48 protein-coding genes and 1 pseudogene (1 of these 49 only partly in view) are annotated in these 56,418 nt (G+C 73.5%); 24 read left to right on the top strand and 25 right to left on the bottom strand.

Going from position 1 to position 56,418, the window contains the following annotated elements:
- Positions 1-350: 350 nt before the first annotated feature.
- The gene (locus ACZ4A5_RS01945; protein WP_467577192.1) at positions 351-1,199 is read left to right on the top strand and encodes an ABC transporter permease; all 849 of its coding nucleotides are present in this window, start codon (positions 351-353) and stop codon (positions 1,197-1,199) included.
- Between the two features lie 182 nt (positions 1,200-1,381).
- Positions 1,382-1,963, top strand: coding sequence for a TMEM165/GDT1 family protein (locus ACZ4A5_RS01940; RefSeq protein ID WP_467577190.1), 582 nt, complete (start codon positions 1,382-1,384; stop codon positions 1,961-1,963).
- A 12-nt stretch (positions 1,964-1,975) separates the two neighbouring features.
- On the opposite strand, the gene ACZ4A5_RS01935 is transcribed toward ACZ4A5_RS01940, so the two are convergent.
- Positions 1,976-2,488 carry a DinB family protein gene (locus ACZ4A5_RS01935; RefSeq protein WP_467577187.1) on the bottom strand — a complete coding sequence of 171 codons (513 nt, stop codon included), beginning with the start codon at positions 2,486-2,488 and terminating at the stop codon, positions 1,976-1,978.
- 133 nt (positions 2,489-2,621) lie between these two features.
- Here ACZ4A5_RS01935 and ACZ4A5_RS01930 point away from each other — a divergent pair, with 133 nt between their 5' ends.
- Positions 2,622-3,206 (top strand): Uma2 family endonuclease, encoded by a 585-nt coding sequence (locus ACZ4A5_RS01930; RefSeq protein ID WP_467577184.1) that lies wholly within the window; start codon positions 2,622-2,624, stop codon positions 3,204-3,206.
- On the top strand, positions 3,200-3,403 hold the full coding sequence (locus tag ACZ4A5_RS01925) for a helix-turn-helix domain-containing protein (RefSeq protein WP_467577181.1): 204 nt from the start codon (positions 3,200-3,202) through the stop codon (positions 3,401-3,403). The genes ACZ4A5_RS01930 and ACZ4A5_RS01925 overlap by 7 nt, the downstream gene beginning before the upstream one ends.
- Before the next feature lie 54 nt (positions 3,404-3,457).
- On the opposite strand, the gene ACZ4A5_RS01920 is transcribed toward ACZ4A5_RS01925, so the two are convergent.
- Both ACZ4A5_RS01920 and ACZ4A5_RS01915 read right to left on the bottom strand, forming a co-directional pair.
- Complete coding sequence (locus ACZ4A5_RS01920; protein ID WP_467577178.1) at positions 3,458-3,979, bottom strand: MepB family protein; 522 nt, start codon at positions 3,977-3,979, stop codon at positions 3,458-3,460.
- 41 nt (positions 3,980-4,020) lie between these two features.
- The gene (locus ACZ4A5_RS01915) at positions 4,021-4,695 is read right to left on the bottom strand and encodes an HAD-IA family hydrolase (protein ID WP_467577272.1); all 675 of its coding nucleotides are present in this window, start codon (positions 4,693-4,695) and stop codon (positions 4,021-4,023) included.
- 287 nt (positions 4,696-4,982) lie between these two features.
- On the opposite strand from ACZ4A5_RS01915, the gene ACZ4A5_RS01910 reads away from it, so the two are divergent.
- Positions 4,983-7,052: an MFS transporter gene (locus ACZ4A5_RS01910; protein ID WP_467577175.1), complete on the top strand. Its 2,070-nt coding sequence runs from the start codon at positions 4,983-4,985 to the stop codon at positions 7,050-7,052.
- A gap of 170 nt (positions 7,053-7,222) precedes the next feature.
- Positions 7,223-9,268: a bifunctional glycosyltransferase 87/phosphatase PAP2 family protein gene (locus ACZ4A5_RS01905; protein WP_467577173.1), complete on the top strand. Its 2,046-nt coding sequence runs from the start codon at positions 7,223-7,225 to the stop codon at positions 9,266-9,268.
- Positions 9,269-9,305: 37 nt separating this feature from the next.
- Here the strand turns inward: ACZ4A5_RS01905 and ACZ4A5_RS01900 are convergent, their stop codons facing one another.
- The 4 genes from ACZ4A5_RS01900 to ACZ4A5_RS01885 all read right to left on the bottom strand — a co-directional run bounded on the left by ACZ4A5_RS01900 (position 9,306) and on the right by ACZ4A5_RS01885 (position 12,849).
- Positions 9,306-9,995, bottom strand: coding sequence for a hypothetical protein (locus tag ACZ4A5_RS01900; protein ID WP_467577170.1), 690 nt, complete (start codon positions 9,993-9,995; stop codon positions 9,306-9,308).
- The gene (locus tag ACZ4A5_RS01895; RefSeq protein WP_467577166.1) at positions 9,982-10,809 is read right to left on the bottom strand and encodes a DUF6114 domain-containing protein; all 828 of its coding nucleotides are present in this window, start codon (positions 10,807-10,809) and stop codon (positions 9,982-9,984) included. The genes ACZ4A5_RS01900 and ACZ4A5_RS01895 overlap by 14 nt, the downstream gene beginning before the upstream one ends.
- 1 nt (position 10,810) lies before the next feature.
- On the bottom strand, positions 10,811-11,443 hold the full coding sequence (locus ACZ4A5_RS01890; protein ID WP_467577163.1) for a DUF6230 family protein: 633 nt from the start codon (positions 11,441-11,443) through the stop codon (positions 10,811-10,813).
- A 167-nt stretch (positions 11,444-11,610) separates the two neighbouring features.
- Positions 11,611-12,849: a cytochrome P450 gene (locus tag ACZ4A5_RS01885; RefSeq protein ID WP_467577160.1), complete on the bottom strand. Its 1,239-nt coding sequence runs from the start codon at positions 12,847-12,849 to the stop codon at positions 11,611-11,613.
- Between the two features lie 281 nt (positions 12,850-13,130).
- Between ACZ4A5_RS01885 and ACZ4A5_RS01880 the strand changes: the two genes are divergently transcribed.
- Positions 13,131-14,300 (top strand): steroid 3-ketoacyl-CoA thiolase, encoded by a 1,170-nt coding sequence (locus ACZ4A5_RS01880; RefSeq protein WP_467577157.1) that lies wholly within the window; start codon positions 13,131-13,133, stop codon positions 14,298-14,300.
- An 80-nt stretch (positions 14,301-14,380) separates the two neighbouring features.
- Here the strand turns inward: ACZ4A5_RS01880 and ACZ4A5_RS01875 are convergent, their stop codons facing one another.
- From ACZ4A5_RS01875 to ACZ4A5_RS01865, 3 genes and pseudogenes are all read right to left on the bottom strand, one after another.
- The gene (locus tag ACZ4A5_RS01875; RefSeq protein ID WP_467577154.1) at positions 14,381-16,483 is read right to left on the bottom strand and encodes a hypothetical protein; all 2,103 of its coding nucleotides are present in this window, start codon (positions 16,481-16,483) and stop codon (positions 14,381-14,383) included.
- Positions 16,484-16,559: 76 nt separating this feature from the next.
- Positions 16,560-16,778 carry a putative quinol monooxygenase gene (locus tag ACZ4A5_RS01870; protein ID WP_467577151.1) on the bottom strand — a complete coding sequence of 73 codons (219 nt, stop codon included), beginning with the start codon at positions 16,776-16,778 and terminating at the stop codon, positions 16,560-16,562.
- Positions 16,779-16,802: 24 nt separating this feature from the next.
- Positions 16,803-17,051: pseudogene (locus ACZ4A5_RS01865) on the bottom strand (NUDIX hydrolase); the annotation flags it as partial.
- A 55-nt stretch (positions 17,052-17,106) separates the two neighbouring features.
- Between ACZ4A5_RS01865 and ACZ4A5_RS01860 the strand changes: the two are divergent.
- The gene (locus tag ACZ4A5_RS01860) at positions 17,107-19,068 is read left to right on the top strand and encodes a S9 family peptidase (RefSeq protein ID WP_467577148.1); all 1,962 of its coding nucleotides are present in this window, start codon (positions 17,107-17,109) and stop codon (positions 19,066-19,068) included.
- A gap of 61 nt (positions 19,069-19,129) precedes the next feature.
- Here the strand turns inward: ACZ4A5_RS01860 and ACZ4A5_RS01855 are convergent, their stop codons facing one another.
- On the bottom strand, positions 19,130-20,470 hold the full coding sequence (locus ACZ4A5_RS01855) for a tetratricopeptide repeat protein (protein WP_467577145.1): 1,341 nt from the start codon (positions 20,468-20,470) through the stop codon (positions 19,130-19,132).
- Between the two features lie 135 nt (positions 20,471-20,605).
- On the opposite strand from ACZ4A5_RS01855, the gene ACZ4A5_RS01850 reads away from it, so the two are divergent.
- Both ACZ4A5_RS01850 and ACZ4A5_RS01845 read left to right on the top strand, forming a co-directional pair.
- A complete protein-coding gene (locus ACZ4A5_RS01850; RefSeq protein ID WP_467577142.1) occupies positions 20,606-20,947 on the top strand; it encodes a hypothetical protein in 342 nt (113 codons plus the stop codon).
- Positions 20,948-20,990: 43 nt separating this feature from the next.
- Positions 20,991-21,509 (top strand): GNAT family N-acetyltransferase, encoded by a 519-nt coding sequence (locus ACZ4A5_RS01845; RefSeq protein WP_467577139.1) that lies wholly within the window; start codon positions 20,991-20,993, stop codon positions 21,507-21,509.
- Here the strand turns inward: ACZ4A5_RS01845 and ACZ4A5_RS01840 are convergent.
- From ACZ4A5_RS01840 to ACZ4A5_RS01820, 5 genes are read right to left on the bottom strand one after another with little or no spacing between them, the layout of a single operon-like run.
- Positions 21,506-22,411: an ECF transporter S component gene (locus tag ACZ4A5_RS01840; protein ID WP_467577137.1), complete on the bottom strand. Its 906-nt coding sequence runs from the start codon at positions 22,409-22,411 to the stop codon at positions 21,506-21,508. The genes ACZ4A5_RS01845 and ACZ4A5_RS01840 overlap by 4 nt on opposite strands.
- Complete coding sequence (locus ACZ4A5_RS01835) at positions 22,408-24,051, bottom strand: ABC transporter ATP-binding protein (protein WP_467577134.1); 1,644 nt, start codon at positions 24,049-24,051, stop codon at positions 22,408-22,410. The genes ACZ4A5_RS01840 and ACZ4A5_RS01835 overlap by 4 nt, the downstream gene beginning before the upstream one ends.
- Positions 24,048-25,262: a CbiQ family ECF transporter T component gene (locus ACZ4A5_RS01830; protein WP_467577131.1), complete on the bottom strand. Its 1,215-nt coding sequence runs from the start codon at positions 25,260-25,262 to the stop codon at positions 24,048-24,050. The genes ACZ4A5_RS01835 and ACZ4A5_RS01830 overlap by 4 nt, the downstream gene beginning before the upstream one ends.
- The gene (locus tag ACZ4A5_RS01825) at positions 25,259-25,915 is read right to left on the bottom strand and encodes an SCO2322 family protein (RefSeq protein ID WP_467577128.1); all 657 of its coding nucleotides are present in this window, start codon (positions 25,913-25,915) and stop codon (positions 25,259-25,261) included. Before ACZ4A5_RS01825 ends, ACZ4A5_RS01830 begins: the two co-directional genes overlap by 4 nt.
- Entirely contained in the window at positions 25,912-27,198 is a 1,287-nt protein-coding gene (locus ACZ4A5_RS01820; RefSeq protein ID WP_467577125.1) for a prenyltransferase/squalene oxidase repeat-containing protein, read from the bottom strand. The genes ACZ4A5_RS01825 and ACZ4A5_RS01820 overlap by 4 nt, the downstream gene beginning before the upstream one ends.
- Before the next feature lie 535 nt (positions 27,199-27,733).
- Between ACZ4A5_RS01820 and ACZ4A5_RS01815 the strand changes: the two genes are divergently transcribed.
- From ACZ4A5_RS01815 to ACZ4A5_RS01795, 5 genes are all read left to right on the top strand, one after another.
- Positions 27,734-29,182 (top strand): aldehyde dehydrogenase, encoded by a 1,449-nt coding sequence (locus ACZ4A5_RS01815; RefSeq protein ID WP_467577122.1) that lies wholly within the window; start codon positions 27,734-27,736, stop codon positions 29,180-29,182.
- Positions 29,183-29,337: 155 nt separating this feature from the next.
- Positions 29,338-31,989, top strand: a complete 2,652-nt coding sequence (gene lanKC, locus ACZ4A5_RS01810) for a class III lanthionine synthetase LanKC (RefSeq protein WP_467577119.1) — start codon at positions 29,338-29,340, stop codon at positions 31,987-31,989.
- 35 nt (positions 31,990-32,024) lie between these two features.
- On the top strand, positions 32,025-32,147 hold the full coding sequence (locus tag ACZ4A5_RS01805; protein WP_467577116.1) for a SapB/AmfS family lanthipeptide: 123 nt from the start codon (positions 32,025-32,027) through the stop codon (positions 32,145-32,147).
- Positions 32,148-32,332: 185 nt separating this feature from the next.
- A complete protein-coding gene (locus ACZ4A5_RS01800) occupies positions 32,333-34,024 on the top strand; it encodes an ABC transporter ATP-binding protein (RefSeq protein ID WP_467577270.1) in 1,692 nt (563 codons plus the stop codon).
- 441 nt (positions 34,025-34,465) lie between these two features.
- Positions 34,466-36,145 (top strand): ATP-binding cassette domain-containing protein, encoded by a 1,680-nt coding sequence (locus tag ACZ4A5_RS01795; protein ID WP_467577113.1) that lies wholly within the window; start codon positions 34,466-34,468, stop codon positions 36,143-36,145.
- 37 nt (positions 36,146-36,182) lie between these two features.
- Here ACZ4A5_RS01795 and ACZ4A5_RS01790 read toward each other — a convergent pair whose 3' ends face one another.
- Both ACZ4A5_RS01790 and ACZ4A5_RS01785 read right to left on the bottom strand, forming a co-directional pair.
- Entirely contained in the window at positions 36,183-36,794 is a 612-nt protein-coding gene (locus tag ACZ4A5_RS01790; protein WP_467577110.1) for a response regulator transcription factor, read from the bottom strand.
- A 234-nt stretch (positions 36,795-37,028) separates the two neighbouring features.
- Positions 37,029-37,688 carry a TetR family transcriptional regulator gene (locus ACZ4A5_RS01785; protein WP_467577107.1) on the bottom strand — a complete coding sequence of 220 codons (660 nt, stop codon included), beginning with the start codon at positions 37,686-37,688 and terminating at the stop codon, positions 37,029-37,031.
- Positions 37,689-37,908: 220 nt separating this feature from the next.
- On the opposite strand from ACZ4A5_RS01785, the gene ACZ4A5_RS01780 reads away from it, so the two are divergent.
- From ACZ4A5_RS01780 to ACZ4A5_RS01755, 6 genes are all read left to right on the top strand, one after another.
- On the top strand, positions 37,909-39,270 hold the full coding sequence (locus ACZ4A5_RS01780; protein WP_467577104.1) for a glycosyltransferase family 4 protein: 1,362 nt from the start codon (positions 37,909-37,911) through the stop codon (positions 39,268-39,270).
- A gap of 150 nt (positions 39,271-39,420) precedes the next feature.
- Positions 39,421-40,155, top strand: coding sequence for a class I SAM-dependent methyltransferase (locus ACZ4A5_RS01775; protein ID WP_467577101.1), 735 nt, complete (start codon positions 39,421-39,423; stop codon positions 40,153-40,155).
- Positions 40,152-41,231, top strand: coding sequence for a prenyltransferase/squalene oxidase repeat-containing protein (locus ACZ4A5_RS01770; protein ID WP_467577098.1), 1,080 nt, complete (start codon positions 40,152-40,154; stop codon positions 41,229-41,231). The genes ACZ4A5_RS01775 and ACZ4A5_RS01770 overlap by 4 nt, the downstream gene beginning before the upstream one ends.
- An 89-nt stretch (positions 41,232-41,320) precedes the next feature.
- A complete protein-coding gene (locus ACZ4A5_RS01765) occupies positions 41,321-41,884 on the top strand; it encodes a hypothetical protein (RefSeq protein ID WP_467577096.1) in 564 nt (187 codons plus the stop codon).
- 60 nt (positions 41,885-41,944) lie between these two features.
- Positions 41,945-42,748, top strand: coding sequence for a maleylpyruvate isomerase family mycothiol-dependent enzyme (locus ACZ4A5_RS01760; protein WP_467577093.1), 804 nt, complete (start codon positions 41,945-41,947; stop codon positions 42,746-42,748).
- 28 nt (positions 42,749-42,776) lie between these two features.
- The gene (locus tag ACZ4A5_RS01755) at positions 42,777-44,198 is read left to right on the top strand and encodes a M1 family metallopeptidase (RefSeq protein ID WP_467577090.1); all 1,422 of its coding nucleotides are present in this window, start codon (positions 42,777-42,779) and stop codon (positions 44,196-44,198) included.
- A 298-nt stretch (positions 44,199-44,496) separates the two neighbouring features.
- Here the strand turns inward: ACZ4A5_RS01755 and ACZ4A5_RS01750 are convergent, their stop codons facing one another.
- The 6 genes from ACZ4A5_RS01750 to ACZ4A5_RS01725 all read right to left on the bottom strand — a co-directional run bounded on the left by ACZ4A5_RS01750 (position 44,497) and on the right by ACZ4A5_RS01725 (position 50,344).
- Entirely contained in the window at positions 44,497-45,507 is a 1,011-nt protein-coding gene (locus ACZ4A5_RS01750; protein WP_467577087.1) for an LLM class F420-dependent oxidoreductase, read from the bottom strand.
- Between the two features lie 145 nt (positions 45,508-45,652).
- Positions 45,653-46,525, bottom strand: coding sequence for a hypothetical protein (locus ACZ4A5_RS01745; RefSeq protein ID WP_467577084.1), 873 nt, complete (start codon positions 46,523-46,525; stop codon positions 45,653-45,655).
- Positions 46,526-46,688: 163 nt separating this feature from the next.
- A complete protein-coding gene (locus tag ACZ4A5_RS01740) occupies positions 46,689-47,651 on the bottom strand; it encodes an N-acetylmuramoyl-L-alanine amidase (RefSeq protein WP_467577081.1) in 963 nt (320 codons plus the stop codon).
- Positions 47,652-47,673: 22 nt separating this feature from the next.
- A complete protein-coding gene (locus ACZ4A5_RS01735) occupies positions 47,674-48,264 on the bottom strand; it encodes a class I SAM-dependent methyltransferase (RefSeq protein ID WP_467577267.1) in 591 nt (196 codons plus the stop codon).
- 308 nt (positions 48,265-48,572) lie between these two features.
- Positions 48,573-49,178: a response regulator transcription factor gene (locus ACZ4A5_RS01730; RefSeq protein ID WP_361533409.1), complete on the bottom strand. Its 606-nt coding sequence runs from the start codon at positions 49,176-49,178 to the stop codon at positions 48,573-48,575.
- Entirely contained in the window at positions 49,175-50,344 is a 1,170-nt protein-coding gene (locus ACZ4A5_RS01725; protein WP_467577077.1) for a histidine kinase, read from the bottom strand. The genes ACZ4A5_RS01730 and ACZ4A5_RS01725 overlap by 4 nt, the downstream gene beginning before the upstream one ends.
- A gap of 275 nt (positions 50,345-50,619) precedes the next feature.
- On the opposite strand from ACZ4A5_RS01725, the gene ACZ4A5_RS01720 reads away from it, so the two are divergent.
- From ACZ4A5_RS01720 to ACZ4A5_RS01710, 3 genes are read left to right on the top strand one after another with little or no spacing between them, the layout of a single operon-like run.
- On the top strand, positions 50,620-51,477 hold the full coding sequence (locus ACZ4A5_RS01720; RefSeq protein WP_467577074.1) for a MaoC/PaaZ C-terminal domain-containing protein: 858 nt from the start codon (positions 50,620-50,622) through the stop codon (positions 51,475-51,477).
- 56 nt (positions 51,478-51,533) lie between these two features.
- Positions 51,534-52,610: a Zn-dependent alcohol dehydrogenase gene (locus tag ACZ4A5_RS01715; protein WP_467577071.1), complete on the top strand. Its 1,077-nt coding sequence runs from the start codon at positions 51,534-51,536 to the stop codon at positions 52,608-52,610.
- Positions 52,611-52,621: 11 nt separating this feature from the next.
- Positions 52,622-53,563, top strand: a complete 942-nt coding sequence (locus tag ACZ4A5_RS01710) for a 3-oxoacyl-ACP reductase (protein WP_467577068.1) — start codon at positions 52,622-52,624, stop codon at positions 53,561-53,563.
- 651 nt (positions 53,564-54,214) lie between these two features.
- Here ACZ4A5_RS01710 and ACZ4A5_RS01705 read toward each other — a convergent pair.
- On the bottom strand, positions 54,215-56,418 hold the 3' portion of the coding sequence (locus ACZ4A5_RS01705) for a hypothetical protein (RefSeq protein ID WP_467577064.1). The gene runs 652 nt beyond the window's last position; 2,204 of the gene's 2,856 nt are visible here — the last part of the coding sequence; its start codon lies beyond the right edge, outside the window — the gene reads right to left on this strand; it ends in the stop codon at positions 54,215-54,217.

Below are 56,418 nucleotides of genomic sequence, written 5' to 3'. Positions count from 1 at the left end.
TGGGGGGCGATGGCCACTGGGGTGCGGCCATGGTGGCGACGGCCGGTTTCCGGGGGGTGTTGGCCAGGTAACAGCGTGACGACGCGATCATGTCAACGCAAGGGGTTGCGAACGTGAAGTTGATCCTGGCTGAGCATCATCGGCCGGGCGGGTGACGGGAGTTCGGCCCGGCGGCGGGCTGCCGCCGCGCGCTCGCGTCAGCCGCTTACCGGCTCGTCCGGCACATGAGGACAGCGCTCGCTTCCCGGCCCGTCCGGCACCTGAGCACACCGCGGCCCGGCGGTGGTGCGGGAACGACGCCACCCGTGGCACCGGCCGTGGAATCCGCGGCCCGCCGCCTAAGGTGAGGCGTGCTCGCCGCCGCAGCCCTCCTGCCCGTCAACACCACTCTCGGCGTGGTCCTCGCCGTCCTGCTCCTCGCCACCACGGGGGTCGCCGCCCTCGCCCGGCTGGCCGACGGGCAGGAGCGCGGCTATGCCCGCGCGATCGCCGTCGCCGGCCTGCGCGCCGCCGTCCAACTGGCCGCCGTCTCCGCGCTGATCGGCTGGGTGGTCCACGCCCTGCCGCTGCTGCTGTGCTTCGTCCTGCTGATGTTCGCCGTGGCCGTACGGACGGCCGGGCGCCGCGTCACGGACAACGCCACCTGGTGGTGGGCGGCCGTGCCGATCGGCGCGGGAGTGCTGCCGGTGGTGGTCACACTGCTGCTCACCGGGCTCGTCCCGCTCACGGGCGTCGCCCTGATCCCCATCGCGGGCATTCTCATCGGCGGCGCGCTGACGGCCACCGTCCTCGCCGGGCGGCGCGGGCTGGACGAGCTGCGCGTCCGGCACGGCGAGGTGGAGGCGGGGCTGGCGCTCGGCCTGCTCGACCGCGAGGCGCGGCTGGAGATCGCCCGCCCCGCGGCCTCCGACGCGCTGCTGCCGGGCCTGGACCAGACGCGCACGGTGGGGCTCGTCACACTCCCGGGCGCCTTCGTGGGCATGCTGCTGGGCGGGGCGTCACCGACGCTCGCGGGGGCGGTGCAGCTGTTCGTCCTGGTCGCGCTCATGGCCGTGCAGGCGGTGGCGGTCGCCGTCACGCTGGAGCTGATCGCGCGCGGGGTGCTGCACCGGGAGCCGTCCCGGGGCGGGCCCCGGTGGTACGGCCTGAGACGATTCCGCGGCGCATCGCGTACCCTGAACGGAGCAGAAGGGGAGTAGCTCTTCGCCGGACCGTCGACATACTGCTGGGTCACACCAGCCGGCGCCCGGAGGCAGACGGAAGTCTTCCGTAGGCCAGCGAGACCTTCGGCCGCAGTGTCCATGACGCTGCCGTGCCGAAGCGACCCCTGAATTCCCGCAGGTCTCTCGGTACGGCGGTCCCACCTACCGAGGAATCCCCTGTGTTCAGCTTCACCGTCGCCGCCCTGGTCTTCGGCGTGATCTTCCTTGCCGAGCTCCCCGACAAGACGGCCCTCGCCTCCCTGATGCTCGGCACCCGCTACCGCGCCTCGTACGTCTTCGCGGGCGTCGCGGCCGCCTTCCTCGTGCACGTCGTTCTGGCGATCGCCGCGGGCAGCCTGCTGACCCTGCTCCCGCACCGGATCCTCCAGGTGATCGTCGGCCTCGCCTTCCTCGCGGGCGCGGCCGTGCTCCTCTTCAAGAAGGACGACGGTGAGGAGGAGATCGCCAAGCCCGCCGACCAGTCCTTCTGGAAGGTCTCCGGCGCGGGCTTCACGCTGATCCTGGTCGCGGAGTTCGGCGACCTCACCCAGATCATGACCGCGAATCTCGCCGCCCGCTACGACGACCCCGTCTCGGTGGGCGTGGGCGCGACGCTGGGCCTGTGGGCGGTGGCCGGCCTGGGCATCGTGGGCGGCCGCACGCTGATGAAGTACGTCCCCCTGGCCCTGATCACGAAGATCGCGGCCCTGGTGATGCTGGCTCTGGCGGGCTTCAGCCTCTACGAGGCGGTGGCGGGCTGACGGGGCCCGCTCTCAGGCCCCCACCGTGCCGTCGATGCCCTCGCGCAGGAAGTCCGCGTGGCCGTTGTGGCGGGCGTACTCGTGGATGAGGTGGAGCATCACCAGGCGGAGCGAGACGTCCGCGCCCCAGCGGGGCTGATAGCCCGTCACATCGAGGGATTCCGCGGCCTTCTCGACGCGGCGCGCGTGCTCCACCTCCGCCTGCCAGGCGGCGAAGGCTTCCTGGCGGGTGGCGGAGCTCGCGTCGTAGGCCGCCTGGTAGTCGCCCTCGGCGGACCAGACCAGGGGGATGTCCTCCTCACCGCCCATCACCCGGCGGAACCACGTGCGCTCGACCTCCGCCATGTGCCGCACGAGCCCGAGGAGCGTCAGGGCCGAGGGCGGCATCGACCGGCGGCGCAGATCCTCGTCGGAGAGGCCGTCGCACTTCATGGCGAGCGTGGCGCGATGGAAGTCGAGAAAGGCCCGCAGGGTCTCCCGCTCACCACCGGTGAGGGGCGGTCCGACGCGTTCGGTGGTTTCCATGGCTGAGCCCTTTCGATGGCGAAGGGGCTCACCTTATGGGGGTGCCGGGCTGTGGTGCCGTTCTTTTTTCGGCAGCCGGGGGCGCCTCGGCTTCGACGGCCCCGCCATGACGATTTCGTCATACACTGCGGATATGGCGACCCCTGCGCAGCAAGAGATCTACAAGCACCTGCGTGCTTTCGCCGAGCACTTCACGCCGCCCCCGCCGTTCAGTCCCCACGTCGAGATCAGTGACGGCCAGATCATCATGATGATGAGCCCGGCGGGCCGCCACGACCTGGCGGCCTTGCGCATCGAGCGTCAGCTTCAGCCGCAATTGCCGGAGGGCGTCGTGGCCACGACCTCCGGTGACATCGAGGAAGCGGGCCTCGGGCAGCTGCGCCGCCCTGACGTTCTCGTCCTCCCTGAGGCGGCCATGGACACGGACAGCGCCATCAGTCCCCGTGCGCTCCTCGCCGCCGTCGAGATCGTCTCCCCCTCGAACCCTGAGAACGACTACGAGAGCAAGCTCCACCACTATCCGCGGCTCGGCATTCCGCACTACCTGATCGTCGACCCGCGCGACGGCACTTGTGTGCATCACTGGGTCATCGGGGTCCGGGAGGGGAACGCCGTGTACGAGGCCCGCGTTCCTTACGTGTTCGGCGACCGGATCGCCATCGGCGATTGGGTCATCGACACGGGCGAACTGCCGCGCTACAGCCAGGACACGTGTTGATCGCCGCCGATCTCGTGCGTGCCCGGCGGGTGGCGCTGGGGCTCTCGCAGGTGGAGCTCGCGGCCCGCGCGGGGACCGGGCAGGCGTTCATTTCGCGGGTCGAGTCCGGGAAGGTGGTCCCCACCATTCCCGTACTTCAACGGCTGGCGGCCGCGCTGGAATGCGAGATGGTCCTGAACTTCTCGCCGCGCCGGTAGGCCCTTCACTCCCCACGCGCGGCGCTGCCGCCGCCGTTTTCCGGGGCGCCGTCCCTACCCCCGGAAGAGCGCCCTGCTCCGGGCCACGTCGGCCGGTGCGTCCTGCGGTATCGGCAGGAAGTAGTTCACCTGCCACGCCTGCGTGCCGCGCGCCTGGCGGTTCGGTGGGGTGACCCACGGCGGATAGACGCGGAAGGCCCGCTTCCCGCCGGTGCCGTCGGTCGAGACGATGTCCCGTTCGCGGAGCGCCTCGCGCGGGAGGACGAACTGGCCGAAGCCGTGGTCGTCGCGGGTGCTGATGACGAAGAGATCGACGGGGTCCGCCGCGTCGAAGGGCCGGATCGGTCCGCCCGGGGACCGCTTCCACACCGTGACGAACTGACCGGCCTTGGCCGGCGTGGTCTTCGCCGCGCGGAACCTGACGGAGCGCCCGTCCAGGGTGAACGCGCACGCCCCGTACTCCGCGCTCTCGGCCTCGGGTGCCGGCGCGGAGCAGGTGAACCCGCTCGGGTCGTAGACCAGCGCCTTCGCCGCGAGCAGGTCGGGGTGCGGACGGGACGCGGCGTTCGTGGTCACGCCCTCATCCTGCCTTCAGGGGCAGGCCGGGGGAAAACCGCTCACTTCCCGACGTGCAGGACGATCCCGCCCTCCGCGAGGGCCTCCACCCGTACGTGCGTGAGGTCCGGGACCGCCACATCGGGGCCGTGGGCCGCCGCGCGGGGGCCCACGCCCACGACGCGCATGCCGGCCGCCTTGCCCGCCGCGATGCCCGCCTCGGAGTCCTCGAAGACGACGCAGTCGACGGGGTCGAAGCCGAGGTGCGCGGCGCCCTTGAGGAAGCCCTCGGGGTCCGGCTTGCTCGCGCCCACGGACTCCGCGGTGACCCGCACCCGCGGCATCGGGAGCCCGGCCGCGCCCATGCGGGCCTCGGCGAGGCCGCGGTCGGCGGAGGTGACCAGGGCGTGCGGCAGGGCGGCGAGGGCGGCCATGAAGGCCGGGGCGCCGGGGACCGGCACGACGCCGTCGACGTCGGCGGTCTCGGCCGCGAGCATGCGGCGGTTGTCGGCGTGGTTCAGCTCCATGGGGCGGTCCGGGAGCAGGACGGCCATGGTCGCGTACCCCTGGCGGCCGTGCACGACCTTCATCACCGCTTCCGCGTCCAGGCCCTGCTCGTCGGCCCAGGCCCGCCAGCAGCGCTCGACCACGGCGTCGGAGTTGACGATCGTGCCGTCCATGTCCAGGAGGAGGGCGCGGGCCGTCAGGGTGGTCGGGGTGGGGGCGTTGGCCGGCATCGGCGACTCCAGGGCGCGGGAGGAAGACAAGCGGCTCCGCCCGCCGGTCAGGGAATACGAGCGGAGCCACTTTGTTCCTTAACGATACAAAAAGTCGTGCGGAACTCCAACAGCCCAGGTCCAGCCTTGATCGCGGCAGTGCTCGCGCCGGCCATGAGCTGCCAATGGCCTACCCCGGGGAGCCGGGCGGCCCGATCCGGAAGACGATGGAACGGGAACACGCGCCGGCCGCCCGGACCGGGCGGCCGCACCCGAGCGCCATCCGAGTCGCACCCAGGAGCCAGCGCATGGCGGACGAGACCCCGGGCCCCTCCGTGGCCGCCGCGGAGCCTGTGCCCGTACCCGGCGAGGGACAGCCCCGGCGCACCGTGCTCGTCGCGATCGGCGCGCTGCTGCTCGGCATGCTGCTGGCGGCCCTGGACCAGACGATCGTCTCCACCGCGCTGCCCACGATCGTCAGCGACCTCGGCGGCCTCGACCACCTCTCCTGGGTCGTCACCGCCTATCTTCTCGCGTCCACGGCCGCGACCCCGCTGTGGGGCAAGCTCGGCGACCAGTACGGGCGCAAGAAGCTCTTCCAGACGGCCATCGTCATCTTCCTGATCGGCTCCGCGCTGTGCGGGCTCGCCCAGGGGATGGGCGAGCTCATCGCCTTCCGCGCCCTGCAAGGACTGGGCGGCGGCGGGCTGATGGTGCTGTCGATGGCGATCGTCGGCGACATCGTGCCGCCGCGCGACCGCGGCCGCTACCAAGGGCTGTTCGGCGCCGTCTTCGGCGGTACGAGCGTGCTCGGCCCGCTGCTCGGCGGCCTCTTCGTCGACCACCTGAGCTGGCGCTGGGTCTTCTACATCAACCTGCCCATCGGCGTCGTCGCGCTCGGCGTGATCGCCGCCGTCCTGCACATCCCGGTCCGCCGCACCCCGCACCGCATCGACTACCTCGGCACCTTCCTCATCGCGGCCGTCGCCACCTGCCTGGTGCTGATGACCTCGCTCGGCGGCGTCACCTACTCCTGGTCGTCCTGGCAGGTCATCGGCCTCGGGGTGCTGGGCGTGGCGCTGCTGGTGCCGTTCGTGCTCGTGGAGCGCCGCGCCGCGGAGCCCGTGCTGCCGCTGAAGCTGTTCCGGATCCGGACCTTCTCGCTCTGCTCCGTGATCGGCTTCGTCGTCGGCTTCGCGATGTTCGGCTCCATGACCTATCTGCCGACCTTCCTCCAGGTCGTGCAGGGCGTCTCGCCCACCCTGTCGGGCGTGCACATGCTGCCGATGGTGGCGGGCATGCTGATCTCCTCCACCGGCTCCGGACAGATCGTCAGCCGCACCGGCCGCTACAAGGTCTTCCCCATCGCCGGCACCGGGCTGACCGCCGTCGGCCTCCTCCTGCTGCACCGGCTGGATCCGGCCAGCAGCACGGCGGAGATGAGCGGCTGTTTCTTCGTGTTCGGCTTCGGGCTCGGCCTCGTCATGCAGGTGCTCGTGCTCATCGTGCAGAACGCCGTGGGCTACGAGGACCTCGGCGTCGCTACCTCCGGCGCCACCTTCTTCCGGTCCATCGGCGCCTCCTTCGGCGTCTCCGTCTTCGGCACGATCTTCACCGGCATGCTCGGCCCCCGCATCGCCGACGCCCTCGCCGGCGCGCACCTGCCGCCCGGCCTCACCCCGGAGCGCCTCAAGGCCGACCCGCGCGCGGTCGCCGCGCTGCCCCCCGGGCCGCGGGCCGGGGTGCTCGACGCCTACTCCGCGTCGATCACCGACGTCTTCCTCTACGCGGTCCCCGCCGTCCTCGTGGCCTTCGCCCTCGCCTTCCTCCTGCGGGAGGAGCCGCTGCGGGGCAGCGTCACCGCCCCCGACACCAGCGAGGTCCTCTCCAGCAACCCCGTCGAGCGCACCTCCCGCGAGGAGTGCGCCCGCGCGCTCTCCCTCCTCGGCAGCCGCGAGGGCAAGCGCCGGGTCTACGAGGAGATCACCGAACGGGCGGGCCTCGACCTCCACCCCGCCGCGAGCTGGATGCTGCTGCGCATGAACCGGTACGGCTCCGCCGAGCCCGCCCTGCTCGCCGAGCGCGTCGACATCCCCTTGCGGATCATCACCGAGGCCGCACGGCAGTTGGAGACCCGCGGCCTCGCCGTACGCGAAGGACTCCCGCTGATCCTCACCCCCGAGGGCCGCGAGGTCGCCGGACGCCTCTTCCGCGCCCGCGAGGAGTCACTCGCCGAACTCCTGGGCGACTGGTGGTCCAAGGACCGCCCCACCGACCTCCACCGGCTCGTGACGGAACTCAACGCGGAACTGTGCGGCTCCGACTCGGAACAGCCCCACAACGGCCCGGCGAAACGGGATCACGATCCGCGGCGGTGAAGCGCCCCGGCATGTGGCCGACAACGCGCCGCCAGCCGTACGGATTCGGCCAGTTGTGGGACCTTGTCAGGTGACGCGGGGGTGACCTGCGTCTGCTCTTCAGGACTCAGTAAGGTCTCAAACAGCCCTACGAGGGTGACCTGGCTGGGCGACCGGAGGAGTGGCGGGGCGTGGCGAATGCACAGCGGGCCGGGCTGGGGAGCCTCCCGGCGTCGAGGTCGCGAACGGGCCTGGCCCTGGGGCTGTTGTGGCTGCTCGCGGGCGTGCTGGCCGTCCGTCAGGCCGCGGTGGTGCTGCGGCTCCCCCCGGAGCGGCGCCTGACCGACCTCGAACGCTGGATCGGTGACAACGGTGTCCTCCATGTGAAGGGCTCGCTGTACGACACCGACAAGTTCACCGGCACCCCCTTCGCCGGCCTCGTGCTCAAACCGCTGACCAAGGCCGCCGAGCACAGCCTCGGCATCGGCTGGACGCTGGGCACCCTCCTGCTCGTCGTCGCGCTCGCCCTGGTCGCCGCCCGCTCGCTCCCCGCCCCGGTCAGCCGCCGCACCGCCCTCCTCGCGGCCCCCGCGGCGATCATCCTGGCCGTGCTGTCGCTGCCCGTGCGCAACACCTTCACCCTCGGCCAGACCAGCATCATCCCGGTGCTGCTGGTGGTCCTCGCCTGCTGCCTGCCGCGCCTGGCCCGCGGCTCCGGCGTCCTCCCCGGCGTGCTCGTCGGCCTCGCCGCCGCGCTCCAGCCCGCCGTGCTGCTCTTCGCCGCGCTGCTCCGGCTGACCGGGCGCCGCCGCGCCGCCGTCACCTCCGGCCTCACCTTCGCCGCCGGCACGGCCGTGGCCTGGGTGACCATGCCGGACGACTCGTGGACGTACTGGATCCACCACATCGCCGGGGCCGGCCTCGGCGACGCGCCCGACGGCCTCGCCAATCAGTCGCTGCACGGCCTGCTGCTGCGTATCGGCCTGCGCGGCCCCGCCGAACTCACCCTCTACGGCCTGCTCGCCGTCGCCGTCATCGCGCTCGGCCTGCGCCGCGCCGCCCGCTACGCCCTCGACGGCCAGCTGCTCCTGGCCACCGCCCTCACCGGCTGCGTCGCGGTCGCCGTCTCGCCCACCGCCTGGCAGCACCAGCAGCTGTGGATCCTGCTCGCCGTCGTCGGCCGGGTCGGCAAGCGCCGCGCCGACCGGCTCGTATGGCCGGTGCTGATCGTCCTCGTGATGACGCTGACCAGCACGGTCCTCATGCCCGACAACCCCGTGCTGCGGCCCGTCGGCGACAACGCGCCGCTGCTCGCCGCGCTCATCGCGGCCTGCGCGGTGCCCTTCCTCCCGCGGACGTCACCGCTGTGGGACCGGCCGGAGCCGACGGCGGCCACCGAGCCGCAGCCGGGGCGCTTCTCCTGGGTGCCGCTGCTCCGCTTCTGGAAACGGCCGCTGTCCCGGCCGAACGTCTTCCTGGAGCTGATGCTGATACGGGTCGGCTATTTCGCCTACTCCTACATCCGCGGCAGCGCGCCCGACGAGCGCTCCCTCGCGGAATCCCACGGCCGGCAGATCCTCGGCGCCGAGGAGTTCCTGCACATCGACATCGAGCACCGCTTCAACCACTTCGTGGCGAGCGTCGGCTGGCTCACCGACAGCATGGACTACTACTACGGCACCTTCCACTTCCTGGTGCCGGTCTCGCTGCTGGTCTATCTCTACGTGCGCCGCCCGGGCACCTACCGCTGGGCCCGCACGGCCCTGTCCATCGCCACGCTGATGGCGCTCGTCGGCTTCTGGGCCTACCCGCTGGCCCCGCCGCGCCTGATGCCGGGCCGCGGCTTCATCGACACCGCCAACGGCCCGCAGGACCTCTCCCACCCCGACTTCGGCGCGCTCACCGAGCTGTCCAACCAGTACGCGGCCATGCCCTCGCTCCACATCGGCTGGTCCCTGTGGTGCGGCATCGTGATCGCCGCGGTGGCGCCCAGGGGGTGGATGAGGTGGCTGGGCATGCTCTATCCGCTGATGACCTTCTCCGTCATCGTCGGCACCGCCAACCACTACGTCCTGGACGCGGTCGGCGGCGCGTTCGTGGTCACCGCGGGCTTCGCCGTCCAGTACGTGCTGACCGGGCCGGGCCGGAAGGCCCTGGGCAAGGTGCCGGGGGCGCGGAGCGCGAGCGACACGCTGGCCGCCCCGGAGCCGACGGAACCGGCGCGGAGCACGGGCTGAACCCCCGGCCCCGCGCCGGTCGTTGAGGCGGTGCGGGTCAGCTGTTCACCGTGATCTGCGAGGACGCGTCGGTCGCGTCCGTGATGTCGTACGTGGCGTTGAAGAGCGACGACGTGGTGGCCGTCGGGCAGCCGAAGCCGCCGGTGACCTTCACCGGAGCCGCGCCGTCGGTGACGACGAGCTGCGACGGCGCGCCGTTGTCGAAAGTGGCCGCGAGGTCCACGGACGCGTCGGGCGCCGCGGTCACCGTGCAGCTGACCAGCCCGCTGGTCTGCACGACCAGGCCGCCGGTGGGGATGGAGAGGGTGGCCGTCGCCGGCGTGCCGTACTGCATGGCCACGCTCCAGGTGCCGGACGTGGTGACGGTCGCGCTCACGCCCGCCTGACTGGTGGTGCACGAGGAATACGTGGGCGAGTTGATGCCGCTGACGACCGGGCCCGCGTCGTTGTGGTTGGCGGGGGCGGCGGGTATCTGGTTGTTGGCGTCGCCGCCGCCCGCGGTGGGCTGCGAGCCGGAGACCGCGCACGTGACGAGCACCGGGCCGAGCTTGAAGGTGGCCTTCCCGTTGAGCGTGGCCGCGAAGTAGTGACCGGCGGGGGCGACGGTCGTCGACCCGGCGTCGGCAGTGTGCGCGCCCGCGGAACCGGTGAGGGCGAGCCCTGAGGCGAGGGCGAGTCCGGCGCCGGACGCGAGCAGGGCGCGAGTGCGGGATCTACGAGCGGTCATCGGAACTCCTCTGGTGCGGAAGGTGCGGACGGGGACGGTGATCGACGTGCTGCCCGGGGCCGGTGCCGGGTGACGGCTCGGCGGGGGCCCAGGGCTTGATCTCGGGGCTGGGCCCGGCGGGTGGCCGGGGCGCGGGGCGCTCCGGCGGGTGCGGGGGCGAGGGCGGGGCGTCGTCCGGCCCGGACCGGGCGCCGGGCGCGGGCCCGGCCGGGGGGTGGCCCGGCGGGGCCGGGGGCGATCCGGGCCGGACGTCCGGCCCGGGCCCGGCGGGGCGCGTGCCCGGACCGCCACGAGGCCGGTCGGCCGCCGGTCCCTGAGACGGCTCAGGGTCCCCGGGCGTGGCATCGTCCGGGCCGCCGTACCGGCCGTCGAGCTCATCGGCGGGCGGCCCCGGGCCCGCGCCCGGAAGCGCGCTCTCTTCCGGCTCCGACTGTGCCGGCAACGGCTGCCAGGCGAAGATCATGCCGCCGCCGACCACGCCCATGAGCGTGCCGATCAGGAAGCCGCCGAGGTTGGACATGACGAGCGCGGCGGCGGCGACCATGACGGTCACGATCCCGGCGAGCGTGCGGTACTGCGGGGCGAACCACGCGCTGAGGCCCATCAGGACCATGACCAGGCCCATCAGGACCGACGGGATGCCCGCGATCCCCTGGTGCAGCATGATCTTCAGCGGGGCGAGCGGAATGGCACAGATCTCCAGGCCGGCCAGGGTGGCGAACAGGCCGCCCCAGAAGGGGCGTCCCTTGCGCCAGCGGCGCCAGGCCAGCCAGGGGTGGCGTGGCGGGCGGCCGGACTCGACGCCGACCGCCACGTCAGAAGCACTCCCGCTTGCCCTTGGCGATGTCCATGCTCAGGCCGGAGAGGGTGAACGTCGCGGCGTTGGTCGCCCAGGCGACCTGCTGGAGATCGTTGATGGTCACATGGTCGGCCTGCTGGGCGAAGAGCCCCTGCATGCCCTGCGCGTTGTTCGGCCCCTTGTCGAGCGTGGAGGCGTCCCGGCCGATCTCGAGCTGCTTGAACTCGGCGTTGCCCCGCAGCTGCGTGGCGTCCACGAACAGGTCCTTCGCCTTGACCGGGTCCTTGCCGCCGCCGGCCTTGAGGTTCAGCGAGACATCGCCGATGAAGGGGATGCCGATCACCACGGACTGGCAGAGGTTCCTCAGCTCGGCCTTCTTGATGGCCGTGATGGCGACGGGCAGCAGGTCGCCGGGCTTGTCCTTGCCGACCTGGCCGTCCACGCCGCCGTACTGCGCGAAGCCGTCGCCGTCCAGGCTCTTGGCGCTGACCTTGAACTGCTGGCCCGACACGGCGAAGGAGGCCGCCAGCGCCCCGTCCGCGAGCGCGATGGCGAGCGCGGCCGTGGCCGCGAGGCCGGGCACGGCCAGCACGGCGAACTTCCGCCACCTGACGCGTCCCGTCACCGGTCTTCCCTGGGCGTCCTTCATGCGATGTCCTCTCGGTGAGCCGCGTACGAGCGGGGGAGTGGCGTGACGAACGTGCCTGGCCCGGAGGTGTACCCGAGAGTAAGTCCACCCGTGTCCGTCGGCAAGGTCTTGGTACGTACCGATTCAGGCCGCGGTAAAGGAAGTTGACGCTGTATCAGAGATATGGATCAGTCCGGCGCGTAGCGCACCCGCAGTTCCTTGATCCCGTTCAGCCACGCCGACCTCAGGCGCCGTGGCTCACCGGCGAGCCGGATGTCCGGCAGGGTGTCCGCGATCGCGTTGAAGATCAGGTCGATCTCCAGCGCGGCCAGCGACTTGCCCAGGCAGAAGTGCGGGCCGCCCCCGCCGAAGCCCAGGTGGGGGTTGGGGTCCCGGGTGATGTCGAAGACCTCGGGGTGGGCGAAGACCTCCGGGTCGTTGTTGGCCGAGGCGTAGAAGATCCCCACCCGCTGCCCCGCCTTGATCTTCGCGCCCCCGAGCTCCGTGTCGCGTGTCGCCGTCCGCTGGAAGGAGACGACCGGCGTCGCCCACCGGACGATCTCGTCGGCCGTCGTCGCGGGCCGCTCGCGCTTGAAGAGCTCCCACTGCCCGGGGTGGGTGAGGAAGGCGTGCATGCCGTGGCTGATGGCGTTGCGCGTGGTCTCGTTGCCCGCGACGGCCAGCAGCAGCACGAAGAAGCCGAACTCCTCCGAGGCCAGGTTGCCCTCGTCCTCCGCGGCCACCAGCCGGCTGACGATGTCGGCGGCCGGGCACTCCTTGCGGGCGGCGGCCAGGGTCATCGCGTAGGAGATGAGCTCCATCGCGGCCGTCGCCCCGACCTCCTCGGTGATGGCCAGCTCGGGGTCGTCGTACGCGACCATCTTGTTGGACCAGTCGAAGATCCGCGCCCGGTCGGCCTGGGGGACGCCGACGATCTCGGCGATGGCCTGGAGGGGGAGTTCGCAGGCGATGTCCGTGACGAAGTTCCCGCTGCCGCCCTCGCGGGCCTCGGCGACGATCGCGCGGGCGCGCTCGCGCAGCGCGGCCTCCAGGGCCCGGATCGCGCGCGGGGTGAAGCCGCGCTGGACGATCTGGCGCACGCGGGTGTGCTCGGGCGGGTCCATGTTGAGCATGATGAGCCGCTGCACGTCGATCTGTTCGCGCTGGATGTGCTCGTGGAAGCGGATGATGGAGGTGTTGAGGGCGGCGGAGAAGAGCTCGGGGTGGGTGGAGACCTCCCTGACGTCCTCGTACCGCGTGACCGCCCAGTAGCCGTCGTCGTCGAAGCCCGCTATGCCGTGCGGCTGGGCGTTCCACCAGACGGGCGCCGTCCGCCGCAGCGCGGCGAACTCCGGGAACGGCACCCGCTGTTCGTAGAGGCCGGGGTCGGTGAGGTCGAACCCTTCGGGCAGCGCTGGGCAGGACATCGGTCACCACCTCCGTACACCTGACGGTGCATCAGGTGTGCCCCGACGGTAATGAGGGGGCCGTGGAGTGGCAAGGGCGGGAACGCCATCTGTTGCTCGGGCCGGGGGTTGCGCCACCCTTGCGTACCGGGGGTAGCAGTCATAAGACTGCGAACGGAAGTAGAACGCGTACCAGTTCGGCGGGGGACCGGGGCCGGCTCGGCAGCGGCGGGCCCCGAGGAGCGAGAGGCGTGAGCCCGGGGCGCCGGGACGCCCTGCGGATGCCACGAAAGGACGCCACCATGGCCGCGGAACCCGTCATCGTCGAAGCCGTACGCACCCCCATCGGCAAGCGCGGAGGAGCGCTCGCCAATCTCCACCCCGCCTATCTGCTGGGCGAGACCTACCGCGAGCTCCTCGCCCGCACCGGCATCCAGCCCGACTGCGTCGAGCAGATCGTCGGCGGCACGGTCACCCACGCCGGCGAGCAGTCGATGAACCCGGCCCGCACCGCCTGGCTGGCGATGGGCCTGCCCTACGAGACCGCCGCGACCACCGTGGACTGCCAGTGCGGCTCCTCGCAGCAGGCCAACCACCTCGTCGCCAACATGATCGCGAGCGGCGTCATCGACGTGGGTATCGGCTGCGGTGTCGAGTCCATGTCGCGCGTCCCGATCGGCAGCGGCTCCCGCAACGGCCCCGGCAAGCCCTTCCCCGACGAGTGGAACGTCGACCTGCCCAACCAGTTCGAGGCCGCCGAGCGCATCGCCCGCAGACGCGGCCTCACCCGCGAGGACGCCGACGCGCTCGGCCTGCTCTCCCAGGAACGCGCCGCCCGCGCCTGGTCCGAGGAGCGCTTCAAGCGCGAGACCTTCGCCGTGCAGGTGCCGACGACCGAGGAGGAGCAGCTCGCCGGGCAGGGCATGTGGCGCCTCGTCGACCGCGACCAGGGGTTACGCGACACCAGCATGGAGGCGCTCGGCGGCCTGAAGCCCGTCATGCCCACCGCCGTCCACACCGCGGGCAACTCCTCCCAGATATCCGACGGCGCCTGCGCGCTGATGTGGGCCTCCAAGCGCATGGCCCGCGCCCTCAGGCTGCGCCCCCGGGCCCGCGTCGTGGCCCAGGCCCTCGTGGGCGCCGACCCCCACTTCCACCTCGACGGCCCCATCGACGCCACCCGCGCCGTCCTCGGCCGGGCCGGCATGTCCCTCAAGGACATCGACCTGGTGGAGATCAACGAGGCGTTCGCGTCGGTGGTGCTGTCCTGGGCCCGCGTCTTCGACCAGGACCTGGAGAAGGTCAACGTCAACGGCGGGGCGATAGCCCTGGGGCACCCGATAGGGGCGACGGGCGCCCGGCTGATCACCACGGCGCTGCACGAACTGGAGCGGGCGGACAAGGAGTTCGCCCTGGTCACGATGTGCGCGGGCGGCGGCCTGGCGACGGGGACGATCATTCAGCGGCTGTGAGGCATTCAGCGGCTCTGCGGGCGGCGGTCCTTCCGGGCGAGGGCGGGGCTGTCCCGGGTGGCCGTGGCCAGGTCGCGGCGTCACTGCCGTAGCGGCAACCAGTCCACATCGGCCCGCTCCCAGCCGGCCGAGACCAAGGCGTCCGCGGCGGTGGCATCGCCCGTCGCCAGCGCGGCCGCGGCCGCGGTCTCCGGATCGGGGTCATCGGCGGCGAGCGCCCGCAGCAGCGCGTCGGCGCTCCCGTCCTGGTCCGGCAGCGCCGCGGCGAAGAGCGCGCCCGCCGTACGCGTGGCGGGGTCCTCTTCCTCCAGCATGTCGGGGAGTACGGGCTCGAGGCCCGCGAGCATGTCGAGGGCGACCGTGTGCCAGTGTCCCTCGGCCGCGTGCATCGCCCTGACGACGCGCAGCGCCAGGCCGAGCGCCCGGCGCCGGACGTGGCAGGGGCGCTCTCCCACTCCCACGGCCGCGCCGATCTGCATCAGATACGCGAAGGCCAGCGCCGCGGCCGAGCACAGCCCCTCCCCGGGGGCCAGGAGCACCTCCAGTTTCTCGCACGCGCGCCGCGCGGTGTCGGCGTCCCACGACAGCAGTCCCGCGAGGTGCCGGGGCACGTCCTCCGGGTCGCTGTCCGTGGCACAGGCCGCGTGCTCGAAGGAGACCACCCGCAGCATGAACTCGCGGGCCGGCCACAGCGCTTCGGCGTCGAGCCGGACGACGGCGCGCCCGCTCGGCCCGCCGGCCGTCAGACGCATCTCCGCGTCCAGCCGTACCCCGGTGATGCCGGGGCCGAGGTCGAGGTCGGTGCGTTCGCCCGACGTGACGTCCCACAGCGCGACCACGTCGTCGCGCCAGCACGCGGCGAGGACCGGCCCGGTGGCGGTGGTGGTCAACGCGAGCCCCGTGAGCTTCGGGCTCTGACGCGCCACCTCGCACGGCTCGTCGCCGGAGTCCGGCAGCCACAGGTACAGCGTCCCGTCGCGGTGCCCGCTCGCGATCAGCGGCCCCTCGTCCGGGAGTTCCACGCAGGCCAGGGCCGTCACGGGTCCGGCCTGCGGGTGGCCGACGACCGGGGCGGCGTCACCGCCGGCCCGGCGCACCCGCAGGGCGCCGTCCTCCTCAGCGGTGACGGTGACCTTTCCGGAGGTGGCCGCCGAGGACCGCTCGGCGTCGTACGCCATGGGGTCGTCGGACGCCGAGAGCACCGTCCAGCGGCCGTGCTCGTCCGTGTCACCGGCGAGCAGCGCGATCGGCTTCGGGGCCTCCTCCACCGCGCGGGGCGTCTCGACGCACTCGGACCAGTCGAGCCCCATGCGGGCGCCGAGCGCCTCCAGTGCCTCCGCGGTGCGGCCGTGCACGATCAACTCCGTGTCACCGTCGCCGGTGTCGTGGAAGACGAGCGCGTCGGGCGCGCCGTAGACGGTGATGTGCCGGCCGAGTTCACGCCATGGCTGGAAGCCCAGCTCGGGCAGTTCCTCGCGGACCCACGCGACGATCCGCTCGGTGTCGTCGTCGCCGCAGACGGTCCAGCCGTAGTACGAGGGCAGCCGCTGCACGGCCAGTTGCAGGAAGAACTCCGAGAGGGACCCCGCCTGGAGCGCCCAGTCCTCCTCGGAGACGCTGACCAGCACCCGGGGGTCGGGCAGCGCCGCCTCGGCCGCCGGATACCCCCACTCGTTGCAGTACTCGTACTCGGCCATGAACACGCACACCCGGCGGTCGGCACCGGCGGGCACGAGTGCCGTGCCGTCGGGTAGGCCGCCCGCGACGCCGTATCCGCCCGGGTCGGGCCGCAGCGTCGGGGGGTACTCGGGGTTCGTCCAGTACAGCCGCGGGCTGTGCGTGAAGGAGTTGAACGGCAGCTCCCACCACTCGTCCAGCGCGGCCGGCACCGGCAGGCTCAGATCGACGCTGTCGAACGGATCGCCCTCGCCCTCGTCCTCGCCCTTCAGGCGGCGCAGGTAGTCGCGGTGCTCGCTCTCCGACCAGCGTTCCCACGGGACGGCGTCCTCGGGGACCGCGTAGCCCCACTCCTCCTGGAAGCGGCGCAGGAGCTCCCACCGCGGTGCGGTGTCGGCGAGGTGCGCGGCGAACTCGTCCGCGGACATCTCCTCGCGGTCGCCCCAGCGCGGCATCACGCTCCTGAGGCGTTCCGCGAACCGTCCGTAGTCGATCATTCCGTTCATCGGGCCGAGCTTATGGCATGGCCTTGCCAGGGGTTGGGGGCGTCGGCGGGGCCGGACCGCCTGGAGCGGCCGCGTCTCACGCCGTCCCGTCGAGGCGGTCCAGGAAGGTCACCTCGGTCTTCGCCACGAACTTCTCGCGCTCCTCCAGGAAGTGCCGGGTGTGCGGCTGCCGTTCGTGGGCGTCGAACGCGGCGCGGTCGGCGTACAGCTCGTAGAAGACGCGTACGTCGGGCTCGCCAGGGACGCGGTGGTTCACGTAGGCGACGGTGCCTTGCTCAGAGGGCGGCCGCTTCACGACATGGCTGGAACGGCCGGCCGGCTACGCGGGTGTCAGCCGACGGCCGTCGTGGATCCGGACGTGCGGGGCGTCTTCGCTGAGGGCGTCCAGCAGTCGCAGCGCGTACGCCTCCGTCATCGCCGAGGCCACTTCCTCCGGCGTCATCCAGGAGATGTCGACGGACTCGTCAGAGGTGCGTTCGCTGCCGCCTACGGGAGCGCAGCGGAAGACCAGCGCGACGATGCCGCGTGTCATGTTCTTGTAGACGCCGGTCATCCGACTGACGCCGACCCGATCGTGCGGCAGGATGTCCGCTTGCTGTACTGACGAGCGAAAGGCAGTCCGTATGCCGCCCGCACCGCAGCCGGCTCCCGAGCCGACCGAGCCGCTCACCGCCGAATTGGTGGTGGATGCCGCCGCCGCCGTGGCACCGGCCATCTCGCCGAACGGCCGTCTGGTCGCCTACGGAGTGGTCGCGAACGGCGGAAGGGGCGGGCGTCCGCGCGGGTCCGTCTGGGTCACCGCCGCCGACGGCAGCACATCCCCGCGCAGGCTGACCGACGGCACGGCCGGCGACCTCGCCCTGAAGTGGGCGCCGGACTCGGCCTCTCTCTTCTTCACCTCCGACCGCGAGGAGCAGGGCGTCGCCCAGCTCCAGCGGATCCGTCCGGATGGCAGCGAGGAGACCGCCACGGCCGAGACCTTGACCAGTTGGCGCGGCGGCATCTTTGACCACTGCCCGCTCTTCGACGGCCGCACCGTCGCCCTGCTCGCCGAGGACGAACCCACCGCCGAGGACGAGCGCCGGGAAGCCGAGGGCGACGACGCCAAGGTCTGGGGCCGCCACCTGCCCGCCACCCGGCTGCGCCTGCTCGACCTGGAGACCGGCGTGCTCCGCACCGTGGACGGCCTCGGTGACCGGCATGCGGTCGAGCTGGCCCAGCGTCCGGACGGCGGCCCGCTGGCGGTGCTGAGCTGGTCCACCCCCGAACTCGACCCCGGCGTCATGACGGCGGAACTGCACCTGGTCGACCCGGACACGGCGGCCGTCCACGACCTGGGCCCGGTCGGGATCGAGGCGCGGTCCCCGGCCTGGTGGAACCACGACGGTGTCTGGCATCTGGCCCACCTGGCAGTGACCCCCGCGCACCTGGTCGGCGGGCTCGCCGTGATCGACACCGTCCCCCCGGCGACCGGCCCGGCCCTCGGACACCGCGACCTCACCGTCGGCATGTCCGTCAGCCCGACCGAGCTGGTGCAGGTCGCGGGCGGGCCCCCGCTCGCGCTGTTCGCCGACGGGCTGGATACCGCGCTGTACCGGCTCCACCCGGAGTCCCTGCGGTTCCAGCAGTTGTCTTCCGCCCCCGGCATGCTCGCCGGGCTCACCGCGAGCCGCTCCGGGGAAACCGTCGCCCTCCTGGCGAGCACGGCGTACGAGCCCAAGAACGTCCATGCGGGACCCATCGGCGGACCGCTGATCCGGCTCAGCGACACCTGCCCGGAACTGCGCCGGATCCGCTGGGGTGTTCAGGAGCGCCTCAGCTACCAGGCGTCCGACGGACTCCAGTTGGACGGCCTGCTGATCCTGCCTGCCGGCCGGGACCGGGAAAACGGTCCGTTTCCGCTCGTCACCATGGTCCATGGTGGCCCTTACTTCCGCTACGCCGACGAATTCACCCTCAACGCGGTCGATTGCGGCCAGTGGCTGGCGACCGCCGGGTACGCGGTCTTCTTACCCAACCCACGAGGCGGCTCGGGGCACGGCCACGAGTTCGCCGCCATGGTCGCGGGCGCGGTCGGCGGCGACGAGTGGACCGACATTCTCCGCGGAATCGACCTGCTGGTGGCACAGGGGGTCGCCGACCCCGAGCGTCTGGGAATCTCCGGATGGAGCCACGGGGGCTTTGTCGCGGCCTGGGCGATAGGCCGTACGGACCGGTTCAAGGCCGCCATGATGGGCGCGGGCATCAGCGACTGGGGCATGCAGGCCGGGACCGGCGACTGGGGGATCCTCGACGCGGCGCTCGGCGGCAGCACGGGATGGGAGGGCCCGGGACCACACGTGCACGACCGGCACAGTCCGATCTCCTACGTCTTTAGGATCCGCACCCCGGTGCTGATCCTGCACGGCGAGGAGGACACCAACGTCCCGCTCGGCCAGGCGATCCACTTCCATCGTGCCCTGCGCCACTTCGGGGTCGAGCACGAGTTTGTCGTCTATCCCCGCGAGGGCCATGGGCTCGACGAGCGCGCCCACCAACTCGACGCCCTTCGGCGCATACGCGCCTGGTACGACCGCTGGCTGTAGGCCGCGAGCCGCGGGAATGCGGGGCCTGGTCGGTTTCGCCCTCTTTCCTCGCCGCGCGGTGCTACACGGACACCGGCCGCTTTATCGTCATCGCGCGCTCGTGGAGCTCGCGGGCTTTCGCGTTCTTGAGGTGGGGGCGGATCAATGAGTGCATGATCTCGATCCGTTGGTCGCACCGTTGGGACTGCATCAGCGGGTAGTCGTCGAGAACCCGGTGCCAGGTGGTGCAGGCCGCCTCCAGGTGTCCGATCTCCAGCTGCCGTTCGGCCAGGTAGCACTGCTGGCGGACGCGGGCCCGGCGGTACACGCTGTAGCGCAGCGCTTCCGCCTCCTGCATGCACTTGATCGAGCCGTGCACGTCGCCCAGCCCGTATCGCACCTGGCTGACGTGATATTGCAGCGACGACGGATCGTAGGAACCGAATACCTTCTCCTTGGACTCCGCCTTGTCCATGGCGATCTCCGCTTCCGTGATGTACCGCAGCGCGTCGGCGCGGTGTCCCGACTGCGCCGCCGCGTGGGCCTGCTGCCCGGCGAGGAATGCCCGCATCCGGGGGCCTGCCTGGGGTGACGCCGCGGCGGCCGCGTCGGCCAGTCTGCTTGCGCGAGGGCCGTATCCGAGGTCCACGGCCTGAACGCTCATCCCCCTGAGCGTCGTGCAGTAGGTCAGATGGTCGCCCGCCTGGCCGGCCAGCTCCAGTGCCTTGACGTAGTAGCGCTGCGCGAGCCCGTGGTATCCCTCGTCCACGGCCATGTACCCCGTCAGATAGCAGAGGTCGGAGGCGGCTGACAGTATTCCTTTGCGGACGTCGTCGGGGGCGTCGGCGCGGAGATACGCGGCCACGGTGTTGACGGCGAAGGCGGCTGCCATGGGGCGGGCGTGGCGGCCTCCGAACTGATCGTCGAGGGACGACACGCGCTCCGTCATCGCGACCACCATGTCGACCTCCGGCCACCCGATACGCGCGGCCCGCCCGCCCTGGACGGCCTCCGCGCGCCCCACGACGTCCTGCCAGCCCGGGATCGTCAGGGCCACCGAGAAGAGACCGGCTCCCAGGACGCCTCGCCGGGACGGATCCATGTCCAGCCGTCCGAGGTCGACCAGGCCCTCCACCGTGTCCGTGGGCTCGGCGGGCTGCCGTTCGGCCGGAGGGAAGCCCGCGTCGGCGTGCGTGATGGGGCGGGCCAGTCTGCGTGCCAGGGCTTCCAGGACGAGAGGCCGTACGGCCTTCCTCGGCAGGGTGCCGCCCAGCCAGTGGTGCACGGACGACTCGTCGTACTTCACGGGAGTGCCGGTCTCGGTCCCCAGCCGGTTGACCGCCATGGCGAACTGGCGGTAGGTCCAGCGGCTCTCGGCCAGCAGCCGGGCCGGGCCCTCGTTCTTCCGCTCTGCCATACCCATCAACTCCACGTGCGCCTGCGGACTTTCAAGGGATTCAAGTGTCGCTCTCCGCCCAACGGTACCGCTCTGCGCAGTCGTGCGGTTACGTAGCGGTAAGAGCAGGTCAGGCGGCATCTCGCAGGAGGAACGGGCACCGTGACGTATCGAGTGGGCGCGTACGTGGTGGATACGCGGGAGGACAGAGTGGCCCAAGTGATCGGCCATCGCGGCTCCCGCGTGCGGGTGCGCACGCCCGGCGGGGGACTCGAATGGGAAGTGCCCGCCGACGCGCTGCGGCTCGCCATGAGCGCGGAGCGGGCCGCGTTCCGCGCCCTGGCCAACAGCGACCGCGGGGCGGGCTGCGCCCGGTGCGCCGAGCTGGACGCGGCCTGGCGCGAAGCGTGCGCGGCGGGGGAGCGCACGGGTGCGGAGGCCGACGCCCTGAGCCGGTTCCGTAACCACTGGCGGCTGGATCATGCCGTGCCGCAGGGGCAGTGAAACCCCCACGCACCCCCGAAGCCCCCCGTGCGAGCATGCCGTCATGAACAGCACCACCGCATGGACCGTCGCCCCGCAGTCCGTTCGTTCCCCTGAGGCCGTGGCCCTGATGCGGGAGTACATGACCGAGATCGCCGATCGCTGGTTCCTGCTCCACGAAGGCCGCACCACCACGCGCGAGGAAGTCCAGGGGTATGTCGCCGAGGAGCCGCACGACGATCTCGCCCCGCCCCGCGGGGTGCTGCTGATCGCTCGGCGGGACGGGGAGCCCGCGGGGTGTCTGGGGCTGCGGTGGTTCGACCGGGAGCGCGGGACCGCCGAGTTGAAGCGGATGTTCGTGCGGCCCGCCGTGCGCGGGCTCGGGGCCGCGCCCGCGCTGCTCGCCGCGGCCGAGGGCGTCGCCCGGGAGTGGGGCGCGGAGCGGATCGTGCTGGACTCCCGGAAGGATCTGGTGGAGGCGATCGCGCTGTACGCCCGGCACGGGTTCGTCCCCGTACCCCGCTACAACACCCCTGAGGAAAACCCCTACGCCGAGGTGTGGATGGGCAAGGAGCTGCGCTAGCCCAGAGGCCCGGTGAACCCCACCGGCGCCTCGAACGCCGCCCGCCGCGTCGCGCGCCGCAGCGCCTTCAGGATCGTCGGGCCCAGGGCGAGCGTGCCGACGACCGTCACGACCGCGCGCGGGAGGTCCCAGCCGAGGGACGTCGCCAGGCAGTAGGCGACGAAGCGCCCCAGGTTCTCCGGCAGCGGGTCTCCGGGGACGAAGGAGACGCCCGTGGCCAGGGAGCCGATGTACGGCCAGCCCTGGAGGTTCATCACCGTGCCGTAGCAGAGGGACGCCACCGCGCCGTACGCGGCGAGCAGCAGCACCTCGCCGCGGCCCCGCAGCCGGTCCGGGCCCGGGAGCAGGCCCGCGCCCATCGACACCCAGCCCATCGCCAGCATCTGGAACGGCATCCACGGCCCCACGCCGCCCGTCAGCAGCGCCGACGCGAACATCGAGACCGAGCCCAGCACGAAGCCGAAGCCCGGGCCCAGGACCCGGCCCGAGAGGACCATCAGGAAGAACATCGGCTCGATCCCGGCCGTGCCCGCGCCCAGCGGCCGCAGCGCCGCGCCCGCCGCCGCCAGCACGCCGAGCATCGCGATGGCCTTCGCGTCCAGGCCGGTGTCGGCGATCGTGGCCGCCACGACGGCCAGCAGCAGCGGGAGCAGCGCGGCGAACAGCCACGGCGCGTCCTTGGAGTGGGCGAGCCCGGACGCGGAGTCGGCGAGCAGCGGCCAGCCGAAGGCCATGACGCCGATCGCGGAGATCAGGGCGAGCGCGGTGACGGAACGCGGGCCGAGGCGGACGGCTCGCGCCTGACGGTCGACGCCGCGCGGGCGCCCGGCACGTCCTCGCGACCCGGACCCCGCCGCCGGCGCCTGGCGGTCCGCGCGCGGCCGCTCGGGGTTCCCCTTCACGCCGTCCCCTCCGGAGCTTCCAGCGCACCGCGCACCTGCGGGACCGTCAGCCACGGCAGCGGCGCCAGGATCTTCGCCACCTGGGGGGCGAAGGCGGGGGACGCGACCACGACCTCCGCCGTCGGGCCGTCCGCGACGACCTCGCCGTCGGCGATCACGACGACCCGGTGCGCCAGCTCCGCCGCCAGCTCCACGTCGTGCGTGGCCAGCACGATCGCCCGGCCCTCGGCGGCCAGCCCGCGCAGGATCTCCACCAGGCGCTCCTTCGCCGCGTAGTCCAGGCCGCGCGTCGGCTCGTCCAGGAGGATCAGCGGCGGGCGGGCCGTCAGCACCACGGCGAGCGCGAGCGCGAGGCGCTGGCCCTCGGAGAGGTCCCGGGGGTGCGTCGCGTCGGCCACGCCGGGCAGCAGCTCGGAGACCAGGTCCCGGCAGGTGCCGGGCGCGGCCCGCGCGTCGCCGTCCGCCGCCTCGCACTCCCCGGCGACGGTGTCCGCGTACAGCAGGTCGCGCGGTTCCTGCGGTACGAGGCCCACGTGGCGCAGGAGTTCGGCGGGGGCCGTGGCGTGCGGCTTCAGGCCGCCGACGCGCACGGATCCGCCGGTGGGGCGGTGGGCGCCGACGAGGGTGCGCAGGAGGGTGGACTTTCCGGCGCCGTTACGGCCCATGAGGGCGGTTATCTCGCCGGGCCGTACGGTCAGGTCGACGTCGCGCAGGGCGGTGAGGCGCGCGTGGCGGACGGTGAGGCCGGAGATCCGGGCGGGGGGCTCGTCCTCCGTCCGCTCCTTCCCGGCCGCGGCCGGCTCCGTGTTCCCGGCGGGCGCGGACGAGCCGAGACGTTCCTTCAGCGCCCCCGCCCGCCGCCGCGCGTCCCGTACCGACAGAGGCAGTGGCGACCAGCCCGCCAGCTTGCCCAGGGCCACCACCGGCGGGTGGACCGGCGAGACCGCCATGATCTCCGCCGGGTCGCCGGCGACCGGTGCCGCGCCGGGCGCGGGCAGCAGGATGACCCGGTCCGCGTACTGCACCACACGCTCCAGGCGGTGCTCGGCCATCAGCACCGTCGTGCCCAGGTCGTGGACGAGGCGCTGGAGCACGGCCAGCACCTCCTCCGCCGCGCCCGGGTCGAGCGCGGACGTCGGCTCGTCGAGCACCAGCACCTTCGGGTGGGTGGTCAGCACCGAGCCGATGGCCACGCGCTGCTGCTGGCCTCCGGAGAGGGTGGCGATCGGCCGGTCGCGCAGGGTGGCGAGACCCAGCAGGTCCAGGGTCTCCTCCACCCGGCGGCGCATCACGGCGGGCGCGACGCCGAGGGACTCCATGCCGTACGCGAGCTCGTCCTCGACCGTGTCGGTGACGAAGTGGGCCAGCGGATCCTGGCCCACCGTGCCCACCACGTCGGTGAGTTCGCGCGGCTTGTGCGTGCGGGTGTCGCGGCCCGCGACGGTGACGCGGCCGTGCAGCGTGCCGCCGGTGAAGTGCGGTACGAGCCCGCTGACCGTGCCCAGCAGTGTCGACTTGCCGACCCCGGACGGGCCGACGAGCAGGCACAGCTCGCCCTCGGGCACGGTGAGGTCGACCCCGCCGAGCGCGGGCGCGGCGGTGTCGTCGTACGTGACCGACACCTGCTCGAACCGGATCACTGCGGGTCCTCCTCGGACGGGGTGCGGGTGGCGGGGGCCGGTGCCGCGAAGGCCGGGATCAGGCCCAGCAGGACCGACGCCGCGGGCCAGAGCGGCAGTTCGGGTGCCGTCAGGGGGACGGCGGGCGGGTGGAGGGCGGCGGGCGCGCAGGAGTTCGCGTGGATCATCAGGGCCGCGACCGCGACGCCCGCGCCGGAGACCAGCCAGGCGCGCACGCCCCAGCGGTCCGGGCGGTAGCGCGTGCGGACCGAGCGGCGGCCGCCCAGCCACAGCCCGGCCAGCGCGGCGGCGAGCCCGGCGAGCAGCACCGGCAGGCCGTAGCCCGCGCCCACGTCACCGAGCAGGCCGTAGGTGCCCGCGCAGACGCCGAGCAGCCCGCCCAGCGTCAGCGCCGTCGTCGTGTGCCGGACGGCGGGCGGCACGTGGGCGGTGCGGCCGTAGCCCCGGGCGTCCATCGCCGCGGCCAGCGCCACCGAACGCTCCAGCGCGCCCTCCAGCACCGGCAGCCCCACCTGGAGCAGGGCCTTGAGGCCGCGGTCGGGGCGGCCGCGCAGGCGGCGCGCGGCGCGCAGCCGCTGGACGTCGGAGACGAGGTTCGGGGCGAAGGTCATGGCGACGACGATCGCGACGCCCGCCTCGTAGAGCGCGCCCGGCAGGGACTTCAGCAGCCGGGCCGGGTTGGCGAGCGCGTTGGCCGCGCCGACGCAGATCAGCAGGGTGGCCAGCTTCAGCCCGTCGTACAGCGCGAAGACCAGGCCCTCGGCGCTCACCCGGCCGCCGATCCGCACGCCCCGCGCCCAGTCCGGGAGCGGCACTTCCGGGAGGGTGAGCAGGATGTGCGTGCCGGGGATCGGGGAGCCCAGCACGACCGCGAACACCAGCCGGATGCCGATGACGGCCAGCCCGAGCTTGAGGAACGCGCCGTAGGAGCGCGCCCACGGCGCGTCCGTCCGCCGTGCCGCCACGACGTAGCCGGCGACCCCGACGAGCAGCCCGAGCAGCAGGGGGTTGGTGGTGCGCGACGCGGCGGTGGCCAGCCCGAGCGCCCACACCCACCAGGCCCCGGCGTGCAGCGCGTCGGCGCGGTGGGCGCGGTGCGCGGCGGGGGCGGCCTCCGCCGCCGGGTGGGTACGGCGGGGCAGCCGGCCACCCGGTCCGCGCAGGACCTGTGTCACCGGCCGCGGCCCCTCGCCCCGCACGCCCGCGCTCATCCGCGCTTGCGGCGGCGGGCCTGCCACACCCCGGCGGCGCCGAGGACGACCACGGCGGCGATACCGCCGATCAGCCCGGCCGAGGGGCCGCCGCCGGAGGACTTCGAGGACGTGGCCTCCGGCTTCGTGCTCTCCGTGTCCTTCTTGCCGCTCGCCTGCTCACCGCAGCCCGACTTCGGGTAGCCCGCGATGGCGCACAGCAGCGCCGCGGAGTTGTAGCGCAGCGGCTTGGCGGCGGCCGCGAGCGCGTCAGCCGCGCCGGCGTCCTTGCCGACCTGCGCGCACGCCGTACGCGCCGGGGGCGGGGTCTCGCCGGCGGGCGCGTCGGCGGGCGTGCCGAAGTCCAGGACGACGGCCACGCGCTTGTCGCCGTCCTCGGCGGGCGTCCGGTCGCACACCGCCCCGAAGTCGGGGGCGGTGCGCGGCTTCGCGGCGTCCTTCGAGTCCTCGCTCATGGCGAAGCGGAAGCCGATGGTGTCGCCGTCGGCGGGACGCGCGGTGGCCGGGCCCTGGGTGGCGTACGCCCATTCCTTGCCCTGGCCCTCCCAGAAGGACCAGTAGCGGTAGCCCGCCGCCTGGGCGGGCGCGACGGTGAGGGCGGCGAGGATCCCGGCGAGCAGCAGGGCGGCCAGGGACCGGTGCCCGGCCCTCACAGCTGGTTCTTCTTCTTGCGGCCGCTCAGCAGGAAGCCCGCGCCGACGCTCGCGACGAAGAAGACGCCGACGACCCACCAGACGCCCAGGCCCTTGTCGTCCTTCTTCTTCTCGTCCTTCTTCTCGTCCTGCTCCTTCTTCTCCGAGGGCGAGGCGGCGGCCTCCGCCTTCGGGCCCGTCGCGGTGAGCTGGGAGACGAGGTCCGCGCCGCCGAAGTCGCGCGGGTCCGCGCCCGCCGCGTGCGCGGCGAGGACGAGCTGGGCGTAGGCGGCGGGGCCCGCCTGCCTGGCCCAGGCCGCGGAGTTCCGCTCCAGCCACTTCAGCGGCTTGGCCGCGGCGTCGCGGTGACCGCCCGCGGCGAGGGCGATGACGGCCTCGGCGGTGTTGCCGTAGTCGGGGGCGGGCTTGTCGGCACCGGGCTGGGCGGCGACCAGGTGCGGGCCGTCCTGCTCCTTGTCCATGACCCGCGCGAGGTACGCGGACGCCGCGTCGGCCGCGGCCTTCGGGTCGGACGTCCCGGCCTCGTCGCCCTTGCAGGACAGCGGCTTCGGGTCGGTGTTGTCCTTGCCGGCGGGCGGCACGGCGTAGCCCTTGCCGAGCCCGGCGAGGGCGGCCGCGGCCGTGGCGTCGGCGTTGGCGGCGAGCTTGCCGGACTTGTCGGGCTGATAGGCGAAGGCGCCGCGGTCCGCCTCGTCGACGTCGCAGCCCAGCCCGAAGGTGACGAGCCCGTCGTAGGCCGAGGCGCCCCGCTTGGAGGTCACCTTCCGGGGGTCCTCGCCCGCCGCCGCCAGCGCGCCGATCACGATCGAGGTGGAGTTGGCGTCGCTCGGGCCGCCGGGGTTGTAGGCCCAGCCGCCGTCCTCGTTCTGCGTGGACTTCAGCCACCCCACGGCCTTGGTCACGGCGCCGCCGTGCCCGCCGAGCGCGGCGAGCGCCTGGACGGCGGCGGCCGTCGCGTTGCTGTCGAGCGGGGTCTTCGCGTCGCACGCCTTGCCGGCGTCGGCGCGGTAGGCGGTGAAGCCGCCGTCCGCGCACTGCTGCCCGGCCAGCCAGTCGACGGCGGGCTTCGGGGACGCCACGCCCGCCGTGTGCTGCGCGAGGAGGGCCAGGGACTGCCGGAAGACACCGTCGAACTTCGGGTCCGAGGAGCCGAACAGGCCGGGGGCCGCCGGGGACGGGGACGCGTCGGCGGACGCGGCCGGTGCCAGGCCCGCGCTCAGGACGGCGGCGGTGGCCAGGACCGCGGCGCCGCGGCGCGCGTGGACGGCGAGGGAGGGGGCCATGGGGTCGGTGTGCCTCTCGGTGGGTGTCACTGCGGTGGACCGGCGTCGCCGGCGTACGAGGGGGTACGGGCGTCACAGCCGCGCACGGCAGCCCCTCCGCGGTTCGCTCCGCGGTGGCACCGGGCTCGGCTCCGCATACCTCGACGGTGCCGGTGGACCGGGCGGCGCCGCGGTGCGGCGCGACCGGATCCGGGAGCCTGCCGCCTGGCCCGGGTGGTCCGGCTCGTACGGCCGTGCCGTGGCGGGCCGTAGTGACGGTTGCGGGTCAGCGCCGGATTCGCACCGGCTTTCCCCGTTCCGAGGCGGGATGAAGTTGTCACGGACACTTTAGCCGCCGATGCGGCGGCGGCCCGTACCGCTGTGTGAGCGGTCACACAGCGGTACGGGCCGCCGCGGGCGCCCGGGCCGGGGGCGGGTGGCCGCGGCCGCGGCGCGCCCCCGTCGCCATTGCCCGCCGTGGCGGGAACTGGTAACAGTTCTGACGTGGCGTCAGAAGATGCGCCGAGCTCCGCAACCGCGCCGGAGGCGACCGGACATGACCGGATTCATCGAGCACCGCAAGCTCTTCGTCGGCGGCACGTGGACCGACCCCGCCGGGACCGACACCATCGAGGTCGTCTCCCCGCACACCGAGGAGGTCATCGGGCGCGTGCCCCACGCCGGCCGGGAGGACGTCGACCGGGCCGTCGCCGCCGCCCGTACCGCCTTCGACTCCGGCGTCTGGGCCGACCGGCCGCTCGCCGAGCGGATCGAGGTCGTCACCCGGATCAAGGACGGCATCGCCGCCCGCCACGAGGAGATCGCCGAGGTCATCTCCGCGCAGAACGGCTCGCCCCGCTCGTGGAGCGTCCTCGCGCAGGCGCTCGGCGCGATGATGGTGTGGGACTGCGCGATCGGCGTCGCCCGCGAGATCCCGTACGAGGAGCGGCGGGACGGGGTGCTCGGGCCGCTGCTGGTGCGGCGCGAGCCCGTCGGGGTGGCCGCGGCGATCGTCCCCTGGAACGTCCCGCAGTTCGTGGCCGCCGCGAAGCTCGCGCCCGCGCTGCTCACGGGCTGCTCGGTGGTGCTCAAGCCGTCCCCCGAGACGCCGCTCGACGCCTGCGTCCTCGCCGAGATCGCGGCGGAGTCCGGGCTGCCGGAGGGCGTCCTGTCGATCCTGCCCGCCGGGCGCGCGACGGGGGAGTACCTCGTCGGGCACCCCGGGGTCGACAAGGTGTCCTTCACCGGGTCGGTCGCCTCCGGCAAGCGCGTCATGGAGGTCGCCGCCCGCAACCTCACCCGCGTCACCCTGGAACTCGGCGGGAAGTCCGCCGCGATCATCCTCCCCGACGCCGACCTGGAGGCCGCCGTCGCGGGCATCGTGCCCAGCGCCTGGATGAACAACGGCCAGGCGTGCGTCGCGCAGACCCGCATCCTCGTCCCCCGCGTCCACTACGACGAGCTGGCCGGGCGCTTCGCCGCGGCCGCCGACGCCCTCGTCGTCGGCGACCCCCTCGACCCCGCCACCCAGGTCGGCCCCCTCGTCGCTCAGCGGCAACAGCGCCGCTCCCTGGACTACATCGCGCTCGGACAGCGCGAGGGCGCCAAGGTCCTCGCGGGCGGCGGCCGCCCGGCGGCGCCCGCCCGCGGCTGGTACGTCGAGCCCACCCTCTTCGGCGAGGTCACCAACTCCATGCGGATCGCCCGCGAGGAGATCTTCGGCCCCGTCATCTGCCTGCTGCCCTACGAGGACGAGGAGGAGGCCGTGCGCATCGCCGACGACTCCGACTACGGCCTCTCCGGCAGCGTCTGGACCGCCGATGTCGAGCGCGGCATCGCCATCGCCCGCCGCGTGCGCACCGGCACCTACTCCGTGAACACCTTCAGCCTCGACATGCTCGGCCCCTTCGGCGGCTACAAGAACTCCGGGCTGGGCCGGGAGTTCGGCCCCGAGGGCTTCGCGGCCTATCTGGAGCACAAGATGATCCACTTGCCCGCCTCGTAGCCCTCGTACAGGCCCCTCGTCCCTCCCGGATCAACTCCCGGATCCCTCTCAACGGTTACTCATGAGTTCCGCACTGCCTGTTCATGACAGTTGGGACTGGCCCGCCCCCGCGCGCCGTGGAAATCTCGACGCAACACAGCCGAGGGGGGCGACCGATGGACAAGCGGTACGAGGTCTACTGCCTGGCCGACAGGCACTTCTACGAGACCCCGGACCGCTTGCCCTCAGCCGGGGAGGGCGCCGAGGGGGCGGGTCCGAGCGCGCTGTTCGAGACCGCGCGGCGCCCGGTCCCGGCCGGCTGGGGCACCGCGCGCAGCGGCGACTGGCTCCACCTCCAGCCGCTGGACGCCACCGGCGAGCCCCGCCCCGGACAGCCGCTCCAGGGCTGGAAGATCCACGTCTCCGCCACGGCGGACACCGCGGACAAGACCGCCGCCGACGTCTGGGACTACTGCGTCGAGCGGCGCATCCCCTTCAAGTTCGTGCCCGGCCCGCACCTGCTGCACCTGCGCAACACCAAATACGCCGGGCGCGACCACAGCGGGAAGTTCATCACGATCTACCCCGACGGCGAGGAGCAGCTGCGCGCCACGCTCACCGAGCTGCACGCGGTCATCGGCGGCCGCCCCGGCCCGTACGTCCTCACCGACCTGCGCTGGCACGAGGGCCCGCTCTACGTCCGCTACGGCGCCTTCGCCCGCCGCTTCTGCGTCGACGACCGCGGCACGCTCGTGCCCGCCGTCGAGAACGCCGAGGGCCGGCTCGTGCCCGACGAGCGCACCCCCGCCTTCCAGGTGCCCTCCTGGGTCACCCTCCCCGCCTTCCTCGAACCCCACCTCGCGGCACGCAACGCCACCACCGTCGGCGACCTGCCGTACCGCATCGAGAAGGCCCTGCACTTCTCCAACGGCGGCGGCGTCTATACGGGCACCGACACCCGCGACGGCCGCAAGGTCGTCCTCAAGGAAGGCCGCCCGCACGCCGGGCTCGCCTCCGACGGCGCCGACGCCGTGGCCCGGCTGGAGCGCGAGAAGACCGCGCTGGAGCGGCTGACGGGCCTCGGCGTCGCCCCCGAGGTCCGCGACTGGTTCACGCTCGGCGACCACCGCTTCCTCGTCATGGACTTCATCGAGGGCCGCACCCTCAACTCCTTCTTCGCCGAGCGCCACCCGCTCCTCACGGCCGAGCCCGACCCCGCCGCCATGGCCGAATACACGGCCTGGGCGTTGCGCATCCACCGCGCGGTCGAGGAGGCGGTCACCGCCGTGCACGGCAGGGGGCTGGTCTTCAACGACCTGCACATGTTCAACATCATGGTCGCGCCCGACGAACGCTCCGTCGCCCTCATCGACTTCGAGGCCGCCGCCCCCGCCGCCGAGCACGGCCGCCAGGTCGTCGCCCACCCCGGCTTCTTCGCGCCGCCGGACCGCAGGGGCCCCGACGTGGACCGCTACGCCCTGGCCTGCCTGCGGCTCGCGCTGTTCATGCCCGTCACCACGCTGTTCGTCATCGACCGGGGCAAGGCCGCGCACCTGGCCGAGGTGATCGCGGAACAGTTCCCCGTGCCACGGGAGTTCCTCGACGAGGCGGTCGCCGAGATCACCCGCGACGCCGCGCCCGGCACACCGGCGCGTACGGCCCGGGCCGCCGCCACGGCCGCGCTGCCCGCCACGGACGACTGGCCGCGCGCCCGCGACTCGATGGTCCGCGCGATCCTCGCCTCCGCGACACCCGACCGCGACGACCGGCTGTTCCCCGGTGACATCGCGCAGTTCGGCGACGGCGGTGGCCTCGGGCTCGCGCACGGCGCCGCCGGAGTGCTGCACGCCCTCGCCGAGACGGGCGCGGAGCGCTACGAAGCGGGCGAGCGGTGGCTGCTCGACCACACCGACCCGCTGCCGCCCGGCACCCCGCTCGGCCTCTACGACGGCATCGCCGGGGTCGCCCTCACCCTCGACCGCCTCGGCCACACCCGCCGCGCCCTCGACCTCACCGGGACCCTGCTCGACGAGAGGTGGCAGCGCCTCGCCTCCGACCTCAAGAGCGGGCTGGCCGGCATCGGCCTCGCCCTCGACCACCTCGCGTCGGCCACGGGCGAACGGCAGCTCCACGACCACGCGATGGAGGCCGCCCAGCTCCTCGCCGACCGGCTGAGTGCCGACGCGGCACCGGCCGCCGGCCGGGACCGGCGCCGCGCCGGGCTCACCCGCGGCAGCGCCGGCCAGGCACTGCTCTTCCTGCGGCTGTACGAGCGCACCCGCGCCCCCGCCCTGCTCGACCTCGCCGGAACGGCCCTGCGGGCGGACCTCGACCGCTGCGTACGGCGGGACAACGGCGCACTCGAAGTCGACGAGGGCTGGCGGATCATGCCCTACCTCGGCGACGGCAGCGTGGGCATCGGCATGGCCCTCGACGACTACCTCGCCCTGTGCCCCGACCCCGACCCGGTCCTCACCGACGCGCGCGAGGGCATCCTCATGGCGGCCCGCTCCCGCTTCTACGCGCAGCCCGGCCTCTTCCAGGGCCGCGCCGGGATGATCCTGCACCTCAGCCGCACCACGACACCGGGCGCCACCCAGGAGGACCTGGCCGCCCAGGTGCGGGCCCTCTCCTGGTTCGCCATGGCCTACGAAGGCGAACTCGCCTTCCCCGGGCACCAGATGATGCGCCTGTCCATGGACCTCACCACCGGAACGGCGGGCTGTCTCCTCGCCCTGGGCGCGGCCCACGGCGGCACCGCCCAGCTCCCGTTCCTGCCGCCCCTGCGGGCGCCCAAGAGCCGGCTCCATGCCGTTGTGGAGTCGTGAAAGAGCAAGAACCCGTCCCCACGAAAGGAACGATCATGGCACTTCTCGACCTGCAGAACATGGACTCCGAAGAGCTGCACGGCGGTGGCGGCGGCGGTGCGAGCACCGTCAGCCTGCTCTCCTGTGTCAGCAACGCGAGCGTCATCCTCTGCGTGTGACGCGACTGTCCACGACGTCCCACGGGATGTGACCGGGCCCGGGCGGACCTTCCCCACGCGGGAGGGCCCGCCCGGGCGCACGACGGAGGTGACGACGGGCAGTGCGGACGGAGAACGCGCACGAACTCCCGGGGACCGCGCAGCGGGAGCCGCGCCGCGCCGCGGCACACCGGAAGGCCCGGCCCCTGTCCGCCGGGGACCAGGTGCTGCTCGACACCGCCCGCCACAGCGCCGTACGGGCCACCGCCCTCACCCTCCTCGCCCTCGCCTCCTCCGGCGTGGCCCTCGCCCTGCCCGCCGCCCTCGGCCACACCCTCGACATCCTCCTCGCCCGGCGCGCCGGCGCCGCGAGCGGCTGGGTCCTCCTGTGCACCGCCCTCATCTGCGCGCCCGCCGCCCTCGACGCGCTCGACGGCCTGCTCACCGGCACCACCACCGCGCGCTCCACCGCCTGGCTCCGCCACCGCCTGCTGCGCCACCTCCTCGCCGCCGGGCCCCGCGCCACCGCCCGCTTCGCACCCGGCGACCTCGTCACCCGGCTCGTCGGCAACGCCGCCGACGCGGGCACCGCCCCCACCACGCTCGCCGGAGCCGCCTCCTCCGCCGTGGCCCCCCTCGGCGCCATCGTCGCCCTCGGCCTGATCGACCCCTGGCTCGCCGTCGCCTTCCTCGCCGGGGCGCCCCTGCTGGCCCTGCTGCTGCGGGCCCTGGCCCGCGCCGCCTCCGACTGCGTCGCGCGGTACCAGCAGCTCCAGGGGGACATCGCCGGACGGCTCGTGGAAGCCGTCGGCGGAGCCCGGACGATCGCCGCCGCCGGGACCGCCGGCCGCGAGCGCGAACGGATCCTGGCACCGCTCCCCGGCCTCTCCCACCAGGGGCACCGCATGTGGCGGGTCCAGGGCCGGGCCGCGGCCCAGGCCGTCACCGTCGTGCCGCTCCTGCAGATCGCCGTCCTCGCCGTCGCCGGACTGCGCCTGAACCAGGGCCTGCTGAGCGTCGGCGACCTGCTCGCCGCCTCCCGCTACGCGGTGCTCGCCACGGGCGTCGGCATGCTCGTCGGCCACCTCAACGCGGCGGTCCGCGCCCGCGCCGCCGCCGGCCGCGTCGCCGACGTCCTCGCCGTGCCGCCGCTGCCGTACGGGCCGAGGGTCCGCCGACTGCCGCCCGGTGACGGCACGCTGGAACTGCGCGGCGTCGGCGCCGTGCGCGGCGGCAGGCACGTCCTGCGCGACCTCGACCTGATCGTGCCGGGCGGCACCTCACTGGCCGTCGTCGGCCGCTCCGGCACCGGGAAGTCGGTCCTGGCCACGCTCGCCGGACGGCTGGCCGACCCGGACTCCGGCGTGGTCACCCTCGACGGGATCCCGCTGCCGGAGCTGGGCCACGACGAACTGCGGCGCGCGGTCGGCTACGCCTTCGAACGGCCCGCCCTGCTGGGCGGCACGATCGGCGGCACGCTGGCCTTCGGCGTGCGCGACCCGGGCCCCGGCGCGGTGACGGCCGCGGCCCGCGCCGCGTCCGCGGACGGCTTCGTCCGCAGGCTCCCGAGGGGCTACGCCACCCCCTGCGCCGAGGCGCCCCTCTCCGGCGGCGAGGCCCAACGCCTCGGCCTGGCCAGGGCGTTCGCCCACGCGGAGCGCGTCCTGATCCTGGACGACGCGACCTCCAGCCTCGACACGGTCACGGAGCACGAGGTCGCGACGGCCCTCGTCCGCGACGTCGCCGCCCGCACCCGGCTCGTCGTCGCCCACCGCGCGTCGACGGCGGCCCGCGCGGACGCCGTCGCGTGGCTGGAGGGCGGGCGCGTCCGCGCGGTGGGTACGCATGAGGAGTTGTGGCGTCGTGCGGCCGAGTATCGGGCGGTGTTCGGTGGGTGAGTGGCGTCGGGGTGCGGGCGCGTTGCGCCTGCGGCGGGCTTTTCCCCTGCCCGCCCCTTCCCGGGCTGGGGCACGTGCCCCAGCCCCCCGGCTGTCCCGCCGTTGCCGCCTGCGGCGGGGGTGGCCTGCGGCCGCGTCCTCGAACTCCCCCGGCCACCTCCCCCGGACTCCGTCCGGGGGAGCCCCCAGAGGTGCCCCCAACGGGCTGGATCCGCGGGCCGGGGCTCGTGATTCCGCAGCTCGCAGATGACCGGGGCCCGCAGGCTACGAACCCACCTTCCGTGAAATCCAGCCCGTCCGGCGACTGAGGACACCGCGCCGAGCGCGGTCAAGGGGTCCGGGGTCTCCCCGGTTCCGGGAAGGGGCGGGGTTGGGGAAGCAAGCCCGCCGCAGGCGCAACAGACACTCGCAGCCCACCAGTCACCCCGAAGGGAGCCCTGGATGGCCGGCACCACTTCCTCCCTGCCCCGGCAGGGACTGCGTTTCCTGGCGGCACGCCGCCGCGCGATCGCCCTGCTCGCCGCCTGGTCCGCCGTCGAGGCCGCGCACACCTTCGCCAGCGGATACGCCCTGGCCAAGGCCCTGGACAGCGGATTCCTCGCCCACCGCCCGGGCGAGGGGCTCGGCTGGCTCGGGCTCGCCGCGCTCGCCGTCGTCGTCGGCGCGTACGGCACCGGCCGTACGTACCGCGGCGTGGCCGCCCTCGTCGAGCCGCTGCGCGACCGGCTCGTGGGCCGCGTCGTGACGCGGGCGCTGCGGGACGCCGACGGCGCGGCCGTCTCCCGGCTCACGCATCAAGTGGAGATCGCCCGCGACACGTTCGCCGGGCTGGTGATGGTCTCGCGGTCCTTCGTCTTCACGGCGGCCGGGGCGCTGGTGGGCCTGTCCCTGCTGGCGCCCGTCCTGCTGGTGGTCGTGGTGCCGCCGCTCGCGCTCGGCCTCGGGCTGTTCCTGGCGACGCTCCGCCCGCTCGCCCGCCGCCAGGAGACGTTCCTGGCCACGGACGAGGCCATCGCGAAGTCGCTCGGCGAAGTGGCCGGAGGGCTGCGGGACATCACGGCGGGCGGCGCCGAGGCACGCGTCCGCGCGGAGACGGGGGCCCTGGTGGACGAGGAGTTCCGCGCCTCGCTCGCCCTGGCCCGCTGGTCCGTGCTGCGGGTCGTCGCGCTGGCCGTCGCGGGCCGCCTCCCGCTCGTCCTGCTGCTGGTCACCACCCCGTGGCTGCTGGACCGCGGCGTCACCCCGGGCGCGCTCGTCGGCGCCCTCGCCTACCTCACGCAGTCGCTGCTGCCCGCCCTCCAGGACCTCGTCCACGGCCTGGGGGCGAGCGGTTCGCGGCTGGCCGTGGTCCTACGCCGCCTGACGGACGGGCCGCCCGTGCCGCCGCCGCCCCCGGCGCTCCCCGAACCCGCCGCCGCGGCCGTCGAGTTAAGGAACGTCACCTTCTCCTACGGCGACCACGCCGACCCCGTACTCCACGCCCTCGACCTCGTCGTGCCCGTCGGCGGCCGGCTCGCCGTCGTGGGCCCGTCGGGCGTCGGCAAGTCGACGCTGGCCGGGCTCGTCGCCGGGCTGCTGGAGCCGGGCGGCGGCGAGGTGTACGTGGCCGGGGGGCGCGCCGGGCGGGTCCTGATCCCGCAGGAGGCGTACGTCTTCTCCGGCACGCTCGCCGACAACCTCGGCTACCTCCGCCCGGACGGCGTGCCCGAGGAGGAGCTCCAGGCCGCGGCCCGGGCCCTCGCCATGACCGGACTCGTCGACCGGCTGGGCGGTTTCACCACGCCGCTCACCCCCACGGAGCTCTCGGAGGGCGAGCGCCAGTGCGTCGCCCTGGCCCGCGCCTATCTGTCGCCCGCGCGGATCGCGGTCCTGGACGAGGCCACGTGCCACCTCGACGCGGAGACGGAGGCGCGCGTGGAGGACGCCTTCGCGCACCGGCCCGGCGGCACCCTGATCGTCATCGCCCACCGCATGGGCTCGGCGCGCCGCGCGGACCGGGTGCTGGTGATGGATGGGGCGCGCACGGTCCTCGGCACCCACGAGGAGCTGCTGGCGGAGTCGGAGCTCTATCGCGACCTGACGGCGGAGGTGCGCCCGGACAGGCTCGGTTCGGCGCCGTGAAGCGGTGCCTCCGGGAGCCCGGAAGCACCGCTCGGGCTCAGACCCAGCCCTCCACCCGCGAGATGCGGATCGCGTCCACGCGGTTGCGGGCTCCGGTCTTGCGGGTGATCGCCGCCATGTAGTTGCGCACCGTGCCGTTCGACAGGTGCAGGTTGCGGGCTATCTCCCCGATGGAGGCGCCCTCGGCCGCGAGGGAGAGCACGGTCAGCTCGCGGTTGGTCAGCGGGATGTCGGAGGCTTGCAGGAAGCTGTAGCCGAGGGACTCGTCGATATAGCGCTCGCCCTTCGCCACCCGCCTTATGGCCTCGAACAGCCGCCCAGGTGAAGCGTTTTTGCTCAAATACCCCAAGGCCCGCTCCTCGTACGCCCGGCGCAGTGGCCCCGGCCGTTCCGCCGTCGCCAGGGCCAGCAGGGCTGTCGCGCCGTCCCCTGCGTCACACCATGCCGAGAGCTCCCGCAGGCCGTACGGCCCGCCGGCATCGGGGCTGTCCATGTCCACCACGCACACATGGGGGAGCAGCACCCGTGACTCGGCCACCGCCTGGCTCCAGGAGGACGCCGAGACCTCCAGGTCGGGCTCTCGTCCGATCAGCGCGGCCAGGGCAGCGCGCAGCAGATGGGTGTCGTGCACCAGTAAGACCCGGATCACGTGTCAGCCCCGCCCTCCCGCCACCCCCGGTGGGGCGATCGCCGCACCGGGTACTTCAAATTCATACCGGCGTGTGCCACGGCCACGGGCGCTGATAACTGACCTGCGGGGGGCGCAAGGGCGCACACTTCGCGCCACGCGCGCCCCAAGTTCACTCGAACGCGCCCCCCGAAACCTCTTGCCAGGGGAATGTAGATACAGGCGTCCTGGGGCAAAGAGGGGTGAAGCGGGTGATCAGCGGGGGGAGTTGAGGCTGATGGGGTCGATGAGTCGGCAAACCGTCTCGATGTCGATCTTCACCTGGGCGATGGAGGCCCGCCCGGAAAGCCAGGTGATCAGTGCCGAGTGCCAGGTGTGCTCGATGACGCGCACGGCGGAGAGCCGCTCGGGGGTGGGCGGTCCGGCCGCGCCCGCGGGGCCCATCGCGTCCAGGATGATCGCCGTGGTCAGCCGGGAGACGGTGTCGACCTCGGAGCTCACGGACCGGTCGGCGAAGGTGAGGGCGCGCACCATCGCGTCCGCGAGGTGCGGCTCGCGCTGCATCGCACGGAAGGCCCGCATCAGCGTCTGGGCCACGCGCGCCGCTGGGTCCTCATCCGTCAACGGGCGCTTGCGCAGGGTCTCGTGGAGCTGCTGGAGCTGGTCCTGCATGGTGGCGACCAGCAGGTGGATCTTCGAGGGGAAGTAGCGGTAGAGCGTGCCGAGCGCCACGTTCGACGACTCGGCGACCTCCCGCATCTGCACGGCGTCGAAGCCGCCGCGGGTCGCCAGCCGGGTGGTGGCCGCCAGGATACGCCGCCGCCGGGCCTCCTGACGCTCCGTCAGCAGGGGCTTGGGCAGCGGGGAAGGGGCCGCCGACGCCGGCGTCGGAGCCGGCCTGGAGTCCGTAGTCATATGTCCCATTCCGTGGCAAGCCGTCCAGCGCTGTCCGTGGGGCCCGGACGGCACAGCATGGCAGGGGTGAAGCCGTGGCGCGAATCACCCGATCCGGCCCGCTCCACCGGCCGTCCGGCCGGTAGATTCAAGGCTTCCGGACTACCCAGTCTGAAACTTGTTCTAGATTAGCGCGACCGGTTACGCTCCGGCGGGAACAGCAGCGAGAAGGAGGCCGGGAGTGACCGCGGAGGCCACGGAGGCAACGCTCGCGCACGACGACCACCCCGTGGACAGGGGCGGTGACCGCCCGCTGCGGATCGCCCTGCTCACCTATAAGGGAAACCCGTTCTGCGGTGGCCAGGGTGTCTACGTACGCCACCTCTCCCGCGAGCTCGCCCGGCTCGGCCACCACGTCGAGGTCATCGGCTCGCAGCCCTATCCCGTCCTCGACGGTGACGGCGCCACCGGCGGCCGGGTGAGCCTCACCGAGCTGCCCAGCCTCGACCTCTACCGCCAGCCCGACCCCTTCCGCACGCCCGGCCGCGACGAATACCGTGACTGGATCGACGCGCTGGAGGTGGCCACCATGTGGACCGGCGGCTTCCCCGAGCCGCTCACCTTCAGCCTGCGGGCCCGCCGTCACCTCGCCGCGCACCGCGGCCGGTTCGACGTCGTGCATGACAACCAGACGCTCGGCTACGGCCTGCTCGGCGGCCCCGCCGTGCTCGGCGCGCCGCTGGTGACCACCATTCACCACCCCATCACCGTCGACCGGCAGCTCGACCTCGACGCCGCGGCCGACTGGAAGCGGCGCGCGTCCGTGCGCCGCTGGTACGGCTTCACCCGCATGCAGAAGCGGGTCGCGCGGCGGCTGCCGTCCGTGCTGACCGTCTCCGGCTCCTCGCGGCAGGAGATCGTCACCCACCTCGGGGTCTCCCCGGACCGGGTGCACGTCGTGCCCATCGGCGCCGACACCGAGCTCTTCTCGCCCGACCCGTCCGTGCCCGAGGTGCCCGGCCGGATCGTCACCACCTCCAGCGCGGACGTCCCCCTCAAGGGCCTCGTCCACCTCGTCGAGGCACTGGCCGTCGTGCGCGCGCGGCACCCCGCCGCCCACCTCGTCGTGGTCGGCAAGCGCGCGGAGGACGGCCCGGTGGCCCACGCCATCCGGCGGTGCGGCCTCGAAGGCGCCGTCGAGTTCGTCAAGGGCATCACCGACGCGGAACTCGTCGACCTGGTGCGCTCGGCCCAGATCTCCTGCGTCCCCTCGCTCTACGAGGGCTTCTCCCTGCCGGCCGCCGAGGCGATGGCCACGGGCACACCGCTGGTCGCCACGACGGGCGGGGCGATCCCCGAGGTCGCCGGACCCGACGGCGAGACGTGCCTCGCGGTGCCGCCGGGCGACCCCGGAGCACTGGCTTCCGCGCTGCACCGGCTGCTCGGCGACGAGGCGCTCCGGCGCAAGCTCGGCGCGGCCGGCCGCGAGCGCGTGCTGTCCCGCTTCACCTGGCGGCAGGCGGCCATCGGGACCGCCGAGCGCTACCGCTCGGCGATCGCCCGGCAGGGCACCGCCGCCGCGGTGGCGGGACGGCGCGGCTGATGTCGCTGCCCGCCCGCCCCTTCCCGGGGGGGGGGGACGGGGGGGGGGGGGGGGGAAAACGCCCCCCCCCCCTCCCCCCCCGCCCCCCCCCCCCCCCACCGCGTCCCTCCGCCCCCATCGACCTGACCCGCCGGACGAAAGCAAACATTCGTGCTGACCGTCGATTTCTCCCGCTTCCCGCTCGCCGCAGGCGACCGCGTCCTCGACCTGGGGTGCGGCGCGGGCCGGCACGCCTTCGAGTGCTACCGGCGAGGCGCGCGGGTCGTCGCCCTCGACCGCAACGCCGAGGAGATACGCGAGGTCGCCAAGTGGTTCGCGGCCATGAAGGAGGCCGGTGAGGCCCCCGCAGGCGCCACCGCCACGGCCATGGAGGGCGACGCCCTCGCCCTGCCCTTCCCCGACGAGAGCTTCGACGTCGTCATCATCTCCGAGGTGATGGAGCACATCCCCGACGACAAGGGCGTGCTCGCCGAGATGGTCCGCGTCCTCAAACCGGGCGGCCGGATCGCCGTCACCGTGCCCCGCTACGGCCCGGAGAAGGTCTGCTGGGCGCTCTCCGACGCCTATCACGAGGTCGAGGGCGGCCACATCCGCATCTACCGCGGCGACGAACTCCTCGACAAGATGCGCGAGGCGGGCCTGGCCCCGTACGGCACCCATCACGCCCACGGCCTGCACAGCCCCTACTGGTGGCTCAAGTGCGCCTTCGGCGTCGACAACGACAAGGCGCTGCCCGTCCGCGCCTACCACAAGCTGCTGGTCTGGGACATCATGAAGAAGCCCGCGGCCACCCGGGTCGCCGAGCAGCTCCTCAACCCCGTCATCGGCAAGAGCTTCGTGGCCTACGCGACCAAGCCGCACGCGCCCGCCGGGGAGCGCGCGTGAGCAGGGCCGGCCGCGGGCCGGACCGCACCGACCGCCTCGTCCTGTCCGGCGTCCTCACCGCCGAGCAGGCCGCCCGCACGGTGGCCGGCATCGCCGCCGCGCAGCGCGAGGACGGCGCCATACCCTGGTTCCGCGGGCACCACCTCGACCCGTGGGACCACGTCGAGGCCGCCATGGCCCTGGACGCCGCGGGCGAGCACGCCCGCGCCGCGGCCGCCTACCGCTGGCTCGCCGAGCACCAGAACCCCGACGGCTCGTGGTACGCCGCGTACGCCGACGGCGATGCCGCCGAACCCACCGACCGCGGCCGCGAGACCAACTTCGTCGCCTACGTCGCGGTCGGCGTCTGGCACCACTACCTCTCCACCGGCGACGACGCCTTCCTCGACGGCATGTGGCCGACCGTCTTCGCCGCCGTCGAATTCGTCCTGCGACTCCAGCAGCCCGGCGGCCAGATCGGCTGGAAGCGGGAGGAGGACGGCACCGATGTCACCGACGCGCTCCTCACCGGCTCCTCCTCGATCCACCAGGCGCTGCGCTGCGCCCTGGCCATCGCCGAGCACCGCGAGGAGCCGCAGCCGGACTGGGAGCTGGCCTGCGGCCTGCTGGCCCACGCGATCCGCGAGCACCCCGAGCGGTTCCTCGACAAGAGCCGCTACTCCATGGACTGGTACTACCCGGTGCTCGGCGGCGCGCTCTCCGGCCCCGCCGCCAAGGAGCGCATCGAGGAGGGCTGGGACCGCTTCGTCGTGCCGGGCCTCGGCGTCCGGTGCGTCCTGCCGAACCCCTGGGTGACCGGCGGCGAGAGCTGCGAACTCGCCCTGGCCCTCTGGGTGATGGGCGAGTCCGACCGCGCGGTGGAGATCCTCCAGTGGATCCAGCACCTGCGGGCCGAGGACGGCCTCTACTGGACCGGCTACGTCTTCGAGGACGACGCGATCTGGCCCGAGGAACTGACGACGTGGACGGCCGGGTCCCTGCTGCTCGCGGTCGCGGCACTGGGCGGCGACGAGGCGACGACGGCGGTCTTCGGCGGCGAGCGGCTGCCCGTCGGCCTGGAGCCCGACTGCTGCTGACGCCGCACCCGCGGCCGGTGGGGCGAGGGCACTCGAACGGGTCTTCCCTGTGGCGGCGGCGCGCCCCGCAGGGGACCCTTGCCGGAGGGATGTCGCCCCCACCGGAGGTCACCGTGAATCGCCGCGCCGTCGTCGCCGTGCCCCTCGTCTGCGGTCTTCTCCTCGTCGGGACGGGATGCGGCGGCGGGAAGAAGAAGGAATCGGAGAGCACGAGCGGCCCCACCTCCACCAACTCCGTGGAGAAGCAGAAGTTCGCGAAGACACGCTTCGTGACCAATGCCGGGCTCGCCGCGGGAGCCGCGTACCAGTGGGTCATCAAGCCCTACCGGAACGGCGCCTTCAAGAAGGGCGCCGACGGCCGCACCGTCGCCCTGGTGAAGGCGGGCCTCGCGGGCACGTTCTCGTACAACCGCTTCAAGGCCGCCGTGAACAACGCCAAGGGCGACCCGACCCTCGCCAAGGCCGTGGCTCCGCTCAGCGCGGGCATCGACTCGCTCAAGGGGCTGACCACGAAGTTCCGCAAGGGCGACGCCACCGACAGCGACGCCGACTCCTTCGACAAAGTCATCAACAACGTGAAGGACGCGGGCAAGGGCGCGGGCGCCCCGGTCACCGACAAGGTGCCGTCCTACTCCGACATCCAGAAGGGCTGAGCCGCCCGAACCAGGGCCGCGGGCAAGGCTGTTGTCAGTGGCCCTCTCTACAGTGGCCTCATGACGAAACTCAGCTATGAGCGCTACTGTTCCGAGGTCCTCGCCCAGACCGCGCTGATGCGCGCCGCGCTCCGGGGCGCCGACCTCGCGGCGACCGTGCCCACCTGCCCGGACTGGACCCTGGCCCAGCTCGTGCTGCACGTCGGCCGGGCGCACCGGTTCGCCGAGTCGCTGGTGCGGACGAGGACCACCGAATTCGAGGTGCGCGCCGAGGAGTTCTCCGCCGAGTTCGGCCCCGGCGACCCGTCCCCCGACGATGAGACGGCCCTCGGCGGCTGGCTGTTGGCAGGGGCGGAGACGCTGGTCTCCACGCTGCGCGAGGCGGGCGCGGACGCCCCGGTGTGGACGTTCGCCGGGAGCCGCACCGCCGACTTCTGGGCCCGCCGGATGACGCACGAGACGGCCATCCACCGGGCCGACGCGCAGCGGACGGCCGGTATCGAGTTCACCATCGATCCCGAGGTGGCGGTGGACTGCCTGGACGAATGGCTGGAGATGGCCACGCACCCCGCGGTGCTGGAGCGCAAGCCGGAGCTGAAGGGGCTGCTGGGCCCCGGCCGCACGATCCATCTGCACGCCACGGACACCCCGGCGGAGGCGGCGGCGGAGTGGTTCGTCGATCTCACCGGTGAGCGCATGGCATGGCGGCGCGGCCACGAGAAGGCGGCCGTCACCGTGCGCGGGCCGGTGGCCGACGTGCTGGCCGTCTTCTATCAGCGGCAGCCGCTCGCCGACGGCCGCGTCGAGGTCCTGGGCGACCGCGCGCTGCTCGACCTCTGGCTGGAGACGGCCAGCTTCGGCTGAGCGGCGGCCGGGTGAGAGCATCGCGCGTATGACCGGTATACCCAGATCCTCCGTGAGCCGCGCGGCTCCGCGCCGCCGGCGTCGGCTGAGGCGCGGGGTGCTGCTGCCCGCGGCCCTGATGCTCCTCACCTCCTGCTCGGCGGGGAGCGACAGCGGGAAGGCGGGCGCCGCGGGGGCCGGCGACCCGCTCTTCCCCCGTCTGGGCAACGGCGGTTACGACGTCCAGCACTACGGCCTGACGCTGGACTACGCACCGGAGGGCAACCGGTTGCACGCCACCGCCGTCATCACCGCCCGCGCCACCCAGGACCTGGACGCCTTCAACCTCGACCTCAAGGGCATGAAGGTGCGCGACGCCCGCGTCGACGGCGAGCCGGCCGGCACGGCGCGCAAGGGCGCCGAGCTGACGGTGCGGCCCGGCACGACGGTGGGCAAGGGCCGCGAGTTCCAGACGGTGGTCGTCTACGAAGGAGTTCCCCAGGAGATCACGGACGCGGACGACTCCCTCGAAGGCTGGGTGGAGACGGACACCGGCGCCGCGGCCCTGGGCGAACCCACCGGCTCGACGGCCTGGTTCCCCGGCAACCACCACCCCTCCGACAAGGCCACCTACGACATCGAGGTGACCGTGCCCGAGGGCTACACCGCCGTGGCCAATGGCGAGTTGAAGCGGAAGGAGGCGCGTGACGGCCGCGCCACCTTCTCCTGGCACAGCCCCGAGCCGATGGCGAGCTATCTGGCGAGCGTCGTCGTGAACCAATTCGAGGTCACCACGACGAAGGCCGGCGACCTGCCCGTCTATATCGCCACCCACCCCGAGGAGGCCGCCGCCGCACCGCGCATGGCCAAGCTGCTGCCCCGCGCGATCGAGTGGGCGAGCGGGCTCTTCGGCCCGTACCCCTTCTCCTCGGCCGGAGCGGTCATCGACCACAACGAGTACGTCGACTACGCGCTGGAGACCCAGACCAAGCCGTACTTCGACGAGGCGCCCAGTGACGCCGTCGTGATCCACGAGGTCGCCCACCAGTGGTTCGGCAACTCCGTCACCCCGCGCACCTGGCGCGACATGTGGCTGAGCGAGAGCTTCGCCCAGTACGCGGAATGGCTGTGGGAGGAGAAGGAGGGCGGCCGCTCCGCCCAGCGCATATTCGACGACTTCTCCTCCGGCAAGGATCCGGAGAGTGCGGGTATCTGGGCGTTTCCGCCGGGTAAGCCCACGGCGGAGACGATTTCCGATCCGCCGGTTTACGGGCGGGGGGCGATGTTGTTGCATGAATTGCGGCGGGGTGTGGGGGATGAGACGTTTTTCGCTATCGCGCGGCAGTGGGCTTCCGATCACCGTTATGGGAACGGGGATACGGCTGAGTTCATCGCGCTGTGCGAGGGGAAGGCGGGGCGGAGTTTGAAGCGGCTTTTCGATGGGTGGCTTTGGGGGGAGGGGCGGCCGTGAGGGGGTGCGGGTTGCTTCCGCCTGCGGCGGGCTTTTTCCCCTACCCGCCCCTTCCCGGCTGCATCTGATGTGCGGCTCCGCCGCGTGGGGGGAGACCCCGGATCCCAGCGCCCTGCGGGCGCGTCCTCAATCTCCCCCAGCTACCGCTGGGAGGTGCCCCCACGGGCTGAATATCAGCCCGTCCGGCGATTGAGGACAACGCGCGAAGCGTGTTGCTGGGGGTCTGGGGGCTTGCCCCCAGTTTCGGGAAGGGGCGGGGCTGGGGAAAAAGCGCCGCAGGCCAACGGACCCGCACCCTCTAAGCGTTCAACTCCGCCAGAACCCGAAGCGTCCCCACATCCCGCGTCACCACCAGCAGATCCGTCACCGGCCCCGCCCGCCAGAGAGCCAGCCGCTCCGCGAGACGCGCCCGCGGCCCCACCAGAGAGATCTCGTCGGCGAAAGCGGACGGTACGGCGGCGACCGCCTCCTCGCGGCGGCCCGCGAGGAAGAGGGCGCGGACGCGGGCAGCCTCCTCGGGGAAGCCCATGCGGGCCATGAGGTCGGCGTGGAAGTTGCGGCTCGCGTGGCCCATGGCCCCGATGTAGAAGGCGAGCATGGCCCGCACCGGCCGCAGGCCCTCGGCCACGTCGGCGCAGAGGCGGGCCTGGGCGAGCGGGGCCACCATGAAGCCTTCGGGGGCGCCGGCGAGGGCCGCGGCGTGGAGGCCGGTGCGCAGCGGGGACCAGTAGAGCGGCAGCCAGCCGTCGGCGATGCGCACGGTCTGCGCGATGTTCCGGGGGCCTTCGGCGCCCAGCAGGACGGGCAGGTCGGGCCGCAGCGGATGGGTGACCGGCTTGAGCGGCTTGCCGAGGCCCGTGGCACCGGGGCCGGTGCAGGGCAGCGGGTGGTAGCGGCCGTCGAGGGCGACCGGCGCCCGGCGGCGCAGCACCTGCCGTACGACCTCGACGTATTCGCGCGTCGCGGTCAGCGGGCTGTCCGGGAAGGGGCGCCCGTACCACCCCTCCACGACCTGGGGGCCCGACAGCCCGAGGCCGAGCAGCATCCGGCCGCCGGAGAGGTGGTCGAGGGTCAGCGCGTGCATCGCGGTCGCGGTCGGGGCGCGCGCGGCCATCTGCGCCACCGCCGTGCCGAGCCGCACGCGCCGGGTGTGCGCGGCGATCCAGGTGAGGGCGGTGAAGGCGTCGGAGCCCCAGGACTCGGCCGTCCACACGGAGTCGTAGCCCAGCCGCTCCGCCTCGACGGCGAGCTCGACGTGGCGGGGGTCGGGGCCGCGGCCCCAGTAGCCGAGCGCGAGTCCGAGCCGCATGGCCACCTCCGTTGACCTGACGGAGCGTCAGGTGTGTGACTGTACGGATCCGCCCGGCGCGGGACAAGGCGCGGGACAGGGCGCGGGACAGGACGACGGCCCGCCGGGAAGAACCCGGCGGGCCGTCGAGAAGGGCGGGCGCGCGTCAGCCGCGCTGGATGCCCGTGGTGTCCTGGAGCACACCGCGGCGGCCGTCCTGCGTCTGCGCGACGAGGGCCTGACCGCGCTGGTCGACCGCGAGGTACCAGGTGCCGGGCGCGAGCTCGGCGACCGGCGTCGGGGAGCCGTCCTCCGCGTAGAGCGGACGGGCCACCGGCACGGCGAACCAGAACGGGGCGAAGTCCGCGGCCGGAGCGGCGGGCTGCGCCGCGGCCTGCGGAGCGGCGGCGGCCGCCTCGCCCATGCCGTGGTCCATGCCGTGCTCCTGCTGCCCCGGCTGGGGCTGCTGCGGCTGGCCGCCGTACGAGGGCTGCGCGCCGTACGGGCCCGCGGCACCGTGCTGCTGCATGCCGCCGGGGTAGCCGTAGCCCGGGTTCGGGCCGGCGCCGTACGGACCCGGGGCCTGCGGGCCGGGGGTGCCGACCAGCGGGGCCTTGAGCGCCGGGGTGCGCGGCGTGAGCACCGCGGCCGCGGCGAGCGCGAGGTTGGCGATCAGACCGAGGATCTGGCCGACACCCGCGGACACCTGGGAACCGCCGCCGACGATCGTCCACAGCGAGGACCACGCGGCGAAGACCGCGAACGCGGTGCCCCACTGGTCCAGGCCCATGCCGACGAGCTTGCGTCCCTCGGGCTGGAAACGGGCGGCGACGATGAGCGCGGCGGCGATGATCCCGGCGAGGAAGATCGACGGCAGTACGGGGAACAGGCCGGACTTCCAGCCGTTCGGCTCCGTCGGGCAGAACGACGACTGCGCGCCGCAGTCGTACGAGTAGAAGCTGAGGAACGAGGCGATGAACAGCAACACCGCTGCTCCGATCACCACGCCGTCGCCTCGAGTGAGGGAGCGGATGTTCACCTAAAATCCTTTGTCAGTGTTGATCAGTGTCGTCGCTGTCGCCGGTACGCGAGATGCGAGGGGGCGCGGGGGTGGCCCCCATCGTACGGGTGAACCTATCGCCTGAACGGTCGGGGCGTCTCCTTCGTATCACCCTCGTGACATGCCCGTGGCCTGCCGGTACTTACCTCCGCAGGAAGTCCGCGACACCCTTCGCGATCCCTTGCGCCGCTTTTTGGCGCCATGTCGGGTCGGTCAGCAGAGCGGCGTCCTGAGGGTCGCGCATATTGCCGCACTCGATGAACACCTTGGGCACCGTCGAGAGGTTGAGGCCCCCGAGATCCGAGCGGGTGTCGAGTCCGGTGCCGCCGCCGATGTAGTTGGACGGCGCGCTTCCGGTCGTCCGTACGAAGGTGCCCGCGATCCGCTCGCCCAGCTCCTTCGACGGCCCCACGATCGGCCCGGTGTCCGCCCGGCCGGCCCGCACCGCGGCGGGGAGGATCACATGGAACCCGCGGTCGCCGACGGCCGCGCCGTCCGCGTGCACGGAGACGGCGGCGTCCGCGTGCGCCTTGTTGCCGATCCCGGCCCGCTCGTCCACGCACGGCCCGTACGGCCGGTCGCCGTCGTGGGTGAGCCGCACCTCGGCGCCCTGTGCCTGGAGGATCTCCCGGATCCGGTGGGCGACGTCGAGGCTGAACGTCGCCTCCGCGTAACCGGCGTTCGTGGATGTGCCGGTGGTGTCGCACTCCTTGCGGCCCGTGCCGATGTCCACGGAGCGGTCGATCTCCGCGGTGTGCTCGCTGTTGTGGATGTTGTGCCCGGGGTCGACGACGACCACCTTGCCCTTGAGCGGGCCGTCGGCGCTCACGGTGCCCTCCGTTTCCGGCGACGCGGACGGCGACGGCTCTTTCGACGCGGACGCGAACGCTGACGCGGGGGCCTCCGGGGACGGGCTCGTACGGTGCGCGGACGGCGCCGCGGATGGTGCCGCGGACGAGGTGGCGGCCGCCGCCCGACGCTTGCCGTCGTCCGCCGAGCCACTGCTCGCGCCCCACAGCAGCCAGCCCAGGAGACCGGCCGCGACCACGGCCGCCCCGGCTACGAGAGCGCGGGGAAGGACGCGGGGAAAAGTGCCTCTGGACATCCGGCGATGCTAGCGCCGCGGCTCACACGCCGGGACCGGTACGGCGCAGAACGTGCAGCGAGCGCGTTACCGAGACTTCGGTGAACGCCCCGGACGCAAGAGCCCTGCGGTACACGCGGTACGGGGCCTGGCCGCCGTCCGCCGGGTCGGCGAAGACGTCGTGGATCACGAGCAGCCCGCCCTCGGCGAGGTGCGGGGCCCAGCCCTCGTAATCGCCCGTGGCGTGCTCGTCGGTGTGCCCGCCGTCGATGAACACCAGCCCGAGGGGCGTGCCCCAGACCGCCGCGACCTGCGGCGACCGGCCGACGACCGCGATGACATGCTCCTCCAGACCCGCCTTGTGCAGGGTGCGCCGGAAGGTGGGCAGCGTGTCCATCCGGCCCACCTCGGGGTCCACGACCGTCGGGTCGTGGTACTCCCAGCCCGGCTGTTGCTCCTCGCTGCCGCGGTGGTGGTCGACGGTCACCACCGTCGTCCCGGCCTCCCGGGCGGCGTCGGCGAGCAGGATCGTGGACCGCCCGCAGTATGTGCCGACTTCGAGGAGCGGGTGGGGGTGCGCGGCGGCCGCGGCTTCCGCGGCTTCGTGGAGGGCGAGCCCTTCGTCCAGCGGCATGAAGCCTTTCGCCGCTTCGAATGCGGCGAGGGTTGCGGGTTTGGGGGGCACGGTTTCCTCCACGGCGGGTTTGTTGGTGGGGCCATGCTCTCCTACGGGGCGGGGTCCCCGGCTACCGGCCCGTTGCCGCCTGCGGCGGGGCGGCCTGCGGCCGCGTCCTCAAACGCCGGACGGGCTGAATTGTGCACCCACATCAGCCAAATCCAGCCCGTCCGGCGATTGAGGACAACGCGGCGAAGCCGTGTTGCCGGGGGTCTGGAGCGCAGCAAAGAGCGCCGCAGGCCAACGGGCCCGCACCCCACCCCCCGCTACAACCACCCGTTCTGCCGCGCCGCCCGCACCGCCTCCATCCGGTTCCGAGTGGCCGTCTTGCCGATCGCCGCCGACAGATAATTCCGCACCGTCGCCGGCGACAAGTGGACCTTCGCCGCGATGTCCGCGACCGTCGCCCCGTCCACCGCCGCGGCCAGGACGTCGCGTTCGCGTTGAGTGAGGGGGTTCGGGCCCGCGCTGAGGGCGGCCGCGGCCAGGCCGGGGTCGATGACGCGCTCGCCCGCGAGCACCTTGCGGATCGCGGCGGCGAGGTCCTCCACCGGGCCGTCCTTCACCAGGAAGCCGGACGCCCCGGCCTCCATCGCCCGGCGCAGATAGCCGGGGCGGCCGAAGGTCGTGAGTATCAGCACCCGGCACTCCGGCAGCGCCGACCGCAGGTCCGCGGCGGCGTCCAGGCCGCTGCGGCCGGGCAGTTCGATGTCGAGGAGGGCGATGTCGGGCCGCGCCTCGCGCGCCTTCGGCAGGATCTCGTCGCCGTTGCCGACCTGGGCGACGATCTCGATGTCCTCCTCCAGCCCGAGCAGCAGCGCGAGCGCGCCCCGCATCATGCCCTGGTCCTCGGCGAGCAACACCTTGATCATCTCTTGCGGTCCTCCTCGGACTCCGAGTCCACGGGCAGTTCTGCGACCAGCCGGAACCCCCGCCGTCCGTCCGGTCCGCACGTCAGGGAACCACCCGCGACGGCCAGTCGTTCGGCCAGCCCCTTCAGGCCCGTTCCGCAGCTCTTCGCGGGTGCGTCCGAGCCTACGCCGCGCCCGTTGTCGGTGATCTCCAGGCGCACTTGGTCGGTTTCGCCGCGCACCTCCACCGTGCAGCGCCCGGCGCCGCTGTGCCGTACGACGTTGGTGACGCCCTCGCGCACCACCCAGCCGAGCAGCGCCGCGGACTGCGGGGGCAGCGGGGGGCCCGACTGGCGGATCTCGGCCTCGATCCCGGAGGCTTCGAGGAGCGAGCCGGCGCGGTCGAGTTCGGTGGTGAGGCTGCCCTCGCGATAGCCCGTGACGGCCTCGCGGATCTCGGTGAGCGCCTGCCGTCCGACGGCCTCGATGTCGGCGGCCTGGCCGAGCGCGGCGTCCAGGTCGCGGGGCGCGAGGCGGCGTACGGCCTCCGCCTTGACCACGATCACGGACATCGTGTGGCCGAGCAGGTCGTGCAGGTCGCGCGAGAAGCGCAGCCGCTCCTGCTCGACCGCGCTGCGGGCCAGTTCCTCGCGGGTGGCGCGCAGTTGGGCGACGGTCTCGAAGAGGGTGAGGATCGCGGCGGTGACCAGGCCGGAGAGCATGGTGCCGTAGCCGATGGTCAGCGACTCGCTGGGACTGCCGCGGAAGCTGCCGATGAGCCCGGCGGAGCCGGACAGGATGAGGACGACGACCCCGAGCCGGCGCCCGTTGCCCTCGCGGTTCCTGAGCACGATCCCGCTGGCCAGCGACAGCAGCGGGAAGCAGAGCAGCCAGTCGCCGCCGTAGCCGACGGTCAGCGCGTAGGTGACGGCCGCCAGTCCGGCGAGCGCCACGTGCGGCGTCGGGGTGTGGCGGCGCCGCTCGTCGAGGCTGGTGAAGACCGCCACGGTGTAGAGCACCGCGAAGGCGAGCACCCCGGCGCCGCCCAGCCAGGGCAGCGGGACCTGCCCGTGGAAGAGCCCCTGGACGTCCTCGGTGAGCATGAAGAGCCACGGCAGGAAGGCGTATTTCCCCGGTGGTTTCCCCGGTGGTTTGTGGCGTGCCGCCGACTTGGCGCTGTCGTTCATGCCCCGACCTTAAGCAACACCGTGGTGACCTGGGCAGATGCAAGTGTGGGCGACGATCCGTGACATTTGTCGTAAGGCCCGGTGCCGCCGGGGACCGCCCCGCCCGTGGCCTTCCCACCCTCACGGCGATCGGCTATACATGGGTCCCATCGGGTCGGCTAGAACGCGTTCTACGTCGAGCGTGTCCCGGGCCGACCGGCAGTGACTCCGGCGCGGGCGGCGGTGCGGACGGCCGGGACGGGGTCTCCACCTCGCCGCGAAGGAGCCCTGCCCCGATGCCGATCGACGCAGCGCAGGCGGTCGCCGCCGAGCCCCGTACCACCCAACTCTCCTGGGACCACAAGGACATCCAGCTCTACCACCTGGGCATCGGGGCGGGCACCCCGGCCACCGACCCCGCCGAACTCCGCTACACCCTGGAGAGCAGGCTCCACGTCCTCCCCAGCTTCGCGACCGTCGCGGGCGGCGGCATGGCGCTGGGCGGCGGCCTCGCCGCGCCCGGCATCGACATCGACCTCGCCGCGGTTCTGCACGGCGGACAGCACATCGCGCTCCACCGGCCCCTTCCCGTCCGCGGCGGCGCCACCCACACCTCGCGCGTCACCGCCGTCCACGACAAGGGCAAGGCCGCCGTCATCGTGCTGCGCTCCGACGCCGCCGACGCGGACGGGCCGTTGTGGACGAGCGAGTGCGAGATCTTCGTCAAAGGCGAGGGCGGCTTCGGCGGCGAGCGCGGCACGTCCACGCGGCTGGACGTCCCCACGACCGCCCCGTCCGTCACCGTCGAGCGCCCCGTCCGCGAGGACCAGGCCCTCCTCTACCGCCTCTCCGGCGACTGGAACCCCCTGCACGCCGACCCCGAGTTCGCCGCCGCCGCGGGCTTCGACCGGCCCATCCTGCACGGCCTGTGCTCCTACGGCATCGCCCTCAAGGCGGTCGTGGACACGCTGCTCGGAGGGGACGTCAGCCGCGTCCGCTCCTACGCGACACGCTTCGCGGGCGTCGTCTTCCCGGGCGAGACGCTCCGCGTCCGGGCCTGGAGCGTGGCGCCGGGGCGGACGCAGCTGCTGGTGACGGTGGCGGAGCGGGGGGACGCGCCCGTCCTGACGGACGCGGTGGTCACCCACGACTAGGGCCGGCCACCGCCCGGAACGTGCTGGAACGCGCCCCCACATCCAAGGAGTCCGCCATGCGCGCAGCCGTACTGCATCAGACCGGGCAGGACAAGCTCGACGTCCTCGACTCCGTCGAGCCCACCGGGTTCGGGCCGGGCAAGGTGAGGATCCGGATGCGGGCCACCGGGCTCTGTCACTCCGACCTCTCCGCCATGTCCGGCGTCCTGCCGCAGCCCGCCCCCTTCGTCCCCGGCCACGAGGGCGCCGGGGACGTCGTCGAGACCGGCGACGGCGTCACCGGACCGCGGCCCGGCGACCGCGTCCTCGTCTGCTGGCTTCCCGCGTGCGGCAGTTGTCCGGCCTGCCGGCGCGGACAGTCCCAGCTCTGCCTGGCCGGATTCATGAACTCCGGCACCCCCAACTTCCGCCACGGGGACACCGACGTCTTCGGGTTCGCGGGCACCGGCACCTTCGCCGAGGAGATCGTGGTGGACGCGGGCTGCGCCGTGCCCATCCCCGACGACCTGCCGTACGACATCGCCGCCCTCATCGGCTGCGGCGTCACCACCGGCCTCGGCGCCGCCCTCAACACCGCCGCGGTGGAGGCCGGTTCGTCGGTCGCCGTCATCGGCTGTGGCGGCGTGGGGGTCTGCGCCGTGCAGGGCGCGCGCGTCAGCGGGGCGGCCCATATCGTCGCCGTCGACCCCGTCGCGTCCCGCCGCGAGGCCGCCCTGCGCTTCGGCGCGACCGAGGCGGTCGCGCCCGACGCCCTAGACGACGCCGTCGCCCGGCTCACCGGCGGCGAGGGCTTCGACTACGTCTTCGAGGTCGTCGGCAAGTCCGCCACCGCCCGCGCCGCCTACGGAGCGACACGGCGCGGCGGCACGCTGTGCGTCGTCGGGGCGGGCGCGATGGACGACGACTTCCGGATCAACATGTTCGAGCTGTTCTTCGACGAGAAGCGGATCCTGCCGTCCCTCTACGGCGGCGGGTCCATCACGCGCTCGTACGAACGCGCCATCGCCCTGTGGCGGGCCGGTCGGATCGACCTCGCCGGGCTCATCACCCACCGTGTCCCGCTCGCCGGGATCAACGACGCCCTCGACCAGATGCGCTCGGGCGAGGCACTGCGCACCTGCGTCGAGATCTGAAGGGGGGCACCGTGGCGACATCCCTGGCGGGCCGCACCGCGATCGTCACCGGCGCGGGGCGCGGCCTCGGCCGGGCCGAGGCGCTCGAACTGGCCCGGCTCGGCGCGCACGTCATCGTCAACGACCACGGCCGGCCCGGCCGCGACGGCTCCGGCGCCGCGTCCGCCGGGCCCGCGGAGCGGGTCGTCGCCGAGATCAGGGCGGCCGGCGGCCTCGCCACCGCCCACGCCGGTGACGTGGCCGACTTCGCGCAGGCCCGGGATCTGGTGGAACTGGCCGTCCGCAGCGGCGGATCGCTCGACATCCTCGTCAACAACGCGGGCATCCTCCGCGACCGGATGGTCTTCTCGATGACCGAGGACGAGTGGGACTCCGTGATCCATGTGCACCTCAAGGGGCACTTCAACACCACGCGCTTCGCCGCCGCGTACTGGCGGGAACGGTCGAAGGCGACCGGCCGCCCGGTCTACGGACGGGTCGTCAACACCTCGTCGGAGGCGTTCCTCGCCGGATCGGCGGGCCAGCCGAACTACGCGGCCGCGAAGGGCGGCATCGTCGGCCTCACCACGTCGACGGCGGAGGCGCTGCGGAAGTACGGGGTGACGGTCAACGCGATCTGCCCCCGGGCGCGGACCCGGATGACGGAGGACGTCTTCGCGGGTATCGGCGTCCCCGAGGGCGAGCCGGACGCGCTCGCGCCCGGGCACGTCTCCCCGCTCGTCGCCTATCTCGCCTCCCCGGCGGCCGCCGGGGTGACCGGGCAGGTCTTCGTGGTCCACGGCGGGATGGTCGCGGTGCTGGAACGCCCGCGGATCGCGGCACAGTTCGACGCCGCCGAGGGCACCTTCGGGGTGGAGGAACTGGAGGCCGCGCTCACGCCGTACTTCGCGACGCGGCCGCTGGGCGAGACGTTCGCGGCGAAGGAGATTCTGGGCTTGAAGCGGCGGCCGTGACGGGGGGTGGGTTGCGGGGCACGCTTTGTGCGTTGTCCTCATGCCGGACGGGCTGGATTTGGCTGATCTGAGTGCGCAATCCAGCCCGTCCGGCGTTTGAGGACAACGCGCGAAGCGTGTTGCTGGGGGTCTGGGGGGGCCTGCCCCCAGTTCGGGAAGGGGCGGGGCTGGGGAAAAAGCCCGCCGCAGGCGCCGACTGACCCGCAGCCGAGGACTGGGCGGGAGCCCCGAGCCGGACGGGCCGGAAGCCACTGAGATCAGCGACTTCCGGCCCGTCGGCCGACCAGAACTACTACCGGTCCGTTCTGCGGTGCTTGCCGTGCGCAGGCGCACTGGCATCTTGCGGTGAGGCCGGGCCACGGTGCCTGCCGGAGCCGGCGGCTGCGGCCTGGGCGGCCTCGAGAGGGCGCGCTTCGGTCGTGTCGGTTCGGGCGTCGGGCATGGGGAAAGTCACTCCGTCGGATGGGGTCTGCGTGCTCTGCGCTCGGGGGCCATGGCAGTGGCGCACGGCGTCGACGGAAGTCAACACACTTTCCGCGCACGACCGTCCGGTCCACTCCGGTGTCCGTCCGGTACAGCTGCGCAGCCCCCGCCCGATACTAACGGGACCTTGATCGCCTAGCCACCCGGTCCGTCGGCGAGTCGCCCCGCTCAGGGATGGGGATTCCGCCCGAGCGGTGCCTGTTGCAGGGGCACGGGCCGGGACGGGCACTCGTACCCCCGCACGGCCGGGGCGGGCCGGGCGGCCGCCGACCAGGCTTCCGGCATCGCCGCCGGCCGCCCGGGATAGACGGACGGCGGCACGGCGGTCCACAGCTCGGGCTCCACCCGCTGGGCCGGCGGCCCGAGCACGGGCCCCTGCACGGGCACGGGGATCAGCCCTTGGGCCGCCGTGTCGCAGGCGGCGGCCCGCACGGGATCCGGCGTGGCGAGCGGTCTCCGGGCCGGGGCAGGCCCGGGGGAGGGCTCCGCCAGATCCCGGAGCACGCTCCGGGCGGTCGGGACGGCCGGGCGCATCGGCTCGGGGTCCGGGGTCCGGGGCCGACCGGCGGCGTCGGTCGGCCTGTGCCCCGGCGGGACCGGATCCGGGGTCGCGGGGGAGGGGCCCGCCGGTTCGCGCGACGGAATCCGGGCCTGGTCGGGGGCCGAAGGAGGGGCGGCGGCGGACGGGTCCACCGGGTGGGGGGTCAGGCCCAGGGCTCGGTCCGGCGCACTCGTGGAGACGGAGGCGGCCGGGCTCGCCTGGCCGGGGCGCGCGCCCTGGGCCACGGGTGCCGGTTGCCCCGGCGGGTCGGAAGCGAAGGGACGCGCCGGGCCGGTTTCCGGCAGGCGGCCCCGGTCGGCGGACGGCCCCGTCGCCTCAGCGGGCACGATCCGGGGCTGCCCGTCGGGCTGTTGCCCCCGGGCGGCGGTTGCCGGCCGCTCCAGCAGACCGGGGTCGGGAGGGAGAGTTCGAGGCGCGGGTACGCCGTCCGCCGGCCGGGCCTGCCCGGGGGCCGGCGCGCCCAGCTGGGTCATCGGGTCGGGAGTGAGCGGCCGGCTCGTGGAGACGGACGGGCTCGCCGGGGCCCGAAGTGGAGTCGGCTGCTCCAGCGGGTCGGTGGTCCGGGGCGGGGACGTGGGGTCCGGCGCCTGGGCCCGGTCGGCGGCCGATGGGTCGGAGGGTGCCGCTGCTCCGAGCGGCGCCGGGCCGGGAGGGAGGTGCCGGGGTGCGGGGGCGTTGCCCGGTGCGGGTTCTCCCAGTGGGGTGGGAGCGGGGGAGTGCGGTTGGGTCGCGGAGGCGGACGGGTTTGCCGGGGCGTTGCCCGGGGCCCGGAGGGGGGCGGGACCTCCCAGCGGGGCCGGGCCGGAGGTGCGCGTCGGGTCGGGGGTGAGCGGCCGGGTCGCGGAGGTGGACGGGCTTGCTGTGGTGTTGCCCGGGAATCGGAGCGGTGCCGGTTCCCCGAGCGGGGCCGGGCCGGGGGCGCGCGTCGGGTCGGGAGTGTGCGGCCGGGCCGCGGCGGCGGACGGGCTCGCCGGGGCGTTGCCCGGGGCCCGGAAGGGGGCGGGATCTCCCAGCGAGCCCGGGGTCCGGATCGCATCAGGTGGGACATGCCGGGCGGTCGGACCGGCTGGTTGGGGGCCCCGGTCCGAGAGTGACGGGGCGGTGGGAGCCGGGCCCCCTGGCGTACCGGGCGTGGGGTTCGGCACGCGGGCCCGGTCGGCGGCCGATGGGGCCGGAGGCGCCGGTTCGCCGACGGGCGGCATGGCGCCTGCCATGCGGGCCCGTTCAGTGGATGCCGGTTCCCCCAGCGGTGGCATGGGACCTGCCATGCGGGCCCGGTCGTGAGGCGCCGGTGCCCCCCGCGAGGGCAACGGGCCTGTCTCGCCGGCCCGTTCAGGAGGCGCCGGTTCCCCCCGTGAGGGCCTCGGTGCCCCCGACGGGCCGGGGGGCGGGTTCGGCCCCCGGGGATGGGCGGCGGCCGGTGGGGGTGTGGGGGCTCCCTGGGGGCCGCGGGCCGTATCCCGGTCCTCGCCGCGCGCCCGGTCGCGGTCCGTGTCCGGGAGGCGCAGGCGGGCCAGGCCGCAGCGCACGTACGGCGTCACGTACGGCAGGCGGAGCTCGCCGGCCGCGGTCCACAGGCCCGTGCCCACCAGCCAGCCCGCCGGGGCAGGGAACTGCTGGAGGCGGCGGGCCGCCGGGCGCCACACGCCCACCCAGCTGCCGGTCGGCCCCTCGATGCGGAACGCCACCGCGCACCCCTCGGGCGCCAGTTCCTGGCCGGGCTGCGCGGCGAAGGGGGTGAGCACGGCGTCGGGCAGCCGCAGGCACTCCGGGAAGCGCACCGGCCGCGCGGAGCCCAGCACCCCCCAGC

It is taken from the genome of Streptomyces sp. NPDC025618 (genome assembly GCF_055558795.1).
Note: the sequence above shows the minus strand (reverse complement) of the source record. Positions and strands in the feature narration are given on the sequence as shown.

What these genes read in the sequence shown, in the direction of transcription:
- ACZ4A5_RS01935 (WP_467577187.1), bottom strand. Translation starts at nt 2,488, where the DNA reads ATGGAAACCACCGAACGCGTCGGACCGCCCCTCACCGGTGGTGAGCGG.
- ACZ4A5_RS01930 (WP_467577184.1), top strand. Translation starts at nt 2,622, where the DNA reads ATGGCGACCCCTGCGCAGCAAGAGATCTACAAGCACCTGCGTGCTTTC.
- ACZ4A5_RS01915 (WP_467577272.1), bottom strand. Translation starts at nt 4,695, where the DNA reads ATGCCGGCCAACGCCCCCACCCCGACCACCCTGACGGCCCGCGCCCTC.
- ACZ4A5_RS01910 (WP_467577175.1), top strand. Translation starts at nt 4,983, where the DNA reads ATGGCGGACGAGACCCCGGGCCCCTCCGTGGCCGCCGCGGAGCCTGTG.
- ACZ4A5_RS01900 (WP_467577170.1), bottom strand. Translation starts at nt 9,995, where the DNA reads ATGACCGCTCGTAGATCCCGCACTCGCGCCCTGCTCGCGTCCGGCGCC.
- ACZ4A5_RS01890 (WP_467577163.1), bottom strand. Translation starts at nt 11,443, where the DNA reads ATGAAGGACGCCCAGGGAAGACCGGTGACGGGACGCGTCAGGTGGCGG.
- ACZ4A5_RS01885 (WP_467577160.1), bottom strand. Translation starts at nt 12,849, where the DNA reads ATGTCCTGCCCAGCGCTGCCCGAAGGGTTCGACCTCACCGACCCCGGC.
- ACZ4A5_RS01880 (WP_467577157.1), top strand. Translation starts at nt 13,131, where the DNA reads ATGGCCGCGGAACCCGTCATCGTCGAAGCCGTACGCACCCCCATCGGC.
- ACZ4A5_RS01875 (WP_467577154.1), bottom strand. Translation starts at nt 16,483, where the DNA reads ATGAACGGAATGATCGACTACGGACGGTTCGCGGAACGCCTCAGGAGC.
- ACZ4A5_RS01860 (WP_467577148.1), top strand. Translation starts at nt 17,107, where the DNA reads ATGCCGCCCGCACCGCAGCCGGCTCCCGAGCCGACCGAGCCGCTCACC.
- ACZ4A5_RS01855 (WP_467577145.1), bottom strand. Translation starts at nt 20,470, where the DNA reads ATGGGTATGGCAGAGCGGAAGAACGAGGGCCCGGCCCGGCTGCTGGCC.
- ACZ4A5_RS01845 (WP_467577139.1), top strand. Translation starts at nt 20,991, where the DNA reads ATGAACAGCACCACCGCATGGACCGTCGCCCCGCAGTCCGTTCGTTCC.
- ACZ4A5_RS01830 (WP_467577131.1), bottom strand. Translation starts at nt 25,262, where the DNA reads ATGAGCGCGGGCGTGCGGGGCGAGGGGCCGCGGCCGGTGACACAGGTC.
- ACZ4A5_RS01820 (WP_467577125.1), bottom strand. Translation starts at nt 27,198, where the DNA reads ATGGCCCCCTCCCTCGCCGTCCACGCGCGCCGCGGCGCCGCGGTCCTG.
- ACZ4A5_RS01815 (WP_467577122.1), top strand. Translation starts at nt 27,734, where the DNA reads ATGACCGGATTCATCGAGCACCGCAAGCTCTTCGTCGGCGGCACGTGG.
- lanKC (WP_467577119.1), top strand. Translation starts at nt 29,338, where the DNA reads ATGGACAAGCGGTACGAGGTCTACTGCCTGGCCGACAGGCACTTCTAC.
- ACZ4A5_RS01805 (WP_467577116.1), top strand. Translation starts at nt 32,025, where the DNA reads ATGGCACTTCTCGACCTGCAGAACATGGACTCCGAAGAGCTGCACGGC.
- ACZ4A5_RS01795 (WP_467577113.1), top strand. Translation starts at nt 34,466, where the DNA reads ATGGCCGGCACCACTTCCTCCCTGCCCCGGCAGGGACTGCGTTTCCTG.
- ACZ4A5_RS01785 (WP_467577107.1), bottom strand. Translation starts at nt 37,688, where the DNA reads ATGACTACGGACTCCAGGCCGGCTCCGACGCCGGCGTCGGCGGCCCCT.
- ACZ4A5_RS01765 (WP_467577096.1), top strand. Translation starts at nt 41,321, where the DNA reads ATGTCGCCCCCACCGGAGGTCACCGTGAATCGCCGCGCCGTCGTCGCC.
- ACZ4A5_RS01760 (WP_467577093.1), top strand. Translation starts at nt 41,945, where the DNA reads ATGACGAAACTCAGCTATGAGCGCTACTGTTCCGAGGTCCTCGCCCAG.
- ACZ4A5_RS01755 (WP_467577090.1), top strand. Translation starts at nt 42,777, where the DNA reads ATGACCGGTATACCCAGATCCTCCGTGAGCCGCGCGGCTCCGCGCCGC.
- ACZ4A5_RS01750 (WP_467577087.1), bottom strand. Translation starts at nt 45,507, where the DNA reads ATGCGGCTCGGACTCGCGCTCGGCTACTGGGGCCGCGGCCCCGACCCC.
- ACZ4A5_RS01740 (WP_467577081.1), bottom strand. Translation starts at nt 47,651, where the DNA reads ATGTCCAGAGGCACTTTTCCCCGCGTCCTTCCCCGCGCTCTCGTAGCC.
- ACZ4A5_RS01735 (WP_467577267.1), bottom strand. Translation starts at nt 48,264, where the DNA reads ATGCCGCTGGACGAAGGGCTCGCCCTCCACGAAGCCGCGGAAGCCGCG.
- ACZ4A5_RS01730 (WP_361533409.1), bottom strand. Translation starts at nt 49,178, where the DNA reads ATGATCAAGGTGTTGCTCGCCGAGGACCAGGGCATGATGCGGGGCGCG.
- ACZ4A5_RS01725 (WP_467577077.1), bottom strand. Translation starts at nt 50,344, where the DNA reads ATGAACGACAGCGCCAAGTCGGCGGCACGCCACAAACCACCGGGGAAA.
- ACZ4A5_RS01720 (WP_467577074.1), top strand. Translation starts at nt 50,620, where the DNA reads ATGCCGATCGACGCAGCGCAGGCGGTCGCCGCCGAGCCCCGTACCACC.
- ACZ4A5_RS01715 (WP_467577071.1), top strand. Translation starts at nt 51,534, where the DNA reads ATGCGCGCAGCCGTACTGCATCAGACCGGGCAGGACAAGCTCGACGTC.